This window comes from Pseudomonas sp. RIT288, assembly GCF_000631985.1.
GTDB lineage: Bacteria > Pseudomonadota > Gammaproteobacteria > Pseudomonadales > Pseudomonadaceae > Aquipseudomonas.
The window spans coordinates 168,429-225,713 of sequence record NZ_JFYN01000012.1; the positions used below are offsets into that span (position 1 = coordinate 168,429).

The window sequence follows — 57,285 nt, forward strand, 5'->3', positions numbered from 1 at the left end:
CTCGCGCCAGTTGGAAGCCTCCCGCTCATACCAGGCGACCCTGCTTTCTCGACTAGAGTCGTTCGGCTAATGCCCACCCCCGAACAGATCTTTCAGCGCTTGCGGCCCGGCATGGCTCCGTTGTCGGTCATAACCGAAACTCTGTCCATTCCGTCAACCTACCAAAGCCATGAATAAACATCTCGTTATCGCGATCGCGTGGAGTAGTTCGGAGGCTGGATTGTATTCGCACAGGCCGCGTGCAATGGCTTGACTGAAAATCTGTTTCAGCCAGGTCCGGGTCTTGTCCGCAACATTGAAGGCGCCTCGTTTTTCGATGCTGGCCTGCAGTTTTGCGCAGTCGCTTCGACTGATGAGCTCCAGTTGCTTCTCGCCGAGAGCGGGCAGTAGATCCTTATCGAGATAGTCGCGGATCTTCTTCAGCGTCGCGCTGCTGCGGCCGGATTCCGCTTTGAATTGGTACCAGTACTCCACGGCTCGCCTGAAGGTGTTGAGCCCGGCCTCCTGCTATCGCAGCTTGTCATCGCGACGTTTGGCGCCGGGGTTGGTGCCTTGCTTGAGTAAGTTGCGGCATTCTGCAGCCCGTTCACGGGCTTCCTGCAAGGAGATATGCGGATACACGCCCAGTGACATGCGCGCCGCCCGACCCTGATATGTGTACCGGAAGTGCCAATACTTGCTGGCGTTGGTTTTCACCACAGAGCAAGACTCGAACTATCACTCAACGTGAACGGTCTGTCGGCAGGCTTGGACGCTTTGATTTGCAAGGCGGTCAAAGGCATTGCTGTACACCTCCGGTTCTCGAACTGGAATATGTACAGAAAATGTACCCAAAAGAGACGGGCTTGCAAGAGACGGGGGTGGGATCCCGGAGACCAAAAAGCCCGCAGTTAGCGGGCTCTAGGGGGGTGCGTAGACGACTGGTAGTCGTCTATGTATTGCAAATGGTGCCGAGGGAGACTGTAGTGTTCCAGTAAACTCAAGGCCTCCAGAGAGGTTTGCTATCTCGGGATACATGTGGGGATACAGGATCACGTTCGCTGCCTAGTATGAATAGTCTATAGGGCATCATGCAAACCCTTCGATAGATCCATGCATCGTCTGAACTGAAGGCGATCACGCACGGTTTTTTGATATGGAGTGGCAGCGAGGATTTCTTCAAATCGGCTTCAATCTGCCTTTAGGATAAGGCTCGTTGAGCCACCTCGACATAGCGCCTCGGGCCTTGTGGTATCGATAAGCCCTTTCAAAATTCACTCCGCTAAACTCGAGATCCCAGCCTCTTTTTGATGGGAAAACTACCAGGTTGCGCCCACCGTCATACTCCGCACTGGGATAAATTAATCCGGCCAGCCTCCCGCCCGTGTTAGGTTCAAAAACCTGAGCCAAGTATTCGCACACGACCTGGCTTGGAACGTACTCGATATGCTCCTGGCCATTTTTGGTTACCGGAGTAGAAATCTCATCAGCGAACCCTTGTGCGAAGAGCCACTTTTCACGGTCTCGTTTTTTATCGACCTCAAATATTGAGGGAGGAGGAGGAAGTTTTGTTAGGTCCACTACCTGAATGGAGTTTGCCAATGTGAAGCTGGCGACGTAAATCCGATCAGTGGTGCGCTTATGAGCTCCAACCTCATGCAATGCAGTCTCTGCATCGAACGAGGTGTAAAGATACGGTATGCCAGCCGGGTTCATCCTGCCAGCGCTAGGGGAGGGAGGCGGCCCCATAGTCGTTTCATCCGGCAGCCACGTATCTGCCTGCTTACAGCGACGGATACGAAACACCTTAGTTCCGGCAGGTAGGGTGCAAACCAAAGCTTGCAGATGACGCCCTAGGACTTGGAGCATCGAGCGTGGATCAATTTCAAACGGATCTAAATCATCGGGTGCGACACTACCGAAGTGATAGCGCGTAACGTGCTTAACCAACCGTGCGAAGTGGTTCCAGGAGGATAGTAGAGATTGATGCTCGTGCTCTCCTAACCAATGGCCTTCAGCCGCAGGTACCCAAGCTCCATTTGTATCCGCTTGGATGATGTCATCAATAAGTGACTCCTCACCCTCGAAACCTAGGCTGTCGAGTACATCGCCGAGATAACAGGGTTCGAACACGGGACCGCCGTCATACGGTATCCCTGCTGCTTCGGGGCTTGCGTAATAGGTGTGAATAGTTTCAAACAACACCTCAAGGAGATCATCAACCGGTGCCGCTATGGGAACCTCTTCAGTTCTCTCGCAGTAATCACAGGTTGCGGAAACAAGGTTGTTTTCAATGATGTCCTTAAACTCGACGAGCTCAACACAGTCGGTGCAAACAAACCTGTCGATTGAGGTCCAGCCTCTTTCTTGAGCCTGCTCCCACTCTCTTTTTGATCCACCCATACCCGCACCTTGCTTTCCTAGGAATAGCGATATTGTGAAATTGTAGTCACCGTTGATCTTGGCCTCAGTAGCGTTCGCTCAGTGGCCAGCATCGTTGCGATTTTGTCCTTGCTCCATCTCTCCGTCGAGCTTCTCTGCACTGGGTTCCAGTAATAGCGTGAAGGGGAGGCCTTCCGGAAGAGAAAACCTGTGGGGACCCTGAGAGATTCCGTGATACACGGGGTCGGAAACCCGCGGAGCTTTGGTAGCGGGAGGTGCCCCAGCTTACTGAAATTTCAATGTTGAAATTGAAAGGATCTTGAAGAAAAAAGGGCATCGTTACCGTTTCGGTAATGGTGACCTCAGATCTGTTGTTTCGTAGGGCAAATGCACAGGTGAACAGGCAGTTCACCGGGTTCACCTGTTCACTAAGCTGGGAGTTCTCCCGCTAACAAGGTCCGGCGGGTTTCCGACCCCGTGATGAGCTGAAGCCCCCAGGGGCCCCCGGCATCTGCGGGAATCTCTTCGCTGGTGGAACTCAATTCCTAGGGGAGTGGGGCAGGTACCTCTCGAATCGCGTGTAACGCGTGTTACTGGTGTAACGAATTATAATAACTATTTGATTTTAAAGATAAAAATCTTCGTTACACGCGCTGAGCGCGTTACGTGTGCATGGTGTAGCAACGACGAATCGTGTAACGCGTTCATTTTTAAAGTTAACACCCAGACTCCGGTGACGCCGCGCTTTTGGCAAAGCACCCCACGGCCACCAAATTCGTCATGTATGCAACGGCTCACCTCGCGAGGGACCGGAGCCCACTGCGCCCGCTGCCGCTCATTCGAATCGACAAGCTCCAATCAGTGATGTCGGCGCCCCCCACCAATCTTGACCACTAGGCACTAGCGTTTCTTGAGAGAGAATGTCACCTCTCGGATGCTTCTGGCTCCTCGAAAGGTCTTGCTCGCTCACAACGAGTAGCTACCATAAAACAGCTCTGTGATGTGGCCCCCTAAGGTAATATGCACTGCATGACCGAGCGTCATCCTAAATTGAGCCTCCTGAGACCCAAATGAAACAGCACAACGTCGTCCAGAAAATATGGAGCCTCTGTAATATTTTAAGGGGTGATGGGATAACCTATTACCAATATATCGCAGAGTTGAGCTACTTATTATTCCTGAAAATTGCTCGCGAGAATGGCTCTGAGGAGCTGATTCCTGAAGGTTTCCGATGGGCTGATTTAGACACCCATGGTGAAGATGGACTGTTGGGCTTCTATCAAGAAATGCTAACTCATTTGGGAGCGACTGCCGGTAATGAAGTCGTCAGAACAATATATGCCTTCCCTACGACGGTTTTTTCGCATTCTGCTAATCTTAAAGCAGTTATCAGCGGTATATCAAAAATAGATTGGCACCAAGTTGATCAGGACGGTTTCGGAGATATTTACAGTGGCTTAATAGATAAAAGTGCTCAAGATACTCGTTCTGGAGCAGGACAATACTTTACGCCGCGTCCATTGGTAGAAATGATTGTAACGCTGATGCAGCCAAAAGTAGGTGAGCTTATACAAGATCCATCTGTAGGAAGTGGTGGATTTCTGGTCGCTGCTGATGAGTTTATACGGCGTACGGCTCTTGATGAGGATTATCGTTCCAATCCACCGAAGTATCAGGGTGTGGAAATAGAGAAAAATACTCGTCGTATTTGTCTTATGAATACTTTTTTGCATGGTTTGAATGCGGATATTATATATGGAGATGCTCTTACGGATGATGCGAAGGCTCTTGAGTCTGCGGATCTTATACTGGCTAACCCGCCATTTGGTAGCAAGGCGGGAAGCAAGCGCTCCATGCGAAAAGATATTCCATTTCCGAATTGTAATAAGCAGTTGGCTTTTTTGCAGCATATCTACTTAGGGCTCAAAGAAGGCGGGCGTGCTGCAGTTGTTCTCCCAGATAATATTCTATTTGAAGAAGGCGTTGGTAGAGCAGTCAGGCAGCATCTCATGCAAGTTTGTAATCTACATACGATTTTACGTTTGCCAACGGGTATATTCTATGCTGCTGGTGTAAAGACTAATGTTTTGTTTTTCTCGAAAGAAAAAGGGGGGGGGACCAATAATATTTGGATATATGATATGCGTGTGAATATGCCAAGGTTCGGGAAAACTACACCTCTGGAACTAAAGCATTTTAAAGATTTTGTAGAAAATTTCGGCGACGATCCGCACGGTAAATCTCCTCGTAAGGAGCTGGGGAGAAATGCTAATTTCCGATGCTTTACTCGAGAAGAAGTTGCAAACCGTAACGACAATCTCGACATTTCATGGATTAGTGAAGACGAGGCGGCTAACGAGGAAGGACTCACTGAACTTGAGGAAATCTCTGCTGCCATTATCCGCCACCTTCGTTCGGCCCTTGTTGAAATCGAGGCTGTTGACGATGAGTTTGCAGAGTCGATCGAGGTGGAAGAATGACCTCTACGAGAGTCTTCGCTCAGCCATGCAGTCACTTCGCTGACGATTCTGCTATCGTAATAGTCGCCCATACATGGTCTTGGGACCGCGAAGAGCCAACAAGGGGGCCAGGAGTGCCGTCATTCCATTGCTTCGAACGGGGAGCCCTCGGATGAGCGATCTACCGGAGGGATGGATAGAGGTTGATTTCAAAGATGTAGCAGAGGTTAATCCACGAAAGTCGGTTCACTTAAACAGTGACGATGCCGTTACATTTGTTCCTATGGCAGCAGTTAGTGAACAGATTGGCGCAATTACCGATGGTGTTGTGAGAACCTTAAAAGAGGTTAACAAAGGCTTCACCCAGTTTGCAGAGGAGGATGTGATTTTTGCGAAAATTACCCCGTCAATGGAAAATGGTAAGTCTGCGGTGGCTGTCGGTCTAAAAAACGGTATTGGCTTCGGCTCTACGGAGTTTCACGTATTGCGAAGTAATGGCGCTGTTATGCCAAAATACCTGTGGTACTTTATTCGCCAAAAAAGATTTCGAGAAGATGCGCAAAAGGTTATGTCGGGTGCGGTTGGCCAGCAGCGAGTGCCCGCAGACTACTTAAAGAATTGCAAGTTGCCGCTACCTCCTCTTAGTGAGCAAAAAAAGATAATTGATAGAATAGATGGTCTAATTGCTCGTACCAATCAGGCACGCAATGATCTTGATGTTCTTCCGGGGTTGGTAGATAGTTATAAGAAGCGTCTTTTGTCCTTGGCTTATACTGGGCACCTACTGAAAGGTTCGGTTGGTGCTTTTCAGTCGAGCCCACAGAAAATGGCGAATCTTAGTACGTTTGTTGAAAGTCTGCGCTATGGAACAGCCCAGAAAAGCGTAGTGGAAAAAGTTGGTGTTCCAGTTTTACGTATTCCCAATGTGGTGTCGGGGAAAATAGATCTTCATGATCTGAAGTACTCGGATCTTAGCGAGAAGGAACTGGATACTCTTAAGCTAACTGCGGGAGATATTTTAGTTGTTAGATCTAATGGCAGTACAAGCTTAGTTGGGCGTCCTGCAGTCGTATCAAATGAGGCGTTAGGGATGGCTTATGCAGGCTATCTGATTCGACTTCGACCGTTACTCAGTAAAGTGGTGCCAGAGTTTCTCGCTTTGATGTTGCAAGCTCCTGAAGTCAGAGGGGTGATTGAAGCCGGAGCGCGTTCAACAAGCGGTGTTCATAATATAAATGCAAAAGAACTAGGCTCACTTGCAATACCTTTATTTTCTTTAGAGGATCAGGTGGAAATTGTTTCCAGGGTCGAAAGCACACTTGCTTGGCTTGAGCGCGTGTTATCCGAACATAACGCTATGATGGAACTGTTGCCTAAATTGGATGCTGCGATCCTTTCAAAGGCCTTCCGTGGTGACTTGGTTAGCCAGGAGCGAGGCGATGAATCCGCCCTCGCCCTTCTTGCCCGCATCCGCGCTGAACGCGAAATTGCTCCTAAGAGGCAGACGCAAATGCGTACTAAAGATAAAACGCTTATCAAGGATCCGAAAGACCGCCTTCTTCTAGACAGCCATGACTGGCCAGACGAAGGATTACCATTTGCGGAAGTGGCAAAGCGTGTCCCTCTCCCATATGACGAGATGAGGGATGCCATATTTAAACTGCTGGCCGAAGATAGACCGCAACTGCGTCAGGTCTTTAATAATGAAGCCGCTTGTATGCATTTGCAGCGGGTGAAAGTATGAGGCTACGCCGTCTCCAAATTGAAAGTTCCTCGGCGAGTGGGGGGCTGTTTGATGGGTTAGATGTTTGGTTCGGAAGGGGAGCAGATGGTAAGGCAAGTGAACCCCTTGCGCCCTTGTGTATGATCGGACCGAATGGGTCGGGTAAGTCTCAGTTTCTTCAGCTGTTGGCCGAAATTTTTCAGGCAGCATGGCATGCACATAATCCTACCGAAGAGCGCAGAAGTGCTAACGAGGATATACTTTTCGATCTAAGTTATCTGATAAATATCCCAGGGGCTGACACTCCGGAAGAAGTTAGGCTGGTACGTACTAAAAAGGGTCGTTTAGTAGGGGGTATCGAGCTTTATAGTGGAAGTTCTGAATCAGCGATAAAGGCAGGCTCTCCTGAGTTTGAGAAGCGTCTACCCTCAATAATCGTAGGATATACCTCCGGTGACAATGAAACCCTTAGTTTGCCTTTTTTGGTTAGTCGAAGCGGATATGCGCAGGACGTGGCGCGGGCTGCTTTCGGCGATACAGTAAAAAATACTGTTCCTGACAACCGCTTAATGCTTATTGACTACGGCACAAATCTTGAGGTTCTATTTTCAAATCTTATCCTGGGCCCTAAAGAGGCGCGTGAAGAAATAATACGGCATGCTCGACTTTCCGATCTCGCTTCTTGCCGCTGCGTTGTACGATTAGCCCATTCTGTTATCAATAAAGCTCCCAAAAAAAGGACGGATATAACGGGTCGTAAAGGCATACAGTTGACCGATGAGCTCGAAAGCATCATACACTCACTTAAACGTACAGCGACATGTTGGACGGAAGACGAAAAGACTGAAACTTATACTTTCGATTTTTTTGTAGATGATGCCACTCGAGTGGCATTTGCTAATTTTTGGAATGATGCGTTTTCGCTCTACCGGGCTTTGCATAAACTTGCGCTCTTGAACGATCTGGCGATTCCAAGGCCTGCGCGGAAGCGGTTAGATCGTGCTGTGAAGGAGCGTCGGTTCGCTTCACGATTGCCAGAACCTCAGCAGGAGGACATGGTATTCGGCTTTGAAGAGGTTCGATTTTGGCCAGATGATGAAAGACGGGAGGCAGTGGACTACGTCTCTCTCTCGGATGGTGAGCATCAGCAAGCATTGATCCTGGGTGCATATGCAATGATGACAGACACTAATGCACTATTTTTGCTAGATGAGCCTGAGTCGCACTTCAACCCTCAATGGCGAGTGAAGTTTGTTCAGCGGTTGATGGAGCTCACAGGATCGAGAGAGGGGCAAGAGTTGCTACTTACATCTCACGCACCTTTTGTTCCTTCTGATATGCCACGAGAGCAGGTTCTGATTTTTAGTCGGGATAATGGAAAGATTATCGTTAAAGAGCCTCAGGCAGAGACTTTTGGGGCGACATTTGACCGAATATTAGAGGCTTGTTTTGATATTCGACCACCCATTTCAAGGATCGCGGAGGAGAAAATTAATGAAGTACTTATGTCGGAGAATATCGACGAGGTAGAGCAGGTATTGAGTGAGCTTGGTCAATCAGTAGAAAAAGCATTCCTGGCAGATCATTTGCGTCGATTAAAGAATAAAAAACTATAATGCTATTTACATATTCTCCTCAAGCGCTTGCAGAAAATTGGCTGAATCAGACTTTCATTCAAATCTTGAGTGAGGGTATGCGACGAATAATTAGTGGGCACCAGGTTGATGTGTGGCCATCGGTGATACCAGTAGCGCGTCGATCAGTCCTGAGAGGGCGCTCGGGTATTCGAAAGCGTCTAGAAGAGTTCTGGAAGGAGTTCTTAACTCTTAATCTCGCAACGCAAGAGGTATTACTTGCGTCGTTGAACCAACAGTCACGCTTGCCTGATGCACTATTTGACAATTCGGCATGTGTTGAAATTGATAGATTTCCCGACGGTATACGAAAAGCTACGATAGACCTATTTAGATTCCTTTTTGAAGAGCAGCTAACTAGTATAAAGGTTGGCGCTGAATGCCTTCGTGATTTGCATTATACTGCGATATATGATCAAGTTCCTTCGCGTGTTTGTCCTTTTTGTGGTCTTGGCCATTTTAGGGCGCCAGGTGCGCCTAGGCACGCACTTGATCATTATATGCCTATTACTAGATATCCTTTCATGGGTGCTGATCTTCGTAATTTGCCCCCAATGTGTAGCGAATGTAACTCTGACTTCAAGAAGAATATCGATATTTTGCGAGATAGGCGTGGTCGCAGGCGTAGGTGCGTAGATCCTTACAATGGACCATTCTATATAGTTAGTTTGGCGAAAAGTTTACCTTTTGCTGGCTCTGTTAAAAATGGTATACGTTTGCCAAAGTGGAATATTCAATTTAAAGGCGGCCCTCAAAGCGAAGCTGAGAATTGGGATCGAATCTTCAAAATTCGAGAGCGGTATCAGAGAGATGTTCTAAACGCTGAGTTCAGGTCTTGGCTTGAACATTTCGTACATTGGTATGTACGAGGCGGGCATGGTGGTGGAATAGGAGACGAGATTGCTGCTGCGATTCCTAAATATATTGATACTGTCATCCAGGATGGCTTAGCTGATAAGGCTTTTTTGAAAGCTGAAGTCTTTCGTATGTTGCTACGTGAATGTACCAATTATCGGCGTGGCGGGGAGATGAAGGCTTTTTTGGAAATCTTGATTGCTAATGTTTGAAATGCATTTTATTGTTAATTGATAAGGGTTTGGATTAATTGCGGGAGAGTATCTGATTTGGTGCCTTAATGTGGGGGGAGGCAGCTTGCAGTCGTAAGCTGCTTCAGGCTTGACGCAGTTATTAACTAATTGGATATATGTCGCATTGCACTGTCCCCAAATCAGAGATCAAGCATGGAGTTCTAAGGTTCGAGGCTAGAAACTTCTCTGAATAAAGAAGCGCCTTTTAAGGCGGTTTTTTTGAGAGTATGGGCATTGTGTGTTCCTTATTCGTTGTGGTGGCGTGCTTTGTTATTAAGCAAAAAATCTGTCTATAGGTTCGCCGTTATTTTTGGCGATTGAGTTCGTTTTCAATGTTCGCCATTTCCGCATCAATCGCTTTGATCGCTAACGCTTGCAACTGATTGTTTTTGCCTGGCCCTGATCTGAAAGTTTTCAATAGCCCAGTCAGGTGCTCCTTCCGCGCTTTAAGTGTGTCAGACCAACTCGTGCTGTTCTGTAGTGGTTTGCTCATTGTTTTCATCCTTGCGTTGTTCCAGATGGTTTACCTGTACAGCCTGTTGATGTGTCGGAATATCGTTGAGTTGAAGCAGATCCTGCGCGCCGTATTTGCGTGCGCGGTCGGAAAGTTCATGCCACGTCCAGTTACCGAAGTTTTCGCCTTCCTCAGGAACGGCCAGCTTCATCAGGCCCACTTGATCGAGGCCCAGCAAGTTGTAGTTAGCCCAAAGCTTTCCGCCCACCTCGAACAACGCTTTTGCGGCCTCGTTCCACTTCTCCTCCAGCACTGTGTAAGAGAGCCACAGGGCGTTGCGTTCGATCCCTTTATGCTTTGCCTGTGCTTCGGCGATGTATTTATCTACGGTGACCAACTCTTGCTCCAGAGCAGCCATGATCAAGGTTTGCCGACGATTGTGTTCGGTGGCCACCGTGAGGTTCTTTGCTGCCTTTTGCGCATCGGCGTTGGAGGTCTTCTCGCCTTCGGTGTCACCCCATGCGACGGCCTGCGCGTATGCCGTGGCAGCGTCTGTTTCGGCCTGACGTGCCTTGGCCATGTCCTCTACCGCCTGTTGTTGGATCTGCTCCAGGCGGGTGGTTAGGCTTTGGCGCTTTCCGTTGAGCTCTTGCTCATCCGCTTTCCAGTTATTCATCGCTTCGATGTAACCCGCCATCAGGGAATCGCAATTGGCGAGATTCTCGCGGCGGCTGATCTTCCGATCTAAAAGTTCTGCGTTGTGCTTGCGCGAATCGAAATTCCTTTTCAACTCGTTGTACTTGTCGCGCAGTTCACGTTCGTGGGTCGGCTCGACGTGTTCCTCGCTTTCCAGCACGGCCTCAAGGGGCAACATCTGGGCTTGCAGTTCGTCGGCCTCGCTCAGCAGTTGATTGCGGAGGTCTTTCAATTCCTGGATCTCATTCATTTTTCTTGACTCTGTTCAGTTCGATTGTGGGTTGGTTGAGCGGCTGGCGAGGCCGTAAATAAGCCGGCGCTACCTCAATTGGCTGAGATGCTCTCAAGCAGCCCGAGTCTCGCTCTCAGCCATTCCCGGAATCGTCTTCACGATGTAACAGCGTTGTGTGCCGAGTCCGGGCAAGCGGATCAGGCTCGATGCCTTGCCGTCGTTCCCCGGTTCCAGCACACCGCGCTGTAGTAGTTCCTTATTCACGGCATTGATGTTCATGCCCCGGAATACCTCGGAGCGCCACGCCTCGGGCAGCACGTAATAGGTGTTCGTGGTGTGCATGTTGTCGCCCATACCGTGCTCCAGCGTCTTGCGAAAGCCGAGGCGGTCGATGGTGCGCGGGCCGTGTTCGTCGATCTTGGCTGCCGCCGATTCCCAGCGGGTGAAGCGGCTTTCGCCGAAACGCTCGATGACCTGGCGCAGGCGCGCCAAGATCGCATCACCCTCGAAGTTACCGGCGCCGCCGCGCTCATTCAGCCAAGCGTTCAAGCAGACGCGAGCGGCGGTAGTGGCGGTTCCGTCCGGCCAGCCGGTGATGCCCATCGCGGTGGCCAGCTCACCTGCTGCCGCGGCGAGACCGAAGCGAGCTGCGGCACGGTGCGCTTGTCCGCTGGCGGACGCTGGGAGCGACTTGGCAATAAAGCCTTCCAGCGTGCGGCGGAGGATCGCTGCCCAGCCGTGACGCTTGCCCGGCTCGCATAGGGCGGTGAGGAACGCTGTGATTGGTGTGCCGTAGTAGTTCGCCACGCGGGCCTTGAGCGAGTCCGATAGGGCGGCCGCATCTTCGAAACCATTGAGCGTGTCGAACATGCCGAGGCCTTTGCTGGCATCTGCCGGGACGGCGAGCATCCGCACCTCCATGCCCGCTTTAAGCTCCTTGTTGGCTTCGGCCATGTGCTGCGCCAAGGTCTTCTCGCCCGTGGACAAAAACAGCAAACGCCACTCCTGCACCTGTCGGCCTGCTTGGCCTCGATCATTGGCCCGAGCCTTACCGGTGCCATTGCCGAGCATATAAACCGTCTCGCCAATGATGCGTGGATCGCACATGCCGATTTCATCGAGTACCAAGAGGCCGTCGGAATGTGCTGCAGCGATGGATTCCAGCGCGTTGTCGGTCGAGCGCCACGAACGCACTAAGCGCGGTCCGCCATAGATCGAGGCGGCGACTTGCAGGTGAGTAGTCTTGCCGCCGGAACTGTCGCCGTACAAATGAAAGCCACCCGATTCGTGGCCAAGCATATGCAGTAGGGGACCGGCGAAGGCGACACCGACGACAAACGCCAAGCGGTGATTGCCGACGCACAGTGCGCCGATCTGCTGTTGCCATTGTTCGAGCGTGCCCGCTTCGCTTATCGGTGGAAGCTGCGCACCCGCTTCGTAGAAATGCAGATGCTCGCTGTGCGTGCCGACCTGCTGCTCAGGCAGGAGAAAGGCGCTGTCATGCCATCCTAAACGAGTGACCAAACGCGCACGTTGTGCACTGTCGAAACCGCCGAGGTAACTCTGCAGGTCGTTGCGTGCGTTGCGCCCCGAACGACTACCGGCGAGGCGCAAACCCATGTCCACTAATGGACCGAGCACGTCCTTGCCGAAGTCGCCGGTCATGGTGCGCGCCGGGATGTTCCAGCGCTTCTTGGTGCCATCGGGATCATCGAACTCGACCAGCAAGCCCCAGTTGTGTCCCTTCTCGTCACGGGTACGGGCGAGGATCGCCATAGGCGAACACACTGGGCGTGCTTCGCCATCGTCACCGGCATAAAACACACCTTCGGATGTCAGGCGGAAGCCTCCCGGCATCAGGTCGTTTTTCGATTTTGTAGAGCGCTTGGCCGCTGCTTTAGACTTCGGTTCCGGCTCGGGTTTAACCTGGGTAGCAACCGCCTTTTCCTCGATCACGCCGAATAGCTCGCCGCTGCTTTCCAGCTCGGCAAAGTGGGCGGCTGTCCAGCCTTTGGCCAGCGCATCGGCGGCATCATCACCGTCATTCCATTGACCACCTTTGGCAAAAGCGGCGCGGTCGTTCTTCAGCGTGGGCTTGCGCTTGAACACTTCCAGTTCGATAACCCGAACCGAGTCGGCGCCGATTTCGCGCAGCTTCTCGGCGACGGTGTCCATGCAGGCTTTACCGCTGTCGTCGTTGTCTGGCCACAAGACAACATCGCGCCCCTTGAGCGGTGTCAGATCGGCTTTGTGCCAAGAGTTAGAGCCATTCGGCCAGCAGGTGGCCACGTAGCCCGGTAGCAGTTCAGTGGCGGCGTCAGCGGCTTTCTCGCCTTCGCACAGAACAACCGGCGTGTCACTGTGCTGGACTAGTTCATCAAGGCGCAACAGGGGACGCGGATCTGGCAGCCCCTGCCAGCGCCATTGCTTGGTCTGGCTGTCTGCGCGCTGACACCACGTCAATGGCGCAAAGACCTTCTTTGGCTTGCCGTCTTCATCGGGGCCGAGGTCAAAGCGGTAGAGCGCCATGAGAGGCTGGCCCTGAGCGTCGCGGTAGATCCACACCTTGGACGGCACACCATGATCCCGGTGCTTGGCCGGGCACTTGTTCATGGCCTCGGTCGGGATTGGCTGGATGGCGTTCCATGTCGTTGCTATGGGCTTGCTAGGTGTTGCCTTTGACTGTGCAGCGCCGGGCGAAACACCCAGCAAGTCAGCCAGCTTGTTGCAGGCTTCGATGTCAGTGCCGCCGTCCAGATAACGCACCAGATCGATCAGGTCGCCGCCCTTGTCGCCGGTGGCGAAGTCGGCCCAGGTACCCTTGCTCAAGTTGATTTTGAGCGATCCGGCGCGCTTGTCGCTGCGGGTAGGATTCGGGGCTGTGTATTCCTTACCGCCGTCTACGCGCTTGCCATTGGGCAGCCAGTGCGAAAGGACACGATCAATGTCTTTCAGCGCGGCTACCTTCACGTCGGCAAAGCTTGGACGTTTTGCGTTGCTGTTTGGGCGTTGGCTCATGTATCGGCCCTCTGCAGAAACAGCGCGTCGCTGATGTCATCGATCAAAGCTTTGGCCATCTCGCCCAGATACAGAGCTGGCCAGCTGAAACGATCGCCGTGATCGCTCATGGCTGCGTCGAAAGTGAGCTGGTTGGCGTGATGCTGCAGCAGCGACACCATCTCCAGTGCATCCTCGACTGGAACTCCGGCGTTCACCCGAAACAGCTTTAAGTCTGTAGCGTTGACGCGGGAAAAGGTGGCGTGGCCAAGGGTGGTGGAAGTGCTCATAGCGCACCGCCTTTCTGCACAGCAGGAGTCGAGGTGGTGTCGCCGTGCAAGGCGAGCGTCTTGATCAAGCCTAGGGTACCGCGCACGTCCCAAAGGACGGCAGCAATGACGTGATTGGCAAGGCGCGAAGATTCGCTTTCGAAGTGGTCCTCGAGCAGCGTCAGTACCGAGTCGGCGCGTTCAATGGCACAGGTGATGGCGTCGATAGGCACGCCGGCTTCGACGGTTTTGCTGACGCACAGAAGGTCTTCGGGCAGGGCACAACTCAGGGGGCTGTTCATTGGGCACCGCCTGCGGCTTCGAGCGCGCGAGCTTTGGCCATGTGGTCGTTGTAGCGGGTGAGGCGTGTTGCGAGGCTGGAATTGGCGTGTAAAGCGGCGAGAGCCATTGCACGGTGTGCAGCGGCGCGAATTTTGGACGGATTGAGGGTGTGCATGTAGAGCTCCTTTTGCTGAGGAGCTGCCACCGCTTGCGGCCAAGCAAGGAATGGTGGCAGCTGTACGCAGGTTGGCCGACCGGGGCAAAAGGGACCCGGCACACCCGAAGGTGTCCCACGCACAGCCGCCATAACACGATACGACGGGCACAAAAAAAGCGCCTGCTATCGGATGGAGGGCGCTTGTGCGCCTTTTGCAGTTCGGACGGCCAAGTCCGGTCGCTGAATTTGCAGCGACGGCCAGAGAGTAACGTCCGTTTTTCGAAAGTGCAACCGCGCTGATGGCTTGCGGATTTTTCGGGTGCGGCATAAATTGTCTTTGCATGTAGATTTACCTCAACGCCTCCGGATCGCCCCCGGAGGCGTTTTCGTTTCAGGCATGTGCTTCCCAGCGCAGGGAAAGTAGGGGCAGGAATCCGCCACTCAGCATGGAGCGGGCGTCCTCGTAGGCTTGCGTTTGCTGGCCTTCGTCGACGATCACGGCTCCGGTCTTTTCGCAGTGGAGGGAGAGGGCGCACCAGGTGCCGTCGGCCCAGCTCAGTACGCTGACCACGCGGCCTCGCTTTTCCTGTTGGCTGCGGTGGCGTTCAAGGCGCTGCATGAGGCGAGTAGAAAATCCGATCCGGCGCAGTACGGAGAACGGATGCATCAACGCGTTATCAGCGATCTTTCGATTCATGCCGCCTCCTGCGCTCGGGCGAAAAGTGGCGCTGGAGTTTCGCCTTTGAGCCAAGCCAGGATCTTGCTGTCCTCAACGCAGCGACGACGGTGCTCAACGGCCATCTGCTCGCGGCGTTGTGCGACACACTGTTCGACGTAACCGTCCAGGTCGGAGGTCAAGCGCATATCTTTGTGAACGCGCTCGCTTGTCGTCTTCTCGACGGCAAGATCCTCATCCGTGATGCGTTGCCATACCGCTGGATCGTTCGCGAATCCTGCCGATTGATCCACCAGCCAGTAGGTGACCCAATCCGTCATGCCGCGCGCCTTCAGCGAGGTGAGGCGGCTTTCGCTCATAGCAAAATAGCCGGAGCCGTGGACGCTCGAAAACTCTCTGCGCACCGCATTTTTGCGGATCAGTTCTGGCAGCTCCCAAGGGTTGGCTTTGAGTGGAAGCACGAGACCGTCAGGAGTGAAAAAGAACGCTTCCTGCTCTTCGCCGTTCCAGCTCACGCCCGCGATGGTGCGGTGACGCCAGTTGATCGCGCCGGGTTGATAGAGGCGGAATCCGATGCTGTACGAGTCGAGAAACGGCCCTTTGAATGGGCAGTAGTTACGCTTCATGCTGCCACCAGATCACGGGCGGCGATACGCGCTCGTGTCCACGCCTGTACCTCTCCCAATACCCATGCAACTGGAGCACTTCGGGCGTTGCTGTTACTCAGCTTCACAGGCAGCGGGAATCCGCTCTCAGGTTGGCGCATGAGCTTGTAGATGGTCGGGCGGGCAAGCCCAACGATTGATACCACCTCGGGCATACGGATGAGAGTCGTGGCGGGGTCGTGTGAAGCAAGGTGTTTTATTGCGGTAGTCATAGCGATCCAAACCTGCGTTTATTGAGACGACAGGCCATACGCTACGGAGAGGGAGGGGAACGGACTGTGTCCGTTCCCTTTTTTATTTGAGTGGTCGAAGACCTAGCGCGGTCAAATGATCGCGGATGGTTTTCTTGGTGCCGTGAACGGCTTGGTCGAACAGCAGGTTGGTTAGCTCTGCATCTGTCAGGTTTCGTTTCTCGATTCGCCGGCCTGCAATAATTTGCTCTGCGGCTGCCTTTATGTTTGAGCGCCGATCCATCGTTTCTATTTGCGTTTTAGAGCCTGCCTCTTGATTACCTTTGCCAGCCTCTTGCCCGCGTTTAGATGCCTTCGCTGAGAAGGCTTCGTCAAGTAGTCGAAGCATCAGACTTGATGTGTTGAAGCCATTTTTGGATACATCGATGCTCTCCACCTGGCGATAGAGGCTTGCCATCAACAATGTCTGATTAGCCTCCCCTTTCAAGACTGCAAACTGCTCTCTCGCTTCTATTTCAAAGCCGGCGCGGCGATCTCGTTCTTTATCGATTAGGGTCGCGTATTGGCGGGGTGAGTCCTTTCTTAGCCCCTCTATCAGATCCGCATCTATATCGTAGGTAGCGACCTCGAGCTCGAAGAGCCAATTTGCAAGTATTTCCACAGCTTGTACGCCGAGTACCAGGGCAAAAGCTGCAGTGAGTTGTGAATCTGTAGCTGGATGATCGACCCCGAGAAAGCCTCGAATGACGTTAGGCATTGAAGCTGCTTCCGCAGAGCTTGCACGTTCACCGATGGCATCCCGGAGTCGAAACAAGGTTCTTGTGACTGATTCTGCACTGGTCGCGTAGGAGCCATCCTCAAGCCAGAACGAAGTTGCCACGCCGATGAGGTCGAAAGCTTCTCGGAAATTCTCGTGAAAATGGGGATACAACGCTAACTCACGCACTGCTAGTTCGGCGTCATCCATGTCCCAAATCAGACACTTCACGTCGGTCCCTGCGATTTCTAGTTCTTCAGGTTCAATACCTAGCTCGATATCCATTTAGGCCGCCCCTCGCCCCGAGACAGGCGCGCTGTTCCAGCGTCGTGGATTGAATAAAGCCGCTGCCGACAGGAAGGACTCGGGGATATTTCTGTTACACGACTTCATGTCGTTACACTTGAGGCATTCGAGGTGAAAACAACGTGTAGAAGATAAATAATTCATTATTATCAATTAGTTATATGGATTCGTTATACCTGTAACACGCGTTACACCGATTTTTGAGGGGAGGCGATTACGTGCGCTCATACCGCCTTCCCAAACTGTCCCTGCACCACATTACCCGCTGCCATTTGCTCAAGGTGGTCGGCATACCACTGCATCATCACTACACGCTGTTCTAGGTACTGAGCCTTGTTATATACCCCTGAAATACCTTCCTCTTTGTGGGCAAGCTGCGCCTCAACGTGTTCTTTAGGCCAGCCATGTTCTCGAAGCAATGTGCTCGCTGTGTGGCGAGTCCCGTGTCCAACGAGACGACCTTTGTAGCCTATGGTGGCGAAGACCTTGTTGATTGTGTTTTCACTGATGGTCGGATTTTTTGCGCCGACTCCGGGGAAGAGCCAGCGGCTGCGACCGGTTAAGCATTGCAGCTCTTTCAGCGCCACAACGGCTTGGTGGGGAAGGGGGCATACAAAATCCCGGCGCATCTTCATTTTGGCAGCAGGTGTGGTCCAAATGGCTTTCTCAAGGTCGAATTCTTTCCATTCGGCCAATCGAACCATGCCGGGTCGTGATGCTGTCCAGATACAAAGCCATGCAGCGGTACGGGCTGTCAGTCTGCTTGGTGTGTTTCTGAGCGCCTGGAGGAATTCAGCCAGCTCAGGCTCAAGCAAATGTGGATGCTGCTGAGTCTTCGGGGCTTGGGCTGCAATGTCACGTAGGCGGCTGCCCGGATCGTTTTCGGTGAGCCCTAAGCCGATGGCTCGGCCGAAGATCTGATTGATCCAGGTTTGGCACTTTTCCGCCACGTTGTGTGCGTTTCGGGTTTCGAGGGATGCCTGGAGTTCTGCGCAGTCGGTACGGGTGATTTCGTCGAGGGGCTTATCTCCCAATGCCGGTAGGATGTCCTTGTCGAGGTAAGTGCGGATCTTGTTAAGAGTGGAGGGAGCGAGGCCCTTTTCTTCTTTGGCCTTGAGCCAAGCTTCAGCAGCAGCTCGGAAGGTCCGAGTCCTGGCAGCGTCAATGGCAGCTTTGGCGGAGCGTTTCTGTTCGAGAGGATCGGCGCCGCTGCTAACTACCTTGCGTAGTTCGGCAGCTTTGTCCCGTGCCAATGCACCGCTTACTTCCGGGTAGCCCCCGAGCCCCATCCAAGCCCAATTGCCCGCCGGACGTTTGTAGCGGAGCTGCCAGGATTTACCACCATCAGGCTTGACCCTGAAGTAGAGGCCGTTTCCGTCCAGTTCCCGGTATTCCTTTGATTCCGGCTCCAGCCCCGCAAGTGTCGTGTCTGCGAGAGGGCGGCGCTTGATGTCTGCGCGCTTCATCCTTGTATCCCAAAGTTCGGTATTTTTCTCAGGATACAAGCAGGGATACAGGGATACAACGGATAAGGGGATACAGAGGTAGATAGCCAGACACAAAAAAACCGGCTCAAGTGGCCGGTTTCTCTGGGTCTGAGAGTCTGGTAGAGACTTTCAGATACTGCTATATGGTGCCCCGAGGGAGACTCGAACTCCCACTCCTTTCGAAAACGGATTTTGAATCCGCCGCGTCTACCAATTCCGCCATCAGGGCTCAATGGCGGCGAAGTATAGAGAGGTGATTACCGTTGGTCAATCACGTTTCATGGTCAATTTTTGATATTTCCGCTAGACTTTCCGGCCCTGCTAGACGAACCCCATCATGCGCGTTGCTGACTTTACCTTCGAGCTTCCTGATTCGCTGATTGCCCGCCACCCTTTGGCCGAGCGTCGCGGTAGCCGCCTGCTGACCCTTGATGGGCCGAGCGGCGCCCTTGCACACCGTCAATTCACTGATTTGCTTGAGCATTTGCGCCCGGGCGATTTGATGGTATTCAACAATACCCGGGTGATTCCGGCGCGGCTGTTTGGGCAAAAGGCTTCGGGCGGCAAGCTGGAAATCCTCATTGAACGCGTGCTCGATTCGCATCGCGTGCTGGCCCATGTGCGCTCCAGCAAGTCGCCGAAGCCGGGTTCGAAGATCCTCATCGACGGCGGTGGCGAAGCCGAGATGCTCGCGCGTCACGATGCGCTGTTCGAGTTGCGCTTGGCTGAAGAAGTGCTGCCGCTGCTCGATCGCGTCGGGCACATGCCGTTGCCTCCTTATATAGATCGCCCGGACGAAGGCTCGGATCGCGAGCGCTATCAGACCGTGTACGCCCAGCGTCTCGGTGCGGTGGCGGCGCCGACGGCGGGGCTGCATTTCGATCAGCCGCTGATGGAGGCGATTGCCGCCAAGGGCGTCGAGACCGCGTTCGTCACGCTGCACGTCGGTGCGGGGACGTTCCAGCCGGTACGCGTCGACAAGATCGAAGATCACCACATGCACAGCGAGTGGCTGGAAGTCGGCCAGGATGTGGTCGACGCCGTTGCCGCGTGCCGTGAGCGTGGCGGGCGAGTGATTGCCGTCGGCACCACCAGCGTGCGTTCGCTGGAAAGTGCCGCGCGCGATGGCGTGCTCAAGCCGTTCAGTGGCGACACCGACATCTTTATCTACCCGGGCCGGCCGTTCCATGTGGTCGACGCCCTGGTCACCAACTTCCATTTGCCGGAATCCACGCTGTTGATGCTGGTTTCGGCGTTCGCCGGTTATCCCGAAACCATGGCCGCCTATAAAGCCGCCGTCGACAACGGGTACCGCTTTTTCAGCTACGGTGATGCGATGTTCATCACCCGTAATCCCGCCCCGACTGCCCCTGAACAAACAGGCCCAGAGGAAACAGAATGAGTCGCGAATGTCGCATGTCCTTTGAACTGCTTGCCACCGATGGCAAGGCTCGTCGTGGTCGTCTGACCTTCCCGCGTGGCACCGTCGAGACCCCGGCGTTCATGCCGGTGGGCACCTATGGCACGGTCAAGGGCATGTTGCCGCGTGACATCGTTGCCACTGGCGCGGAAATCATTCTGGGCAACACCTTCCACCTGTGGCTGCGTCCGGGCACCGAGGTGATCAAGGAGCACGGCGACCTGCACGATTTCATGCAGTGGAAAGGCCCGATCCTCACCGACTCCGGCGGTTTTCAGGTGTTCAGCCTGGGCGCGATGCGCAAGATCAAGGAGGAGGGCGTGACCTTCGCCTCCCCGGTCGACGGCTCGAAAGTGTTCATGGGCCCGGAAGAGTCGATGCAGGTGCAGCGCGACCTCGGTTCCGACATCGTGATGATTTTCGACGAATGCACGCCGTATCCGGCTGACGAAGACGTTGCTCGCGTATCGATGGAGTTGTCGCTGCGTTGGGCCCAACGCTCGAAAAATGCCCATGGCGACAACACCGCGGCGCTGTTCGGTATCGTTCAGGGCGGCATGCACCAGGATCTGCGCATGCGCTCGCTGGAAGGTCTGGACAAGATCGGCTTCGATGGCCTGGCCATCGGCGGTCTGTCGGTGGGCGAGCCGAAGCACGAGATGATCAAGGTGCTGGATTATCTGCCGGGCATGATGCCGGCTGACAAACCTCGTTACCTTATGGGCGTTGGCAAACCGGAAGATCTGGTTGAGGGTGTGCGCCGCGGTGTGGACATGTTCGATTGCGTGATGCCAACCCGTAATGCCCGCAATGGGCATCTGTTCATTGATACAGGCGTGCTGAAGATCCGTAACGCGTTCCATCGCCATGATGATTCGCCGCTGGATCCGACCTGCGATTGCTATACCTGCCAGAACTTCTCCCGCGCTTATCTGCATCACCTGGACAAGTGCGGCGAAATGCTCGGCAGCATGCTCAATACCATCCATAACTTGCGCCATTATCAGGTGCTGATGGCTGGTTTGCGCGAGGCTATTCAACAGGGTACATTGGCCGCCTTTGTCGATGCCTTCTACGCCAAACGCGGGCTCCCCGTTCCGCCTTTGGACTGAGTTTTCTGACCCCAAGATTCAACATTTGCAACTGGAGTGCTAAATGAGCTTTTTTATCTCTAATGCCATGGCTGACGCAGCTGCACCGGCTGCTGCTGGCCCAATGGGCGGCGGCTTCGAGTGGATTTTCCTGGTCGGCTTCCTGGTCATCTTCTACCTGATGATCTGGCGTCCACAGGCCAAGCGCGCCAAAGAGCAGAAGAACCTGCTGAGCAGCCTTGCGAAGGGCGACGAAGTGGTCACCACCGGCGGCATCGCCGGCAAGATCACCAAAGTGGCCGATGACTTCGTGGTTCTGGAAGTTTCCGACACCGTGGAAATGAAGTTCCAGAAGGGCGCCATCGCCGCCACGCTGCCAAAAGGCACGCTGAAAGCGATCTAAGGTTCCAACTTCTACTCAATCGACGGGGCGCGCAAGGCGCCCCGCGTTCATAACGGGCGGCGTGATGCTGAACAAATATCCTCTGTGGAAATACATTCTGATCCTGGCGGTGCTGGCGATCGGTCTGATTTATTCCGCTCCCAATCTATACCCCGATGACCCGGCCATTCAGATCAGCGGCGCCAGCACGGCACTGCAGGTCAATCAGGCCGATCTGGATCGCGTCAGCACCGCGCTGCGTGAGTCTGGGATCAACGTCAAGGCAGCCTCGCTGGCCGCCAATGGCAAGGGCGGTCTGGTCCGCCTGACCAAGGCTGAAGACCAGCTGCCGGCCAAGGACGTTGTGCGCAAGGCATTGGGTGATGACTACGTCGTTGCATTGAACCTGGCACAAACCACCCCGCAATGGCTGCGCAATCTGGGCGCGCACCCGATGAAGCTGGGTCTGGACTTGTCCGGTGGTGTGCACTTCCTGCTGGAAGTGGACATGGACAAAGCCCTCGACGCCCGCCTGAAAGTCTATGAAGGCGACGTCAAGAGCCTGCTGCGTAAAGATAAGCTGCGCTATCGCAGCCTGCCGCAACTCAATGGTGCCATTCAGTTGGGCTTCAGCGATGCTGACTCCCGCGAACAGGCCCGTGCGCTGATTCGCAAGAACTTCAACGATTTCGACATTGTTCCGGCCGACCTCAACGGTCAACCGGTGCTGCGTCTGGCGATGACCCCGGCCAAGCTGGCGGAAATCCGTGAATACTCCATCAAGCAGAACTTGACCACGGTACGTAACCGCGTCAACGAGCTGGGTGTTGCCGAACCGATCGTTCAGCGTCAGGGTGCCAACCGCATCGTGGTTGAGCTGCCGGGCGTGCAGGACACTGCCGAAGCCAAGCGTATTCTCGGCAAGACCGCCAACCTGGAATTCCGTCTGGCTGCAGAGCCGGGTGCTTCGAAAGCCACTTCCGAATCGTTCGAGTTCCGTGAGGGCAACCGTCCTCCGGCGCAGATCGAACGTGGCCTGATCATCACCGGTGACCAGGTGACCGATGCCAAGGCCGGTTTCGGCGAGCACGGCACACCTGAAGTGAACATCCGTCTGGATGGTCACGGTGGCGAGCTGATGAGCCGCGCAACCCGTTCGAACGTGGGCCGCAGCATGGCGGTGATCTTCATCGAACAGCGTCCGGTGACCACCTACGTCAAGCAGGTTGTCGACGGCGTCGAGAAAGACGTGCCGGTGCAGACCTTCAAGGAAGAGAAGAAGATCATCAGCCTGGCGACCATTCAATCGCCGCTGGGTGCACAGTTCCGCATCACCGGCCTGAACGGCCAGGGCGAATCGTCCGAACTGGCACTGCTGCTGCGTGCCGGTGGTCTGGCCGCTCCGATGTACTTCGCGGAAGAGCGCACAATCGGTCCGAGCCTGGGTGCTGACAACATCACCAAAGGTATCGATGCATCGCTGTGGGGCATGCTGTTCGTCTCGCTGTTCATTATCGCCATCTACCGCTTCTTCGGTGTGATCGCCACGGTCGCACTGGCGGTGAACATGGTGCTGCTGCTGGCGCTGATGTCGCTGCTGGGTGCAACGCTGACCCTGCCGGGTATCGCCGGTATCGTCTTGACCATGGGTATGGCGGTCGACGCCAACGTGCTGATCTTCTCGCGGATCCGTGAAGAGATCGCCGCCGGCATGACCGTGCAGCGTGCAATCAACGAAGGCTTCGGCCGGGCATTCACTGCGATTCTCGACGCCAACCTGACCACTCTGCTGGTCGGCGGCATCCTCTTCGCCATGGGCACCGGCCCGGTGAAGGGCTTCGCAGTGACCATGTCCCTCGGGATCTTTACCTCGATGTTCACGGCCATCATGGTGACCCGCGCAATGGTCAACCTGATCTTCGGCGGACGTGACTTCAAGAAGTTGTGGATTTAAGGGGCTGCCATGTTACGTACAATCAACTTCATGGGCGTTCGCAACTTTGCGTTCGGCGTCACTGTGTTTCTCACCGTCCTGGCCTTGTTCAGCGTTTTCCACAAGGGCATGAACTGGGGTCTGGACTTCACCGGCGGTACGCTCATCGAGCTGACCTACGAGCGTCCGGCTGACGTCACCAAAGTGCGCGAGCAACTGGTGACGTCCGGTTACCACGAAGCCATCGTGCAGAACTTCGGTGCGACCACCGACCTGCTGGTGCGCATGCCGGGTGAAGACCCGCAACTGGGCCATCAGGTAGCAGACGCGCTGCAGAAGGTCGGTGGCGACAACCCGGCGACGGTCAAGCGTGTCGAGTTCGTCGGCCCGCAGGTCGGTGAAGAGCTGCGCGACCAGGGCGGCCTCGGCATGCTCCTGGCGCTCGGCGGCATCCTGATCTACCTGGCTTTCCGCTTTCAGTGGAAATTTGCGGTCGGCGCCATCGTTTCGCTGATTCACGACGTGATCGTGACTGTCGGTATCCTGTCGTTCTTCCAGATCACCTTCGACCTGACGGTGCTGGCGGCGGTACTGGCGATCATCGGTTACTCGCTGAACGACACCATCGTCGTGTTCGACCGGGTTCGTGAGAACTTCCGTGTGCTGCGCAAGGCTTCGCTGATCGAGAACATCAACATCTCGACCACTCAGACCCTGCTGCGGACCATGGCAACGTCGATCTCCACCTTGCTGGCGATCGCTGCGCTGCTGTTCTTCGGTGGCGACAACCTGTTCGGCTTCTCCATCGCCCTGTTCATCGGTGTTCTGGCGGGTACCTACTCGTCGATCTACATCGCGAACGTGGTGCTGATCTGGCTGAACCTGAGCACCGAGGATCTGATTCCTCCGGCCAACACCGAGAAGGAAGTCGACGACCGTCCGTAACGGCCATCGCTTCACCGGTTGTCAGCCCAGAAAAGGCGCGAGTTGAACTCGCGCCTTTTTTTATGCTCCAAGGCTGGGAGAAGCGCGGGCGCGTCCCGCATGTGATGGTCAGGAGGTTCATGTGAACAAGTCGTTGCTGGTTGGTGCGGTATTGGGTGCTGTCGGTGTGACTGCCGGGGGTGCTGTTGCCACCTACAGCCTGGTTAAAAGCGGCCCTGAGTATGCGCAAGTGCTGGCCGTAGAACCGGTCAAAACACAGATCAAGACTCCACGTGAAGTGTGCAAGGATGTTGCTGTAACCCGCCAGGCGCCGGTCAAGGATCAACACCAGATCCTCGGTACCGCGATTGGTGCGGTAGCGGGTGGTTTGCTGGGTAACCAGATCGGCGGCGGTACCGGCAAGAAGATTGCCACGGTCGCTGGCGCGGTGGGTGGCGGATATGCCGGTAACAAGGTGCAGGAAGGCATGCAGAACCGCGACACCTACACCACCACGCAGACTCGCTGTAACACCGTGAATGACATCAGTGACAAGGTTGTCGGTTACGACGTGCGTTATTCGCTGGATGGCAAGGAAGGCAAAGTGCGGATGGATCGTGATCCGGGCAACCAGATTCCGGTCGACAAGGAAGGCAAGCTGATTCTGTCGCAAAATCAGCCGGCTCAGTAACGCTCTGATCGTTTTAAAAAGAAGCACCCTGCGGGGTGCTTTTTTGTGCCTGCGATTTTTGGCTACACCGTCCCCTCCTTGTGGGGGCGAGCCTGCTCGCGAATGCGGTGTGCCAGCCGACGACAATGTTGATTGTCAGAATGCATTCGCGAGCAGGCTCGCTCCCACATGAAGATTTTGGTGATCTGAAGATCGAGTTACAGGCATAAAAAAAGCACCCCGAAGGGTGCTTTTTGCGTTTCGCGGGAAGCTTAGCGCTTCAGCGAAGCCGGCAGGTGCGGCTGGATCGCCGTCAGCACTGCCTTGAAGCATTTGGTGTTGCCGGCAACGATGTGGCCTTTTTCAAGGAAATCGTGACCGCCGGTGAAGTCGCTCACCAAGCCGCCTGCTTCCTGGATCAGCAGAGCGCCTGCAGCCATGTCCCACTCGGACAGGCCCGATTCCCAGAACGCGTCGAAACGACCGGCAGCCACGTAAGCCAGGTCCAGGCTGGCGGAGCCGGCGCGGCGGATGCCGGCAGTCTGGCCAACCAGGGCGCGGAACATGCCCAGGTAGTTGTCGAGGTTGTCCATCTGGTCGTCACGGAACGGGAAGCCAGTGCCCAGCAGAGCGCCTTCGAGGCTGGTGCGACCGCTGACGCGCAGGCGACGACCGTTCAGTTGAGCGCCGCGACCACGGCTGGCGGTGAATTCTTCCTGGCGAACCGGGTCCAGAACCACTGCGTGTTCCAGGCGGCCGCGGTATTTGCAGGCAATGCTGACAGCGAAGTGAGGAATGCCGCGCAGGAAGTTGGTGGTGCCGTCCAGTGGATCGATGATCCACAGGTACTCTTCACCTTCGATGCCGTTACCCACGTGCATGCCGGTCTCTTCACCCTGGATCGAGTGATTCGGGTAAGCCTTGCGCAGAGCATCGATGATTTTCTGTTCGGCGGCGCGATCGACCTCGGATACATAATCCTTGGCGTCTTTTTCGTCGACCTTGATGGTATCCAGGCGCTCGATGGAGCGGAAGATCAGTTCACTGGCGCTGCGGGCGGCGCGCAGCGCGATATTCAGCATGGGCTGCATGGATGTGTCACCTAAGGTTGTTAAAGAAAGCCGCGCATTCTATCAGAACTTTTCTTCAGGTGAAGGTCGCTGTTCGCTTTCATAGCTTAACGGTAGGCTGTTCTGTAAGATTTGCACCCCTTTCCTGTGTCCGAGAGCGCCTCCCTTGCTGCAGAACATTCGTGTCGTCCTGGTCAATACCAGTCACCCCGGCAACATCGGCGGGGCCGCGCGCGCCATGAAAAACATGGGTCTGTCGCGGCTGGTGCTAGTCGAACCGCGGTTGTTTCCGCATCACGAAGCCGATGCACGAGCTTCCGGTGCCGGGGATATCCTTGAAAATGCGCAGGTCGTCGCCACCTTGGAAGATGCCTTGGTCGGCTGCAATCTGGTGCTCGGCACCAGCGCCCGTGACCGCCGCATTCCCTGGCCGCTGCTTGATCCCCGCGAATGCGGGAGCAAAGTGGTCGAGGAGGCGGGGCAGGGCGCACAAATCGCTTTGGTATTCGGTCGTGAAGACTCCGGCCTGACCAACGAGGAGCTGCAGCGATGTCACTTTCACGTGCATATCCCCTCCGATCCTGAGTTCAGCTCGCTGAACCTCGGGGCGGCGGTGCAGGTATTGAGCTACGAAGTGCGCATGGCCTGGCTGGCCGCTCAAGGGCAGCCGACCAAGATCGAGAAAGAAGAAGTGGCTTCGGTGAAAAGTGCCGAGCTCGCGACCATGGATGAGCTGGAGCGCTTTTATGAGCATCTGGAGCAGACGCTGGTCGCCATCGAATTTCTTGATCCGGAAAAACCGCGGCATTTGATGGCGCGCCTGCGCCGGTTGTACGGACGCAGCTCGGTCAGCCGGGCGGAAATGAATATTTTGCGTGGCATCCTCACGGAAACCCAAAAAGCGGCCCGTGGTGAGCTTCTTAAGCGGAAGGACTGAATGATGTTTGAGCGTTTGCGTGAAGATATCCAGAGCGTATTCCATCGAGACCCGGCGGCGCGTAATGCTTTTGAAGTCCTGACCTGCTACCCCGGTATGCACGCGATCTGGATTCACCGGTTGGCCGGGATGCTGTGGCGCAATGAGCTGAAATGGCTGGCGCGGCTGGTGTCGAACTTCGGTCGTTGGTTGACCGGGATCGAGATTCATCCGGGCGCCAAAGTCGGCCGGCGCTTTTTCATTGACCACGGCATGGGCATCGTCATTGGTGAAACCGCCGAGATCGGCGATGACGTGACCATTTATCAGGGCGTGACCCTCGGCGGCACCAGTTGGAACAAGGGCAAACGCCACCCGACGCTGGGTGACGGCGTTGTCGTGGGTGCCGGCGCCAAAGTGCTCGGGCCGTTCACGGTAGGGGCTGGCGCCAAAGTCGGTTCCAATGCCGTAGTGACCAAGGAAGTACCGCCGGGCGCCACGGTGGTGGGGATTCCGGGGCGGATCATCGTCAAATCCGATGAAGAACAGGACGCCAAGCGCAAGGCGATGGCCGAGAAGATCGGCTTTGACGCCTACGGTGTCAGCGAAGACATGCCCGACCCGGTGGCCCGTGCCATCGGTCAGTTGCTCGATCACCTGCAAGCGGTGGATGGACGACTGGAGGGGATGTGCGGCGCGCTGAAGGATCTGGGCAGTAATTACTGTGCTAAAGATCTGCCCGAGCTGCGCGAAGAAGACTTCGCCTGCGTCAAAGGCAAAGACGAATCCAAAGCCGGCTGACAGGCTTTTGTAGGAGCTGCCGCAGGCTGCGATCTTTTGATCTTTTTCAATGCAAAATCAAAAGATCGCAGCCTGCGGCAGCTCCTACACAGGCATCCGGTAACCGGTGTGCCATTAGGCCGCAGACCCTGCTATCATTCGCGCGCTCTTTTGCGGGTAAACCCGACTAATGCACTAGGTCTTATAGTTGACTTAAATGCTCGGGAATTGCATACTCCCGCCCATTCCGAACTCCGTGGTAATTGTCCATGCGACTGACTACAAAAGGCCGATACGCCGTGACCGCCATGCTTGACCTGGCGTTGCACGCGCAGCACGGGCCGGTGTCCCTGGCCGATATCTCCGAGCGCCAAGGCATCTCCCTGTCCTATCTCGAACAGCTTTTCGCCAAGCTGCGCCGCAGTAACCTGGTTTCCAGTGTTCGCGGTCCAGGCGGTGGTTACCAGCTGTCGCGCGATATGCAGGGCATCCAGGTGGCTCAGGTGATCGATGCGGTCAACGAATCGGTCGATGCTACAAAGTGCCAGGGCCAGGGCGATTGCCATTCCGGCGACACCTGCCTGACTCATCACCTGTGGTGCGATCTGAGCCTGCAGATTCACGAATTTCTCAGCGGTATCAGCTTGGCCGACCTCGTAACTCGCCGTGAGGTGCAGGAAGTGGCCCAGCGTCAGGATCAGCGTCGTTGCAATGGCAAGGCGCCGCGCCTGGACAAGATTGAAGCGTCCGCCGTCGAATGACAGCCAAAGAGCTAGCGGCACGCCAGCCAGCCTGATTTAGGAGATAGTCCATGAAATTGCCGATTTACCTTGATTACTCTGCGACCACCCCGGTCGATCCGCGCGTTGCGCAAAAGATGAGTGAATGCCTGCTGGTCGACGGAAACTTCGGTAACCCGGCGTCCCGTTCCCACGTGTTCGGCTGGAAAGCTGAAGAGTCCGTCGAAAACGCCCGTCGTCAGGTGGCCGACCTGGTCAACGCCGACCCGCGTGAAATCGTCTGGACGTCCGGCGCCACCGAGTCCGACAACCTGGCGATCAAGGGTGCGGCGCATTTCTATGGCTCCAAGGGCAAGCACCTGATCACCAGCAAGATCGAACACAAGGCTGTCCTCGACACCATGCGCCAACTGGAGCGTGAAGGTTTCGAAGTGACCTACCTCGAGCCGACAGAAGACGGTCTGATCACCCCGGCGATGATCGAAGCGGCACTGCGCGAAGACACCATCCTGGTGTCGGTCATGCACGTGAACAACGAAATCGGCACCATCAACGACATCGCTGCCATCGGCGAACTGACCCGCTCCAAGGGCGTTCTGCTGCATGTTGACGCGGCTCAGTCCACCGGCAAGGTCGAGATCGATCTGCAGAAGCTGAAAGTCGACATGATGTCGTTCTCCGCCCACAAAACCTACGGCCCTAAAGGCATCGGCGCGCTGTACGTCAGCCGCAAGCCGCGTGTGCGCATCGAAGCGACCATGCACGGCGGCGGTCACGAACGTGGCATGCGTTCCGGCACCCTGGCGACCCACCAGATCGTCGGCATGGGCGAAGCGTTCCGTGTAGCCAAGGAAGACATGGCTGCCGAAAACGTGCGCATCAAAGCGCTGAGCGACCGCTTCTACAAGCAGGTCGAGCATCTGGAAGAGCTGTACGTCAACGGCAGCCTGACCGCCCGCGTTCCGCACAACCTGAACCTGAGCTTCAACTACGTTGAAGGCGAGTCGCTGATCATGGCGCTCAAGGATCTGGCGGTATCGTCCGGTTCGGCCTGCACCTCGGCGTCCCTGGAGCCTTCTTACGTACTGCGCGCTCTGGGCCGCAACGACGAACTGGCACACAGCTCGATCCGTTTCACCTTCGGCCGTTTCACCACCGAAGAAGAAATCGACTACGCCGCGCAGAAAGTCTGCGAGGCCGTTACCAAGCTGCGCGCTCTGTCGCCGCTGTGGGACATGTACAAAGACGGTGTCGACATTTCGAAAATCGAGTGGGCGGCACACTGATTTCAAGTCGCCGCGAACCGGCCCTGCGACCCCAGGTTGCAGGGCTTTAAGAGCGACTCTCTGATGAGTGAGGATTAAGCACCATGGCTTACAGCGAAAAGGTCATCGACCACTACGAAAACCCGCGCAACGTCGGCAAGATGAACGCGGAAGACCCGGATGTCGGCACTGGCATGGTCGGCGCCCCGGCGTGCGGCGACGTGATGCGCCTGCAGATCAAGGTCAACGATCAGGGCGTTATCGAAGACGCCAAGTTCAAGACCTACGGCTGCGGTTCGGCAATCGCTTCCAGCTCCCTGGCCACCGAGTGGATGAAGGGCAAGACGCTGGACGAGGCCGAGACCATCAAGAACACTCAGCTGGCCGAAGAACTGGCCCTGCCGCCAGTGAAAATCCACTGCTCGGTACTCGCTGAAGACGCTATCAAAGCGGCTGTTCGCGACTACAAGCAGAAGAAAGGCTTGATCTAAGCATTGCGCGACGAGTAAGGAGTCAACGATGGCTATCAGCATGACAGAAGCGGCTGCTCGACACGTGCGACGCTCCCTCGACGGGCGCGGCAAAGGTGAAGGGATTCGTCTGGGTGTTCGCACCACGGGCTGTTCCGGCCTTGCCTACGTGCTGGAGTTTGTCGACGAGGTGGTTGCCGAGGATCAGGTGTTCGAAAGTCACGGCGAGAAAGTGATCATCGACCCGAAAAGCCTGGCCTACCTGGACGGCACCGAGCTCGATTTCGTCAAGGAAGGGTTGAACGAAGGCTTCAAGTTCAACAACCCCAACGTACGCGGTGAGTGTGGCTGCGGCGAAAGCTTCAACATCTGAGGCTTGTCGTGGGTATTCCTTGTCATTTCGCTTTATTCGAGCTGCAGCCGAGCTTTCGCCTGGATCTCGAGCAGTTGGCCACGCGCTACCGTGAGTTGGCGCGCGGTGTTCATCCCGACCGCTTTGCCGACGCTTCCGAGCGCGAGCAGCGGTCTGCGCTCGAGCAGTCTGCACGGCTCAACGACGCGTACCAGACGCTCAAGAGTCCTGCCCAGCGTGCACGCTACCTGCTGACCATCAGCGGGCATGAAGTGCCGATGGAAGTCACGGTCCATGATCCCGAGTTTCTCTTGCAGCAGATGCAATGGCGCGAAGAGCTCGAAGACCTTCAGGACAGTGCCGACCTCGACGGTGTCGCGGTATTCAAGCGGCGCCTGAAAGTGGCTCAGGAAGAACTCAACGAAAGCTTCGCAGCCTGTTGGGATGATGCGGCGCAACGCGAACAGGCCGAACGCCTGATGCGGCGTATGCAGTTCCTCGACAAGCTCACCTACGAAGTGCGCCAGTTAGAAGAGCGCCTCGACGATTAACCCAGTGCCGCTCCGGTCGCACGCCTGATATACAGATAAGTCCTGATCACGATGGCCCTACTGCAGATCGCCGAACCCGGCCAAAGTCCTCAACCGCACCAGCGTCGTCTGGCTGTGGGAATCGACTTGGGCACTACCAATTCGCTGGTCGCTGCGTTGCGCAGTGGTCTTTCCGAACCACTGGCCGACGCTGACGGGCAGGTCATCCTGCCGTCCGCCGTGCGTTATCACGCCGACCGCGTCGAGGTTGGCGAGTCGGCCAAACTGGCCGCGTCCTCCGATCCCTTGAACACTGTGCTGTCGGTCAAGCGCCTGATGGGTCGTGGTCTGTCCGACGTCAAGCAATTGGGCGAGCAACTGCCGTACCGCTTTGTCGGCGGCGAATCGCACATGCCGTTCATCGACACCGTGCAAGGCCCGAAGAGCCCGGTCGAAGTCTCCGCCGATATCCTCAAGGTGCTGCGTCAGCGTGCTGAAGCGACCCTGGGTGGCGAACTGGTCGGTGCGGTGATCACCGTTCCGGCGTATTTCGACGATGCTCAGCGCCAGGCCACCAAGGATGCGGCGAAACTCGCCGGTCTGAACGTGCTGCGCCTGCTCAACGAGCCGACCGCTGCCGCCGTGGCGTATGGTCTGGATCAACACGCCGAAGGTCTGGTCGCCATCTATGACCTGGGCGGCGGAACCTTCGATATTTCGATTCTGCGTCTGACTGGCGGCGTATTCGAAGTGCTCGCCACCGGCGGCGACAGCGCCCTGGGCGGCGACGACTTCGATCACGCGATTGCCGGCTGGATCATCGAGAGCGCCGGTCTGTCCGCCGATCTCGATCCGGGCGCACAGCGCAATCTGCTGCAAACCGCCTGCGCGGCCAAAGAAGCCCTGACCGAAGCCGCCAGCGTCGAAGTCGCTTACGGTGACTGGAAAGCGCAGCTGAGCCGCGAAGCCTTCGATGCGCTGATCGAGCCAATGGTTGCCCGCAGCCTGAAAGCCTGCCGTCGCGCCGTGCGTGATTCCGGTATTGAGCTGGAAGACGTGCATGCTGTGGTCATGGTCGGCGGATCGACCCGTGTGCCGCGCGTTCGCGAAGCGGTCGCCGAAGCCTTCGGTCGTCAGCCATTGACGGAAATCGACCCGGATCAAGTGGTGGCCATCGGGGCTGCGATCCAGGCGGATACGCTGGCTGGCAACAAGCGTGATGGCGGTGAACTGCTGCTGCTCGACGTGATTCCACTGTCCCTTGGGCTGGAAACCATGGGCGGGCTGATGGAAAAGGTGATTCCGCGCAACACCACCATCCCGGTTGCCCGCGCGCAGGATTTCACTACTTATAAAGACGGCCAGTCGGCCATGGCGATCCACGTGTTGCAGGGCGAGCGCGAGCTGATCAGTGACTGCCGCTCTCTGGCGCGCTTCGAGCTGCGCGGTATTCCAGCAATGGTGGCCGGTGCGGCGAAGATTCGCGTGACCTTTCAGGTTGATGCCGACGGTCTGCTCAGCGTGTCTGCCCGTGAACTGGGTTCGGGCGTTGAGGCGAGCATTCAGGTCAAGCCGTCCTACGGTCTGACCGACGGCGAAATCGCCAAGATGCTCAAGGACTCGTTCCAGCACGCCAATGACGACAAGGTCGCCCGCGTTCTGCGCGAGCAGCAAGTCGATGCCCAGCGCCTGATCGAAGCGGTGCAGGGCGCTCTGGAGGCCGATGGCGAGCGTTTGCTCGACGCCGAAGAGCGCATGGTCATCGAGCTGCAGATGCAGGAACTGGCCGAATTGATGAAAGGCACCGATGGTTATGCCATCGAGCAGCAGACCAAGCGTCTGTCGCAAGTGACCGATGCTTTTGCTGCCCGCCGCATGGATCTGACGGTGAAAGCCGCTCTGTCGGGGCGCAATCTGAATGAAATCGAGGATATCTGATGCCGCAGGTCATTTTTCTGCCCCACGAGAAGTTTTGCCCTGAAGGCATGGTCGTCGAGGCCGAACCCGGCACTTCGATTCTCGAGCTGGCTCACGAGCACCACATCGAGATGGAAAGCGCCTGCGGCGGCGTCTGCGCCTGCACCACTTGCCACTGCATCATCCGCGAGGGTTTCGACTCGCTGGAAGAGGCGGACGAGCTGGAAGAGGACTTCCTTGATCGCGCCTGGGGTCTGGAAGCGCAATCGCGTCTGGCCTGTCAGGCTATCGTTGGTGAAGAAGACATCACCGTCGAGATCCCGAAATATTCGCTTAACCATGCGGCCGAAGCGCCGCACTGACTGGTAAGACTGTCATGAGCTACGGTTGGAATGATGTTCAACGCATTGCCGAAGAATTGGCCGAAGCCAAGCCGGGTGTAGACCCGTTCTCTGTCAATTTCGTCGACTTGCAGCAATGGATCAAAGAGCTTCCTGATTTCGACAATACCTCTGGCCGGGTTGGCGAGAAGGTGTTGGAAGCGGTTCAGACGCTCTGGGCCAAAGAATTGGACTGATCGTCCTCGCAGGTTAGGCAATACCCAAGAACCCGCGTATAATTCGCGGGTTTAATTTTTCGCAAATTACCGTTTCTGGAGTTACACCATGGCTGTTCAACGTACTTTCTCCATCATCAAGCCTGACGCTGTTAAAAAAGGCGCTGCCGGCGAAATCGTTACCCGTTTCGAAAAGGCTGGTTTGAAAGTGGTTGCTTCGAAAATGAAGCAGCTGTCCAAAGCCGAAGCTGAAGGCTTCTACGCTGAGCACAAAGAGCGCGGTTTCTTCGGTGAACTGGTTGCTTTCATGATCTCCGGTCCAGTGGTTGTTCAGGTTCTGGAAGGCGAAAACGCTATCGCTCGCAACCGTGAGCTGATGGGCGCTACCAACCCTAAAGAAGCTGCTGCCGGCACCATCCGTGCTGACTTCGCTGAGTCGATCGACGCCAACGCCGTTCACGGTTCGGACTCCGAAGCCGCTGCTGCTCGCGAAATCTCGTACTTCTTCGCAGCTACTGAAGTAACCACTCGCTAAGCATTGCTTAAAGAGTGAAGGTGAATCCATGACTACATCGACTGTTAAAACAAACCTGCTGGGTCTGACCCAGCCGGAAATGGAAAAATTCTTCGACTCAATCGGGGAGAAGCGTTTCCGTGCCGGTCAGGTAATGAAATGGATTCACCACTTTGGCGTCGATGATTTCGACGCCATGACGAACGTCAGCAAGGCCTTGCGCGACAAGCTCAAGGCTATTGCTGAAGTCCGTGGTCCCGAAGTGGTCAGCGAGGACATTTCCAGCGACGGCACCCGCAAATGGGTGGTGCGCGTGGCGTCCGGCAGCTGTGTCGAGACCGTGTACATTCCTCAGGGCAAACGCGGCACTCTGTGCGTTTCGTCCCAGGCAGGCTGTGCCCTGGACTGCAGTTTCTGCTCCACCGGCAAGCAAGGCTTCAACAGTAACCTCACCGCCGCCGAAGTCATCGGTCAGGTGTGGATTGCCAACAAATCCTTCGGCAGTGTTCCCGCCACCATCGACCGCGCCATCACCAACGTGGTGATGATGGGCATGGGCGAACCGCTGCTGAACTTCGACAACGTCGTGGCCGCCATGCATCTGATGATGGATGACCTGGGCTACGGGATCTCCAAGCGCCGCGTGACCCTGTCCACTTCGGGCGTGGTGCCGATGATCGATGAGCTGGCCAAGCACATCGACGTCTCCCTGGCGTTGTCCCTGCACGCACCGAATGACGCATTGCGTAACCAATTGGTGCCGATCAACAAGAAATATCCGCTTAAGATGCTGCTCGAGTCGTGCCAGCGCTACATGTCCGCCCTGGGCGAGAAACGTGTGCTGACCATCGAGTACACCTTGCTCAAGGACGTCAACGACAAGCTTGAGCACGCCGTGGAAATGATCGAGCTGCTCAAGGATATTCCGTGCAAGATCAACCTGATTCCGTTTAACCCGTTCCCGCATTCCGGTTACGAGCGGCCGAGCAACAACGCCATTCGTCGGTTCCAGGATCAGTTGCATCAGGCCGGCTTTAACGTCACTGTCCGCACCACCCGTGGTGAAGACATCGACGCTGCGTGTGGTCAATTGGTAGGGCAGGTGCTGGATCGCACCCGTCGCAGTGAACGTTACATCGCCGTGCGCGAGTTGAGCGCCGACAGCGATCTGGCACAGAACGCCGCGAACACTAACTAAGAGAGGATCTCTATGTCCCTGCGCTTTGCGCTGCTGTTGCTGATGGCCAGCCTGTGTGCTGGTTGTGTCCTGTCGGGTGACTACAACCCGATGAAGACCAGCAAGGGCCGCGACGAAGCGCGTGCCGCCTACGTGCAGCTGGGACTGGGATACTTGCAGCAAGGGATGACCGAGCGCGCCAAGGTGCCGCTGAAGAAGGCGCTGGAACTGGACGGCTCAGATCCTGATGCCAACGCTGCCCTCGGGCTGGTGTTCCAGGCCGAAATGGAACCGAAACTGGCCGACGAGCATTTCCGCAAAGCCCTGTCCTCGCGTCCCACCGATGCACGAATCCTCAATAACTACGGCAGTTTTCTCTACGAAGAACAGCGTTACAAGGAAGCCTACGAGCGTTTCGAGCAGGCAGCCGCCGATACCCTGTATCCTGAGCGTTCTCGAGTCTTCGAGAACCTTGGCATGACCGCTTCAAAGCTCGGGCAGCGGGATCTGGCGCAGCAGCAACTGGAAAAAGCCCTGCGGCTGAACCGTCAACAACCGCGCGCTTTGCTGGAAATGGCTGAGTTGTCCTTCGAAGACAGGCATTATGTGCCCGCGCGCGACTATTACGACCGTTTCAGCCTGCTAACCGAGCAAAATGCACGTAGTCTATTGCTCGGCGTTCGGCTGGCAAAAGTGTTTGAAGATCGCGACAAGGCCGCCAGTTATGGCCTGCAATTAAAACGACTCTATCCCGGTACGCCGGAATATCAGCAATACCTGTCGGAGCAATGATGAAAGCGGCGCATCCCGAAGTTGTAGCAGCGACTCGCGTTAATCCCGGTGAGACTTTGCGCCAGGCCCGCGAAAGCAATGGCTGGTCGCTGGCCGAAGTGGCCCTAAAGCTCAACCTCACCGTGACTTCCCTGAGCAATCTTGAAGCTGGCGCTTTCGACAAGCTGCCGGGGCATACCTTCGCTCGCGGTTACATTCGCGCGTATGCCAAGTTGCTCGGCATGGATCAGACCGTTCTGGTCCAGCAATTCGATCAGTCCACCGGCACCGACTCACAGGGCAGCAACGTGCATGCGCTGGGTCGTATCGAGGAACCGGTGCGGGTTTCCCACACTATTTTGCGTATTGTCAGCCTGCTGTTGCTGATCGCGGTCATCGGCGGCGGTTTCGTCTGGTGGCAGGATCAGACCTCGCAGCGCAGCAAGGACGTGACCAGCCTGGCTCCGGAGCACGTCGAGGTCGAAGGCGCCGACGGCACCACGCAGATTCACCCGATCGACGAGCCGGAAGACCAGGCCGTTGCCGAAGGTCAGGCCGAGGGCGCAACTGCGCTGGCACTGCCACAAGCGGAAACCACCGCTGAATCGACCGGCGCCGAGCCGGTTGCTCCGGCAACCGCACCAGCCGCCCCGGCTGCAACCACGCCAGCCGCACCGGTACATACACCGGGCCCGGTTGTGGCCACTCCGGCGACGCCGGCACCGAATGCCCCGGCCACACCAGCGCCGACCGTCACCGCCCCAGTGGTCGCGGCCACCCCTGCGCCAACCGCAGAAGCAGCTGTTCCAGCGGCCGGCGATGGCCAGGTGCAACTGCAGTTCACCGCTGATTGCTGGGCACAGGTTACCGACGGTCGCGGCAAAGTGCTGTTCAGCGGTCTGAAACATAAAGGCGACAGCGTTTCGGTTTCCGGCAAGCCGCCACTGGCGGTGCGCCTGGGCGTGGCTCGCGCCGCACAGGTCAGCTACAACGGCCAACCGGTCGATATCGCTCCGTTCACCAGTGGCGAGACTGCTCGCCTGAAGTTGGGTCAATAAGTCATGCACGGCGAATCTCCAATCAAACGTCGCGTTTCGCGCAAGATCTGGGTCGGTAACGTACCTGTTGGCGGCGATGCGCCTATCGCTGTGCAGAGCATGACCAACAGCGACACCAATGATGTGGCGGCCACCGTCGCGCAGATCAATCGTCTGGAAGCCGCCGGCGTCGACATCGTCCGCGTTTCGGTACCGGACATGGACGCCGCCGAGGCGTTCGGCAAGATCAAGCAACTGGTCAAGGTGCCGCTGGTTGCCGACATCCACTTCGACTACAAGATCGCTCTTCGCGTCGCCGAACTGGGTGTGGATTGCCTGCGCATCAACCCGGGCAACATCGGTCGCGAAGACCGGGTGCGCGCCGTGGTCGATGCCGCCCGTGATCGCGGGATTCCGATCCGCATCGGCGTCAACGCCGGTTCGCTGGAAAAAGACCTGCAGAAGAAATACGGCGAACCGACCCCGGCTGCACTGGTCGAGTCCGCGCTGCGTCACGTCGAGCACCTCGAGCGCCTGAATTTCCAGGACTTCAAGGTCAGCGTGAAAGCCTCCGACGTGTTCATGGCCGTCGAAGCCTACCGTCTGCTGGCGAAAGAAATCGTCCAGCCGCTGCACCTGGGCATCACTGAAGCCGGTGGATTGCGTTCGGGCACAGTGAAATCCGCCGTGGGCCTAGGTATGCTGCTCGCCGAGGGGATTGGCGATACTATCCGCATCTCGCTGGCGGCCGATCCGGTCGAGGAAGTGAAGGTCGGTTACGACATTCTCAAGTCTTTGCATCTGCGTTCCCGTGGCATCAACTTCATCGCCTGCCCGAGCTGCTCGCGGCAGAACTTCGATGTGGTCAAGACCATGAACGAGCTGGAAGGGCGCCTTGAAGACCTGCTGGTGCCGCTGGATGTCGCGGTGATCGGTTGCGTGGTCAATGGCCCCGGCGAAGCCAAGGAAGCCCATATCGGCTTGACCGGCGGCACGCCAAACCTGATTTACATCGACGGCAAGCCGTCGCAGAAACTGACGAATGACAATCTGGTGGACGAGCTGGAAAAGCTGATCCGCGAGAAAGCGGCCGAGAAGGTCGAAGCTGACGCAGCGGTCATCGCGCGCGGCTGAGCCTGACTGAAAGCCGAACGAATTTAAGGATTTAAAGTGAGCAAGTCTCTGCAAGCCATTCGTGGCATGAACGACATCCTGCCCGAACAGACCCCGCTGTGGCGTTATTTCGAGGGCACTGTCGCGCGTCTGCTGGATAACTACGGTTACAAGCAGATCCGCATGCCGATCGTCGAATTCACCGAGCTGTTCAAGCGCTCGATCGGTGAAGTGACCGACATCGTCGAAAAAGAGATGTACACCTTCGAAGACCGCAACGGCGATTCCCTGACCCTGCGTCCGGAAGGCACCGCGGCGTGCGTGCGTGCGGTGCTCGAGCACGGCATCACCGGCGGTGGCCAGGTGCAGAAACTCTGGTACATCGGCCCGATGTTCCGTCACGAGCGTCCGCAAAAAGGCCGTTATCGCCAGTTCCACCAGATCGGTCTGGAGGTGTTCAACCTCGACGGTCCGGACATCGATGCCGAGCTGATCATCATGACCTGGCGCCTGTGGGGCGAGCTGGGCATCCGTGATGCGGTCAAGCTCGAACTCAACAGCCTGGGCACCAGCGAATCCCGTGGTCGCTATCGTGAAGCGCTGGTCGAGTACCTCTCGGCGCACCACGACAAGCTCGACGAAGACAGCCAGCGTCGCCTGAAAACCAACCCGCTGCGCGTGCTCGACACCAAAAATGCCGACACCCAGGCGGTATTGGTCGATGCGCCGAAAATGGCCGACTACCTGGATGACGAATCCCGTGCGCACTTCGAAGGTCTGAAGGCGCGTCTGGACGCGGTTGGCATCCCGTACGTGCTCAACCCGAAACTGGTGCGCGGCCTCGATTACTACAGCAAAACCGTATTCGAATGGGTCACCGACAAGCTCGGCGCCCAGGGTACTGTCTGCGCGGGCGGTCGTTACGACGGTCTGGTCGAGCAGATGGGCGGCAAGCCGACTACCGGCGTGGGTTTCGCCATGGGCATCGAGCGTCTGGTGTTGATGCTCGAAACCCTGGAGCAGATCCCGGAAGAAATCTCCCGACAGGTCGACGTCTACCTCTGCGCCTTTGGCGAGCAGGCCGAACTGGCCGGTCTGGCCCTGGCCGAGCGTGTACGTGACCAGCTTCCAAACCTGCGTCTGCAAGTCAATGCCGGCGCCGGCAGCTTCAAAAGCCAGTTCAAGAAAGCCGACAAGAGCGGTGCGTTGTACGCACTGATCCTGGGTGACGACGAAATGGCCCAGCAAGTGGTAGGTTTCAAACCCCTGCGTGGCCAGGGCGAACAACAAAGCATTGCCTGGGATGCGCTTGCCGCTCACCTGGCCACCTGCGTCGTGCAGGGTTGAAGCTGTCTAAACAGCCGATTTAGCGATTAAGGAGTATTGGGGTGTCGAGTACCGAAGACGAACAGTTGGCGGATTTGAAGGACTGGTGGACACGCAACGGCAAACCTCTGGTCACCGGCGGCCTGTTGGCGCTGGTCATCGTGTTCGGCTGGCAGGCTTTTCACAAGTATCAGAGCAACCAGTCGCAAGGCGCCTCGGTGCTCTATCAGCAACTGCTGGAAACCACGCTGACCCCGGACGGCAAGCCTGACGCTGCCCGCGTTGCGGATCTGGCCGGCAAACTCAACAGCGAATTCGGCGGCACCGCGTACGCGCAGTACGGCAGCCTGTTCGTGGCCAAGGTTGCGGTCGACAGCGGCAAGCTGGACGACGCTGCGACTGAACTCAAGGCTATCGTTGCCAAGCCGGCCAACCCGGCGCTGGGCGAAATCGCCCGTCAGCGTCTGGCGCAGGTGCTGGGTGCGCAGAACAAGGCCGATGAAGCCCTGAAGCTGCTTGACGGTGATGCCGACAAGGCGTTCCTGGCCACTCGCGAAGAACTCAAGGGTGATCTGCTGGTTCAGTTGGGTCGTACCGACGAGGCGAACACCGCGTATCAAAAAGCCAAGGCGGCACTGTCGGATGAAGCGGCAGTCGGCGGCCTTCAAATCAAGCTCGACGACCTGGCCAAAGGGGATGCGTGACGTGATCCGTTGGAAGCATGCAGCATTGCTGGCTCTGGCCATTCTGGCCGCGGGTTGCAGCAGCAACAGCAAAAAAGAACTGCCACCGGCCGAGCTGACCGACTTCAAAGAAGAAGTGGTCCTGCAAAAGCAGTGGAGCCGTTCGATCGGTGACGGTCAGGGCGAAACCTACAACATGCTGGTGCCGGCGATCGATGGTGACACCATCTACGCGGCAGATGTGACCGGCGTGCTGATGGCCATGGATCGCAGCAATGGCGACGTGAAGTGGAAAAAAGATCTTGAACTGCCTGTCTCCGGCGCCGTTGGCGTGGGTTACGGTCTGGTCACGATCGGTACCCTCAAGGGTGAAATCGTTGCGCTCGACGCCATCAACGGCGAAGAGAAGTGGCGCGCCCGGGTTTCCAGCGAAGTGCTCGCGCCGCCGGCCAACAACGGTGACGTTGTCGTGGTACAGACTCAGGACGATCGTCTGATCGGCCTGGATGCTGCCACCGGCGACCGTCGCTGGACCTACGACAGTACCCCTGCGGTCCTGACCCTGCGTGGCACCAGCGCCCCCGTCGTGACCAACCGCCTCGCGGTGGCTGGCCTGTCGACCGGTAAAGTGGTCGCCCTGGACATTTCCAACGGCGTGCCGGTCTGGGAACAACGGGTCGCGATTCCAACCGGTCGTTCGGAACTGGAGCGCGTGGTCGACATCGACGGCGGTCTGCTGCTGTCCGGCGAAACGCTGTACGTTGCCAGCTATCAGGGCCGCGTCGCGGCACTCGATCTGCAAAGCGGTCGTCAACTCTGGCAGCGCGATGCATCGAGCTATGCCGGTGTTGCCCAGGGTTTCGGCAACGTCTATGTGAGCCTGTCTTCGGGCACCGTTGAAGGCGTTGACGAGCGTTCGACCACTGCACTGTGGAGCAACGACTCGCTGGCTCGCCGCCAACTGTCGGCACCGGAAGTGTTCTCTAGCTACGTAGCCGTTGGTGACCTGGAAGGTTACCTGCACCTGTTGAGCCAGGTGGACGGTCGTTTTGTGGGTCGTGAGCGTATCGACAGTGACGGCCTGCGTGCCCGTCCGCTGGTGGTGGGCAACACGATCTATGTGTATGGCAACAGCGGCAAACTGGAAGCCCTGACCATCAAGTAACAACTATGCTTGGGTTGATCCCAAGCGGCTCACCGGTGGGTATGAATGTGGGAGCGAGCCTGCTCGCGAAGGACGTCAACGATAACGTTTACGGCCTGAACAAACGCGGTGTCATTGCGTTTTTCGCGAACAGGCTCGCTCTCACAGAAAGCGCCCACAGTGTTGCCCCGAGCACCAGCCGCTGCCTCGCAGCGGCTTTTGTATTTTCTGAAATAACGAAGTGGAGAGCCGCATGGTTCCCGTAATCGCCCTGGTGGGCCGACCGAACGTCGGCAAATCCACCTTGTTCAACCGCCTGACCAGGACGCGTGACGCCATCGTTGGCGACTTGTCCGGTCTGACCCGTGATCGCCAGTACGGTGAGGCCAAGTGGCAAGGGCGTTCCTACATTCTGATCGACACCGGCGGTATCTCCGGTGACGAACACGGTATGGACGAAAAAATGGCCGAGCAGTCGCTGCTGGCCATTGAAGAAGCGGATGTTGTGCTGTTCCTGGTAGATGCCAAGGCCGGTTTCACCGCCGCCGACCAGATGATCGCCGAACACTTGCGCAAGCGTAACAAGCGTTCCCACGTGGTTGCCAACAAGGTCGACAACATCGACCCGGAAATGGCCCGCGCCGAATTCGCTCCGCTGGGCATGGGCCACGCGATCCCGATCGCCGGTGCTCACGGCCGTGGTATCACTCAACTGCTGGAAGCGGCACTGAGCGATTTCCCGCGTGATGATGACGAACCGGCGGAAGGCGAAGAGGAAGAGATCGTTGCCGAAGGCGAGGAAGCCAAGCGCATTCCTGGCCCGAGCGAAAAAGACGGGATCAAGATCGCCATCATCGGCCGTCCGAACGTCGGCAAGTCGACTCTGGTCAACCGCATGCTCGGTGAAGACCGGGTAATCGTCTACGACCAGCCCGGCACCACCCGCGACAGTATCTACATCCCGTTCGAGCGTAACGACGAGAAGTACACGCTGATCGACACCGCCGGTGTGCGCAAGCGCGGCAAGATCCACGAAGAAGTCGAAAAATTCTCCGTGGTCAAAACCCTGCAGGCGATCAAAGACGCCAACGTGGTGATCTTCGTGATGGACGCCCGCGAAGGTGTGGTCGATCACGACCTCAACCTGTTGGGTTTTGCCCTCGAAGCCGGTCGTGCGCTGGTGATCGCGATCAATAAATGGGACGGCATGACCCCGAGCGAGCGCGACTTTGTGAAGGTCGAGCTGCAACGTCGTCTGTTCTTCGTCGACTTCGCCGATATTCACTTCATTTCGGCATTGCACGGTACTGGCGTGGGCAACCTCTACGCCTCGGTGCAGAACTCGTTCAAGTCCGCGGTTACCCGCTGGCCGACCAGCCGCCTGACGCAGATTCTCGAAGACGCGGTCAGCGAGCACCAGCCGCCGATGGTCAACAGCCGCCGGATCAAGCTGCGTTACGCTCACCTGGGTGGTGCGAACCCGCCGATCATCGTGATCCACGGTAACCAGATCGAGAAAGTGCCGAAGTCGTATGTGCGCTATCTGGAGAACACTTACCGCCGTGTGCTGAAGTTGGTCGGTACGCCGATTCGCATCGAGTTCAAGGGCGGCGAGAACCCGTACGAAGGCAACAAGAACACGCTGACCGACCGCCAGGTCAACAAGAAGCGTCGCTTGATGTCGCACAACAAGAAAGCCAGCAAGAAGCGCCGCGACAAGAAGTGATCCTGTGGTGAGGGGATTTATCCCCGACGGGTTGCGAAGCGACCCCAAATACCTGTCATAGGGTTTGCGACTGCTTCGCAGCCGATCGGGGATGAATCCCCTCGCCACAAGGTTGCTGCGCTATAAATGAAAGAAGGGTGCTCAGTTGGGCGCCCTTTTTTTATGGGCGTCGGATGGGCTATTCTCGGGCTCTCCCGCGCCGCCGTCAGAGCCGGGTGTAGAGCAGGGAACCCCTCGATGATCACCAGTAAGTTGCCGAATGTCGGCATCACTATTTTCACGCAGATGTCTCAGCTCGCGGCGCAGACCGGAGCGATCAACCTGTCCCAGGGTTTTCCTGATTTCGATGGCCCGCAGTCCCTGCGTGACGCGGTCGGCCGACATATCGCCAGCGGCCATAACCAGTATTCACCGATGACCGGCCTGCCGGCGCTGCGCGAGCAGATCGCGGCGAAGATCGCGCGCAGCTATGGCGTGAAAGTCGATGCCGACAACGAAGTGACCGTAACGCCGGGTGCGACCCAGGCGATCTTCTGTGCGATTCAGGCGGTTATCCACAGCGGCGACGAAGTCATCGTGTTCGACCCGTGCTACGACAGCTATGAGCCGGCGACGCAGTTGGCGGGTGGTCGCTGCGTGCATGTGCAACTGAACCCGAACGATTTCTCCATCGATTTCGACAAGCTCGCCGCGGCCCTCAGCCCGCGCACGAAAATGATCGTGATCAACACCCCGCACAACCCGAGCGGTGCACTGATCAGCCGTGCCGAGCTTGATCAACTGGCGGAGTTGATCCGTGGTCGTGACATCTACCTGATCAGCGACGAGGTGTACGAACACCTGGTGTTCGACGGCGTGCCGCATGTCAGCGTACTGGCCCACGAAGAACTGTATCAGCGAGCGTTTGTGGTCAGCTCGTTCGGCAAGACTTACCACGTCACGGGCTGGAAAACCGGCTACGTGGTTGCGCCACCGGCGCTGACCGCGGAGCTGCGCAAGGTGCACCAGTACGTCAGTTTCTGCGGCGTCACCCCGCTGCAATACGCCCTGGCCGATTACATGGCCGAACACCCGGAACACGTTGAAGAGCTGCCGGGTTTCTATCAGGCCAAGCGCGACCTGTTCTGCGATCTGCTGGCGCCGTCGCGCTTCACCTTCACCCGCGTCACCGGCACGTATTTCCAGCTGGTTGATTATTCGCAGATCCGCCCTGACTTGAACGACGTCGACATGGCGATCTGGATGACCCGCGAGCACGGCGTGGCGAGCATTCCGGTATCGGTGTTCTATCAGAATCCACCGCAAGGCCAGCGTCTGGTGCGCCTGTGCTTTGCCAAACGCGAGGAGACGCTGCGCGAGGCAGCGGCAAAACTATGCGTGATCTGAGTGCATTGCCCGATCTCAATCTGGCGCTGATCCAGACCAGCCTGGCCTGGCATGACCGTCAGGCCAACCTCGAGCACTTCGAGTTGCTGCTGGAGCAGGCCCGGGGCGCAGACCTGATCATCCTGCCGGAGATGTTCACCACCGGTTTTTCCATGGAATCGGAAACCCTTGCCGAAGCCGAGCATGGCCCGACCAGCAAGTGGATGAAGGCACAGGCCGCGAAACTGAATGCGGTGATCACCGGCAGCGTGATCATTCAGGCGGCGGACGGCAGCCATCGCAACCGCCTGCTGTGGGCGCGGCCGGACGGCGAAGTCTGGCATTACGACAAACGCCACCTGTTCCGTATGGCTGGGGAGCACAATCACTACACCCCCGGCGAGCGCCAGGTGCAGTTCGAACTCAAGGGCTGGCGGATTCGGCCACTGATTTGCTACGACCTGCGTTTCCCGGTGTGGAGTCGCGACGCGCAGGACACCGATCTGCTGCTGTACACCGCCAACTGGCCGGGTGCACGGCGTCTGCACTGGAACCGATTGTTGCCGGCGCGGGCGATTGAAAACCTGTGTTATGTGGCGGCGGTGAACCGGATCGGCACCGATGGCAAGGGCTTTGCCTATACCGGCGACAGTCAGGTGCTGGATTTCCAGGGCGAGACGTTGCTGGCGGCGGGGGAGGCGGACGGCGTGTTCAAGGTTGTGCTGGAAGCCGCACCACTGGCGGCGTATCGCGAGCGCTTTCCGGCGAATCTGGATGCGGATACCTTCGAGTTCACCTGAAAAGCAAAAGATCGCAGCCTTCGGCAGCACCTGCAGGATGGATACTATCCCGATGTAGGAGCTGCCGAAGGCTGCGATCTTTTGATCCTCAACAAAAAGGCCCCGGAGTTCACACTCCGGGGCCTTTTGCATTTCAGCGAAGGCTTAAGCCGCTTTCGCTTCCGGCTGGCTCAACGAGCGGTTCAGCGCACTGAACAGTGCCTTGAAGCTGGCAGTGGTGATGTTTTCATCGATACCTACGCCGTGCACCGCACGCTCACCGTTCACACGCAGCTCGATGTACGCGGCTGCCTTGGCGTTGGTGCCCGCGCCGATCGCGTGTTCGTTGTAGTCCATGATTTCCACCGGAATCGGCAGGCCGGCCACCAGTGCTTCCAGCGCGCCGTTGCCCTTGCCGCGCCAGTGCAGGTTGGTTTCACCCTGACCCTTGCTCGCCACTTCCACTTCGACGGCGCTGTTGCCGTTTTCTTCCTGCAGGCGATGGCTGACCAGCGCGTACGGGGTGTTGGCTTGCAGGTATTCGCTGATCAACAGCGAGTGGATCTGCTTGGCGGTCATTTCCAGGCCGAGGCGGTCGGTTTCACGCTGCACCACCTGGCTGAACTCGATCTGCATGCGACGCGGCAGGCTGATGCCGTATTCCTGCTCCAGCAAGTAGGCGATACCGCCCTTGCCCGACTGGCTGTTCACACGAATCACCGCCTCGTAGCTGCGGCCGATGTCGGCCGGGTCGATCGGCAGATACGGCACTTCCCACAGGGTGTCCGGTTTCTGCTGGGCGAAGCCCTTGCGGATCGCGTCCTGGTGCGAGCCGGAGAATGCGGTGTGCACCAGGTCGCCGACGTACGGGTGACGCGGGTGCACCTGGATCTGGTTGCACTCTTCGACGACTTTGCGCACGCCGTCGATGTCGGAGAAGTCCAGCTCAGGGTCAACGCCCTGGGTGTACATGTTCAACGCCACGGTGACGAGGTCGACGTTACCGGTACGCTCGCCGTTGCCGAACAGGCAGCCTTCAACGCGATCCGCGCCGGCCATCAGGCCCAGCTCGGTGGCGGCGACGCCGGTGCCACGGTCGTTGTGGGTGTGCAGGCTGATGATCACGCTGTCACGACGGTTGATGTTGCGGCCGAACCATTCGATCTGGTCGGCGTAGACGTTCGGGGTCGCGCATTCAACGGTGGCCGGCAGGTTGAGGATCATCTTGTGCTCAGGCGTCGGGTTCCAGACCTCGATCACCGCGTCACAGACTTCCTTGGCGAACTCCAGCTCGGTGGCGCTGAAGGTTTCCGGCGAGTATTCGAAGGTCCACTCGGTGTCCGGCTGCATCGCCGCGTATTTGACGAACAGCTTGGCGGCGTTGACCGCGATGGCCTTGATGCCGTCCTTGTCCTGGTTGAAGACGATGCGACGGAAAGACGGCGAAGTGGCGTTGTACAGGTGAACGATGGCTTTCTTCGCCCCGCGCAGGGATTCGAAGGTGCGCTCGATCAGGTCTTCACGGCCCTGAGTCAGCACCTGAATGGTGGTGTCGTCCGGGATGTGGCCTTCTTCGATCAGGGTGCGCACGAAGTCGAAGTCGGTCTGCGAAGCGGCCGGGAACGAGGCTTCGATTTCCTTCACGCCAACCTGCACGAGGGTTTTCCAGAAGCGCAGCTTCTTCGCCGCGTCCATTGGCTCGATCAGCGACTGGTTGCCGTCACGCAGGTCGGAGCTGCACCAGATCGGCGCGGCGTCGATGGTTTTCGACGGCCAGGTACGATCCGGCAGATTGATGACGGGGAAAGCGCGGTATTTCGAAGACGGGTCTTTGAGCATGCTCATCGGGAAAATCCTTATTGTCTGGGCCGAAAAGAGGCGGCCTGCCGGTGGAACGAATGTTCGGGGAACAGCTTGGGACGAGGCGCAGCGATTCAGCCCGGCAGTCGTGCGCTGACGAGGCACAAACTACGGTGCTGGCGAAGCTGAATAAGGGTATGAGAGGTTTTCATGCCTTCAACCCTAACCGCGAGGGGAGAGGATGGCAAGCAGTCGAAAAAAATTGAGAGGAATACTCGAAAAGCGCGGATTTGCGCGATTTTATTGTGCTTCAGGCAGCGGATCGTTTTTGTTTTTGCGCAGGGGGTGATTGGGGCGCAATTGAAACTGGTGGGGTGTCAGCGGTGTTTGCAGTATGGGTTGGGTCGCCTTCGCGAGCAGGCTCGCTCCCACATTGGATGTGTGTCGCTCAAAGATCCTTTGTGGGAGCGAGCCTGCTCGCGAAGGGGCCGTCTGCCTCAAACAACTATCAAGGCTGGAACGCACCAATGAAAATCGCCGGATCCACCCGCGCATCATTCAGGCTGATGTTCCAGTGCATGTGCGGCCCAGTCGCCCGGCCGGTCGAGCCGACCTTGCCAACCACCGCGCCCCGGGCCAGTTGATCGCCAACTTTCACGTCGATTTTCGACATGTGGCAGAACATGCTGATAAAGCCCTGTCCGTGATCGACAAACACCGTGTTGCCGTTGAAGAAGTAGTTGCCGGTGAGAATCACCTTGCCCGCCGCCGGGGTCTTGATCGGCGTGCCGGCCGGCACCGCAAAGTCGAGACCGGCATGGGGGTTGCGCTCTTCACCATTGAAGAAACGGCGCACACCGAACTTGCTCGACAGCGGTCCGTTGACCGGTTTGTCCAGCAGCAGGTTGCTCGGGGTATTCGGGCTGAAGCTGCGGTAAGCCTTGATCTGCTCGGCCAGTTCACCCTCGATGCGCTTGAGATTGGCCGGGTTCGGATTGACCTGTTGGGTGTTCTTCAGGGTGATGTGCTGTTCCGGGTATTTCTTGTTGCCGACCGTGAACGGCAGATTACGCCCGCCGCTGCTGATCTGCTGGCTGCCGGGTTTGACCGTCAGCGGCACGCCGACAATCGCCAGCCAGTTGTTCTGTTCTTTCACCACCAGCACCGGTTTGCCCTGATAGGTAGCCTTGGGCGCCTGCGCGGCGCTGCCCAGATCAATCACCGCCACGCCGCCCGGCACCGGTTTGTTCAACAGACGAGTGATGTAGCTGTCGGCGTGGGCGTTAAAGGTGGTCAGGCACAGCAACAATAACGGAGCAAAAAAACGCGGCATGGATCAGTCCAGTAAAGAGAGGGTGACAGGCGTAAGGTGATTGTCCTCGACGCGCACTTGCAGTTCGCCTTCGCCCAGTTTGGCCTTCAGGCGTTGGCCGGTGTGGGTCTGCGCGGCGTTGCGAATGGCGTGCCCGCGCTCATCCAGCAGAATGCTGTAGCCCCGGCCGAGGGTTGCCAGCGGACTGACCACATGCAGCGTCTGCATCTGACTGTGCAATTGCAGGCGACGGCTTTTCAGGCCTTCACGCATGGCTCGCGGCAGGCGTTCGGCGAGGCTGTCGAGGCGCTGGCGCAGCATCGCCAATTGGCGTCCCGGATGTTGCCCGGCGAGGCGGGTTTCCAGACGGATCAGGCGTTCGCGGCGGGTATTGAGCTGGCGCTCGAAAGCCCGGCGCATGCGCATGTCGAGGTCATCCAGGCGTTGCGCTTGCTGACGCAGGCGTTCGCCGGGATGACGCAGACGCCGGGCCATGCCTTCCAGGCGCAGACGATCGCGCATCAGCCGGTCGCGCATGCGCATCACCAGACGCCGGTGCAGACTTTCGACCTGACGGATCAGGTGACTCGAATCCGGGGCCAGCAGTTCGGCGGCAGCGGAGGGCGTTGGTGCGCGCACGTCAGCCACGAAGTCACTGATCGACACGTCGGTCTCATGCCCGACGGCGCTGACAATCGGCGTCACGCAGGCATCGATCGCGCGGGCCACGGCTTCTTCGTTGAAGCACCAGAGGTCTTCCAGCGAGCCGCCGCCACGGGCGAGGATCAGCGCGTCGAAACCACGGGCGTCAGCCATTTTCAGCGCGCGGACGATTTGCGCGGTGGCTTCACGGCCCTGCACGGCGGTCGGGATCAGCGTCAGTTGCACCTGCGGCGCCCGGCGGCGGAACACGCTGATGATGTCGCGAATCACCGCGCCGGTCGGCGAACTGATGATGCCGATGCGCTGCGGATGCGCGGGCAGCGGGACTTTGCGTTCGGCACTGAACAGACCTTCGACGCTGAGCTTTTCCTTCAGCGCATCGAAGGCCAGACGCAGCGCGCCGTCACCGGCCGGCTCCACGGTGTCGAGAATCAGCTGATAGTCGCCACGCCCTTCGAACAGCGAGACCTTGCCGCGCACCTTCACGGCCAGACCGTCCTTCAACGCCTGACGCACCCGCGCCGCGTTATTGCGGAACAGCGCGCAACGCACCTGCGCACCGCTGTCCTTGAGGGTGAAATACACGTGACCGGACGCCGGGCGGGCGAGGTTGGAGATTTCGCCTTCGACCCAGATGTTGCTGAACACGTCTTCGAGCAACACCCGCGCGCGGCCGTTGAGCTGGCTGACGGTTAGGACTTCACGGTCCAGGCCAAGTCTTGCAAAGGGATCTTTAATCATGGGGCGCAGTTTAAAGCTAATTTCCGACGCAATACACGAATCCCTGTAGGAGCTGCCGAAGGCTGCGATCTTTTGATCTTTTTTTGGAGAGCAAGATCAAAAGATCGCAGCCTCGTTGCACTCGTCAGCTCCTACAGGGGGATTTGTGAAGGTCTGGATGAAGTGTTGAACCAGTGACGTGGGGTGCTGGCGATAGGCGAGGGCGACGGTGCTTTGGCAATCGGGATTGCTCAGCGGCAGAAATCGTACGCCGACTGGAGCAATGTCCTGCATCGATTCGGGCAGCAGGGCGATGCCGAATCCCGCCTGGATCAACTGCAACTGCGTAGTCTTGCGTGACATCACCCGCGCCGCTTTCGGGAAAAAGCCCTGACGCATGCACAGATCGGCGCACAGATAGCTGAGCCCGCCACGCTGGGGATGCGGGATCGAGATGAACGCTTCGTCCCTCAGTTGCGCCAGTTCGACAGCGGATGAGTCGGCTAATCGATGATCGTTCGGCACCGCCAGCAGCAGGCGCTCGGTGAACAGCGGCACAACCTGAATGCCTTCGCGCTGACGCAACACCGGCAGGCGCAACAGGCCAATGTCCAGATGTCCTTCGGCCAACTCCTCAAGCTGCGCTTCTGAGGACAACTTGCCGATGTCCAGCGACACGCCGTGCTGCTGATCGAGATAAGTGCTGATCCGACGTAATAAATACCCGCTGATCGACACGGTGCTGGAATGACTCAGGCGCAAAGTACCCAATTGTCCGTTACCGACTTCGGTCGCCATCGCGCTGGCTTTGTTCAGTTCATTGAGCAGGTTTCTCGCCCGCGGCAAAAACGCCTCACCGGCCGCCGTGAGTCGGGGCTGGCGTGCAGTGCGTTCGAACAGTGAGGTTTGCAGGCGCGCTTCCATGTCCTTGATCTGCCGGCTCAGCGCCGACTGCGCGATGAACAGGCGCTCAGCGGCGGCGCTGAAACTGCCGCATTCGGCGATTTCCACGAAGTAGCGCAGTTGACGGGTTGAAAGCACCAGGTATGCCTTTTCGAGATGAGTGAGCGACTTTGATCATATTAGTCGCAAGGCTTGGCGCTGGCTAAAGTCATCACAGGCTTATAAAGGAAGCGGACCGATGAGCGTGGCGGGGTTGTTGAGCGAGTGGACGTGGAGCGCGGGCGGCTGGGTGGTGATCGGCTTGGGAATCGCATTGGCCTATATCGTGTTCGGGGTTGCCGGATTCGGCACGGCGTTGGTCGCGGGGCCGATTCTGATTCTGTTCATGCCGTTGTCAAAAATCGTGCCGCTGCTGGTGCTGCTGGATTTCGTCGCGGCGTTCGGCAATCTGCTGCCCTCGCGCCGGGACGTGGCCAAGCCCGAGTTGTTGCGGTTGCTGCCGTGCATGGCGGTGGGGTGCACGTTGGGGGTGATTTTCCTGCTCAACCTCAAATCCGATCTGTTGTTGCTGTTGATGGGGTTGTTCATCAGCGCCTACGCGGTTTACAGCCTGTGGGTGAAAACCCGGCCGACTCAGCTGTCCGCCGCATGGGCGCTGCCGATGGGCACGGTGGGCGGGCTGTTTGGCGCGCTGTTTGGCAGTGGTGGTTTTTTATATGCGATCTATCTCAACAGCCGTTTGCCCAAGGACGCGGCGCGGGCCACGCAAAGTGCGCTGATCAGTTGCAGCACGGTGGTGCGTTTGAGTCTGTTCGCCATCGCCGGGGTGTATGCCGAGCTACCCTTGTTGATGCTGGCGCTGTGTCTGTTGCCGGCCATGGCGCTGGGCTTGTGGATCGGGCGGCGGTTGACCCTGCGTTTGTCGCGCGAGGCGTTTGTACGATTGGTGACCTGGCTGGTGCTGGCGAGCGGGATTGCGTTGATCGGGCGCTACATTATTAGTATGGCGTGAGCACTTGACCGGATTTCGTCAGGGATTAAGCTGCCGGCCGCAATTCCTTTGTAGGAGTGAGCCTGCTCGCGATAGCGGTGTATCAGTTGATCTTGATGTGTCTGACCCACCGCTATCGCGAGCAGGCTCACTCCTACAGGGGTAAATCTCGGTATTTGCAGCAGGCTTGCACCATGAATTCGCAAAGCATCATCGTCCCGAAAATCTCCACCCTGCCGGTCCACGAACCCCGGGCGCGGGCGATCGTACGCTGGCTGGTGCGCAAGAACATCATCGAAGAACAGCTGACCACCTGCGGCCGCACCGGCAACCGCATGGCCCACGCCATTGCCGACGGCGCGCGTGCGGTGGTGCTGCACCCCGAGGCATTGCCTTTCGGTGAACCGATCAATGGCCTGGAGATCATCGTCAAGCGCTGCATCTACACCCCGGCCAAAGGCTTTCTCGAAGAAGCCGGGTGCGCCGAATGCCGCCGCGAAGTCGGCGAAGCGCTGTTCGACAGCCTGGAAGACTGGATGCCCGGGCGCACCGACAACTTCACCTGCCCGGAATGTGGGCATGAAGACGATATCAACGGCTTTCTGTACTTGCAGGAATGTGCGTTTTCCAACCTGGGGTTCATCTTCAACAATTGGCTGGAAGCCGGGTTCAAGCAGAGCTTTATCGATGAGTTCGCCGACTGGCTCGACCAGCCTGTCAGCTGGGTAAAAGTCGAACTCTGACCCTGAATTTGTCCCTGTAGGAGCTGCCGAAGGCTGCGATCTTTTGCTTTTGTTTTCGAGAATCCAGAGCAAAAGATCGCAGCCTTCGGCAGCTCCTACAAAAAGCAGGGTTTTCCGTATATCAGTAACATTGATATCAGGTTGAGTTTTACATTGAACAGCAGGGGGTGTCTGACTATAATGGCGCGCTTCCATTTTCCCGCTCGGGAGCCCCCGCGATGCTGCGTATCAGCCAAGAAGCTCTGACATTCGACGACATTCTCCTAGTGCCTGGTTATTCCGAGGTGCTTCCTAACGAAGTCAGTCTCAAGACCCGCCTTACCCGTGGCATCGAGCTGAATATTCCTCTGGTTTCTGCCGCCATGGACACCGTCACTGAAGCCCGTCTGGCAATTGCCATGGCTCAGGAAGGTGGTATCGGTATCATCCACAAGAACATGACCATCGAGCAGCAAGCTGCCGAAGTGCGTAAGGTCAAGAAGTTCGAAGCCGGCGTCGTCAAGGATCCGATCACCATCGAGGCTGATGCCACGGTGCGTGACCTGTTCGAACTGACCCGCATGCACAACATTTCCGGCGTTCCGGTGCTGCACGATGGCGACCTGGTCGGCATCGTCACTTCCCGTGACGTACGCTTCGAAACCCGTCTGGAAGCCACCGTACGTGAAGTGATGACGCCTAAAGAGCGTCTGGTCACCGTACGCGAAGGTGCCGACAAGAACGAAGTCCGCGAGCTGCTGCACAAGCACCGCCTGGAAAAGGTCCTGATCGTCGACGACAAGTTTGCCCTCAAAGGCATGATGACCGTCAAAGACATCGAAAAAGCCAAAGCCTACCCGCTGGCCAGCAAGGACGATCAAGGTCGTCTGCGCGTGGGCGCTGCTGTCGGTACCGGTAAAGACACCGGTGACCGCGTTGCCGCGCTGGTCAATGCCGGTGTGGACGTGGTGGTGGTCGACACCGCACACGGTCACTCCAAAGGCGTGATCGACCGCGTTCGCTGGGTCAAAGAGAATTTCCCTGAAGTGCAGGTGATCGGCGGCAACATCGCCACCGGCGCAGCCGCCAAGGCCCTGGCCGAAGCTGGCGCCGATGCGGTCAAGGTCGGTATCGGCCCTGGCTCGATCTGCACCACCCGTATCGTCGCCGGTGTCGGCGTGCCGCAAATCAGTGCCATCGCCAACGTCGCCGCTGCGCTTGAAGGCACTGGCGTACCGTTGATCGCCGACGGCGGCATCCGTTTCTCCGGTGACCTGTCCAAGGCCATCGTGGCCGGTGCGTCCTGCGTGATGATGGGCTCGATGTTCGCCGGTACTGAAGAAGCCCCGGGCGAGATCGAACTGTTCCAGGGCCGTTCGTACAAGGCTTATCGCGGCATGGGTTCGCTGGGCGCCATGTCCCAGGCGCAAGGTTCTTCCGACCGTTACTTCCAGGACTCCTCGGCAGGCGCCGAGAAGCTCGTTCCTGAAGGGATCGAAGGCCGTGTGCCGTACAAAGGCACCCTGACTGCGATCATTCACCAGTTGATGGGTGGTCTGCGTTCCTCGATGGGTTACACCGGCAGCGCCAACATCGAAGAAATGCGCACCAAGCCTGAGTTCGTGCGGATCACCGGTGCCGGTATGGCCGAATCCCACGTTCACGACGTGCAGATCACCAAAGAAGCGCCAAACTACCGCGTAGGTTGATGCTTCAAGCAAATCGTTAAGCAACCGGGGCTGTTTTATTCAGCCCCGAGTTGTTTCTGAATCACGACTGTTTCTGAATTACTTAGACGAGACTGAATCATGGCCCTCGACATTCACGCTCACCGCATCCTGATCCTCGACTTCGGTTCGCAATACACCCAACTGATTGCCCGCCGCGTGCGCGAGATCGGTGTGTACTGCGAGTTGCACCCGTTCGACATGGACGAAGAGGCGATCCGCGAATTCGCACCTAAAGGCGTCATCCTCGCCGGCGGCCCCGAGTCCGTGCACGAAGCCAACAGCCCGCGCTGCCCACAGGCAGTCTTCGATCTGGGCGTACCGGTCTTCGGTATCTGCTACGGCATGCAGACCATGGCCGAGCAACTGGGCGGCAAGGTTGAAGGTTCCGAACTGCGTGAGTTCGGTTATGCCCGCGTTGACGTGGTCGGCAAGAGCCGCCTGCTGGACGGCATTGAAGACCACATCGACGCCGACGGCCTGTTCGGTCTCGACGTGTGGATGAGCCACGGTGACAAAGTTACCAAGATGCCGGAAGACTTCCACATCCTGGCCAGCACCCCGAGCTGCCCGATCGCCGGCATGTTCAACGACGAACGCGCTTACTACGGCGTGCAGTTCCACCCGGAAGTGACCCACACCAAGCAGGGCGGTCGCATCCTCTCGCGCTTCGTGCTCGACATTTGCGGCTGTGAAGCTCTGTGGACTCCGTCGAAGATCGCTGAAGACGCCATCGCCAACATCCGCGCACAGGTCGGCACCGACAACGTGCTGCTGGGTCTGTCCGGCGGCGTTGACTCCTCGGTGGTTGCGGCGCTGCTGCACAAGGCCATCGGCGACCAGTTGACCTGCGTCTTCGTCGACAACGGCCTGCTGCGTCTGCACGAAGGCGAGCAAGTGATGGCCATGTTCGCCGAGAACATGGGCGTCAAGGTGATCCGCGCCAATGCTGAAGAGCAGTTTTTGGGCAACCTGGCCGGCGAAGCCGATCCAGAGAAGAAGCGCAAGATTATCGGTCGTACCTTCATCGACGTGTTCGATGCCGAATCCTGCAAGCTGGACAACATCAAGTACCTGGCGCAAGGCACCATCTACCCGGACGTGATCGAGTCGGCTGGCGCGAAAAGCGGCAAGGCGCACGTGATCAAGTCGCACCACAACGTGGGCGGCCTGCCGGAAGAGATGAACCTGAAACTGGTCGAGCCACTGCGCGAACTGTTCAAGGACGAAGTCCGTCGTCTGGGTCTGGAACTGGGCCTGCCGTACGACATGGTCTACCGTCACCCGTTCCCGGGCCCGGGTCTGGGCGTGCGCATCCTCGGTGAAGTGAAGAAGGAATACGCCGACCTGCTGCGTCGTGCCGACCACATCTTCATCGAAGAACTGCGCAAAGCCGACTGGTACCACAAGGTCAGCCAGGCATTCGTGGTATTCCAGCCAGTGAAATCGGTTGGCGTGGTCGGCGATGGCCGTCGTTACGCCTGGGTCGTGGCCCTGCGCGCCGTGGAAACCATCGACTTCATGACCGCACGTTGGGCACACCTGCCTTACGAACTGCTGGAAACCGTCTCCGGCCGCATCATCAATGAAATCGAAGGCATTTCGCGCGTCACTTACGACGTGTCGAGCAAGCCGCCGGCGACGATTGAGTGGGAATAATGCCGAGCAAGCCGTAAAGGCTTGATCGCTGTAACAGAAAAGCCGTGTGAAATCCGTTTCACACGGCTTTTCGGTTTTTGCATTACAGCGGTTTTGACCAGCCACCCAGTTGCATGCCCATGTCATCCAGTGCTTGCAGCAGCGCTTTCATGCTCGGGTAGCGTTTGCCGCTGACCGAGGGCCAGCCGGGGCGTTCAATGTAGAAGCGCCTGCCGTCGGTTTCGATGATGGTCCGCACCAGCTCTCCCGTGCGACTGCGATGCACGATGAACGTCAGGTTGGGTTGCTGCTTGAGGGAATACATGCCGTAGCGAGGCAGCAGGGTTTCGAATTCCGTCATGGTGTGCGCGGTCCAGGGAGTTTCGATTTGCAGGCGCAAGTCGCCTCTGACCAGCGCGGAACGATCATGCGCCGTACCGCCCAAGGGCAGGATTTTCCCGGGATCGACTTCAATGCCCCGTGAAATCCCTTCGGCGACATCCTCGACGCGAATGCCGATCGCCTCTTCCAGTTCGCTGACGCCGGCAACCCCATCAAAAGTGTTGGAGTGAGAGTTGCCCATCAGCGCCACCCATTTGTGTGCGCCGCGTGCGGACTGGTCAGCGCGGATCATCAGACGGGCGAAGTAATTCATCATTTTCTGCCGCGCGGTGTCGTTGCCAGAAGGCAGGTCCATGCCGTTGAGCCGGTAACTCGCCATGCAATCGATGGCCTGGACATGGATCCCCTGCTTTCTGGCTTCCTTGATCAGTTCCAGAAACGTGTAGCGCTCCAGCGGATCGGTCAGGTTGCCGACATCCAGCGCCTTGAGATACGCCTCGAGTTTTTGCGGCATGTTGCCGGTGCGGAAGAACTCATCCAGCGCGACTTGATGGAAGTCGCTCAGCAGGTGCTCCATGTACAGGCTCTTCACCTGTTTGCTGGCGAGCAATTGCATGTTTTCGATCAACCATTGCTTGCTGCCGATGGCTGTGTGGCTTTCGCCGATTACCAGGCCCCGGGCATGTTCGAGGATTTTCTCGATGATTTCCTCGGCGGTTGCGTCTGCCGCCAGCGCGGGTACCGGAGGACGATCGGGCAGGCGCAAGGTGCTGTAAAAATCCAGCGCGTCGCGATACAGGCGTTTGCGGATGACCTTGAAATCGCGGTAGGCATCGAACTCGTTCAAACTGTCGTAGAAGTCACGCAGGGCTTCGTCATTCAGTCCCGCTGCGCCTTCCTCCAGATGCGCCTTGAGCGGTGCGGGTACGTCGTATTGCGAGGCGGGCAGGGCGGCCACCGGGCTGCGGCTGCTTGATCCGGCCAGACCCGAAGACTTGCCGCCGCCGCTGAGTCCTGCGCGGGACATGGTTTCCCATTCACCCTCAGGGTTCAGGCGTACCGGGATCGAGCGAGTAAAACCGTGGGGATGCTCGGGATCGATGACCGCCCAGTGTCCGCTGCCGTTGATGTCGGCTTCGTAGCGAACGTAATAGGCGGTGTCATCGATCAAGATGGCGGTCGAAGGGTTTGAATCGAGCAGATAAATGCCCTGGAATTTTCCGGGTTCGCTCACCGGCGTAATGCCGTCGAGCAACTCATTGGCTTGCCAGCTCGGCGGAATGACCGGTCGCGGGGTGTCTTCAATCAGTGTTGTGGCAATCGGCTGAGGCCCACCCATCGACGTCCCGCCTTTATCGGTGAGGTCGGTCATTTCCGCCGCT

General features: G+C 57.6%; 53 protein-coding genes, 1 tRNA gene and 2 pseudogenes (1 of these 56 cut by a window edge). 35 read left to right on the plus strand and 21 right to left on the minus strand.

Features of this window, described 5'->3' with window-relative positions:
- Positions 1-69: 69 nt before the first annotated feature.
- The 4 genes and pseudogenes from BW33_RS28480 to BW33_RS12490 all read right to left on the minus strand — a co-directional run.
- Positions 70-171 (minus strand): annotated as a pseudogene (locus BW33_RS28480) (integrase domain-containing protein); the annotation flags it as partial.
- Between the two features lie 93 nt (positions 172-264).
- Positions 265-474: pseudogene (locus BW33_RS30445) on the minus strand (phage integrase central domain-containing protein); the annotation flags it as partial.
- 33 nt (positions 475-507) lie between these two features.
- The gene (locus BW33_RS30205; RefSeq protein ID WP_330217169.1) at positions 508-699 is read right to left on the minus strand and encodes an Arm DNA-binding domain-containing protein; all 192 of its coding nucleotides are present in this window, start codon (positions 697-699) and stop codon (positions 508-510) included.
- Positions 700-1,158: 459 nt separating this feature from the next.
- On the minus strand, positions 1,159-2,382 hold the full coding sequence (locus tag BW33_RS12490; protein WP_047599277.1) for an RES domain-containing protein: 1,224 nt from the start codon (positions 2,380-2,382) through the stop codon (positions 1,159-1,161).
- 1,049 nt (positions 2,383-3,431) lie between these two features.
- On the opposite strand from BW33_RS12490, the gene BW33_RS12495 reads away from it, so the two are divergent.
- The 4 genes from BW33_RS12495 to BW33_RS29280 all read left to right on the plus strand — a co-directional run bounded on the left by BW33_RS12495 (position 3,432) and on the right by BW33_RS29280 (position 9,244).
- Positions 3,432-4,841: a class I SAM-dependent DNA methyltransferase gene (locus BW33_RS12495; protein WP_047599278.1), complete on the plus strand. Its 1,410-nt coding sequence runs from the start codon at positions 3,432-3,434 to the stop codon at positions 4,839-4,841.
- Positions 4,842-4,992: 151 nt separating this feature from the next.
- Entirely contained in the window at positions 4,993-6,564 is a 1,572-nt protein-coding gene (locus BW33_RS12500) for a restriction endonuclease subunit S (RefSeq protein ID WP_052032715.1), read from the plus strand.
- Complete coding sequence (locus BW33_RS28485) at positions 6,534-8,159, plus strand: restriction system-associated AAA family ATPase (RefSeq protein WP_201771626.1); 1,626 nt, start codon at positions 6,534-6,536, stop codon at positions 8,157-8,159. Before BW33_RS12500 ends, BW33_RS28485 begins: the two co-directional genes overlap by 31 nt.
- 542 nt (positions 8,160-8,701) lie before the next feature.
- Positions 8,702-9,244, plus strand: a complete 543-nt coding sequence (locus BW33_RS29280) for a hypothetical protein (RefSeq protein ID WP_152546117.1) — start codon at positions 8,702-8,704, stop codon at positions 9,242-9,244.
- Positions 9,245-9,720: 476 nt separating this feature from the next.
- Here the strand turns inward: BW33_RS29280 and BW33_RS12515 are convergent, their stop codons facing one another.
- From BW33_RS12515 to BW33_RS12555, 11 genes are all read right to left on the minus strand, one after another.
- The gene (locus tag BW33_RS12515; RefSeq protein ID WP_047599281.1) at positions 9,721-10,665 is read right to left on the minus strand and encodes a hypothetical protein; all 945 of its coding nucleotides are present in this window, start codon (positions 10,663-10,665) and stop codon (positions 9,721-9,723) included.
- Between the two features lie 93 nt (positions 10,666-10,758).
- Complete coding sequence (locus tag BW33_RS12520) at positions 10,759-13,665, minus strand: DUF927 domain-containing protein (RefSeq protein WP_047599282.1); 2,907 nt, start codon at positions 13,663-13,665, stop codon at positions 10,759-10,761.
- Positions 13,662-13,934, minus strand: coding sequence for a DUF3077 domain-containing protein (locus BW33_RS12525; protein WP_047599283.1), 273 nt, complete (start codon positions 13,932-13,934; stop codon positions 13,662-13,664). The genes BW33_RS12520 and BW33_RS12525 overlap by 4 nt, the downstream gene beginning before the upstream one ends.
- Complete coding sequence (locus BW33_RS12530) at positions 13,931-14,215, minus strand: hypothetical protein (RefSeq protein ID WP_047599284.1); 285 nt, start codon at positions 14,213-14,215, stop codon at positions 13,931-13,933. The genes BW33_RS12525 and BW33_RS12530 overlap by 4 nt, the downstream gene beginning before the upstream one ends.
- The gene (locus tag BW33_RS29975) at positions 14,212-14,370 is read right to left on the minus strand and encodes a hypothetical protein (protein ID WP_177327479.1); all 159 of its coding nucleotides are present in this window, start codon (positions 14,368-14,370) and stop codon (positions 14,212-14,214) included. Before BW33_RS29975 ends, BW33_RS12530 begins: the two co-directional genes overlap by 4 nt.
- 373 nt (positions 14,371-14,743) lie before the next feature.
- Complete coding sequence (locus BW33_RS12535) at positions 14,744-15,049, minus strand: hypothetical protein (protein ID WP_047599285.1); 306 nt, start codon at positions 15,047-15,049, stop codon at positions 14,744-14,746.
- The gene (locus tag BW33_RS12540; protein ID WP_047599286.1) at positions 15,046-15,654 is read right to left on the minus strand and encodes a hypothetical protein; all 609 of its coding nucleotides are present in this window, start codon (positions 15,652-15,654) and stop codon (positions 15,046-15,048) included. The genes BW33_RS12535 and BW33_RS12540 overlap by 4 nt, the downstream gene beginning before the upstream one ends.
- The gene (locus BW33_RS28490) at positions 15,651-15,905 is read right to left on the minus strand and encodes a helix-turn-helix transcriptional regulator (RefSeq protein WP_081794215.1); all 255 of its coding nucleotides are present in this window, start codon (positions 15,903-15,905) and stop codon (positions 15,651-15,653) included. Before BW33_RS28490 ends, BW33_RS12540 begins: the two co-directional genes overlap by 4 nt.
- Positions 15,906-15,987: 82 nt before the next feature.
- On the minus strand, positions 15,988-16,926 hold the full coding sequence (locus BW33_RS12545) for a hypothetical protein (protein ID WP_047599287.1): 939 nt from the start codon (positions 16,924-16,926) through the stop codon (positions 15,988-15,990).
- 245 nt (positions 16,927-17,171) lie between these two features.
- Positions 17,172-18,413, minus strand: a complete 1,242-nt coding sequence (locus BW33_RS12550; protein ID WP_047599288.1) for a tyrosine-type recombinase/integrase — start codon at positions 18,411-18,413, stop codon at positions 17,172-17,174.
- Between the two features lie 165 nt (positions 18,414-18,578).
- Positions 18,579-18,663 (minus strand) — tRNA-Leu (locus BW33_RS12555).
- Positions 18,664-18,771: 108 nt separating this feature from the next.
- Here BW33_RS12555 and queA point away from each other — a divergent pair.
- The 6 genes from queA (at position 18,772) to BW33_RS12585 (ending at position 24,875) form a co-directional block, all read left to right on the plus strand.
- Entirely contained in the window at positions 18,772-19,836 is a 1,065-nt protein-coding gene (gene queA, locus BW33_RS12560; RefSeq protein WP_047599289.1) for a tRNA preQ1(34) S-adenosylmethionine ribosyltransferase-isomerase QueA, read from the plus strand.
- Positions 19,837-19,850: 14 nt separating this feature from the next.
- On the plus strand, positions 19,851-20,966 hold the full coding sequence (tgt, locus tag BW33_RS12565; protein ID WP_161794909.1) for a tRNA guanosine(34) transglycosylase Tgt: 1,116 nt from the start codon (positions 19,851-19,853) through the stop codon (positions 20,964-20,966).
- A 43-nt stretch (positions 20,967-21,009) separates the two neighbouring features.
- On the plus strand, positions 21,010-21,348 hold the full coding sequence (gene yajC / locus BW33_RS12570) for a preprotein translocase subunit YajC (RefSeq protein ID WP_003227923.1): 339 nt from the start codon (positions 21,010-21,012) through the stop codon (positions 21,346-21,348).
- A gap of 64 nt (positions 21,349-21,412) precedes the next feature.
- Positions 21,413-23,281, plus strand: a complete 1,869-nt coding sequence (gene secD / locus BW33_RS12575; RefSeq protein ID WP_047599291.1) for a protein translocase subunit SecD — start codon at positions 21,413-21,415, stop codon at positions 23,279-23,281.
- Between the two features lie 9 nt (positions 23,282-23,290).
- A complete protein-coding gene (gene secF / locus BW33_RS12580; protein ID WP_047599292.1) occupies positions 23,291-24,205 on the plus strand; it encodes a protein translocase subunit SecF in 915 nt (304 codons plus the stop codon).
- A gap of 121 nt (positions 24,206-24,326) precedes the next feature.
- Complete coding sequence (locus BW33_RS12585; RefSeq protein WP_027612139.1) at positions 24,327-24,875, plus strand: glycine zipper 2TM domain-containing protein; 549 nt, start codon at positions 24,327-24,329, stop codon at positions 24,873-24,875.
- A gap of 251 nt (positions 24,876-25,126) precedes the next feature.
- Here BW33_RS12585 and suhB read toward each other — a convergent pair whose 3' ends face one another.
- The gene (gene suhB / locus BW33_RS12590) at positions 25,127-25,945 is read right to left on the minus strand and encodes a type III secretion system regulator SuhB (RefSeq protein ID WP_007964419.1); all 819 of its coding nucleotides are present in this window, start codon (positions 25,943-25,945) and stop codon (positions 25,127-25,129) included.
- Positions 25,946-26,090: 145 nt separating this feature from the next.
- On the opposite strand from suhB, the gene trmJ reads away from it, so the two are divergent.
- The 21 genes from trmJ (at position 26,091) to BW33_RS12700 (ending at position 45,106) form a co-directional block, all read left to right on the plus strand.
- Complete coding sequence (gene trmJ, locus BW33_RS12595; RefSeq protein ID WP_027612138.1) at positions 26,091-26,861, plus strand: tRNA (cytosine(32)/uridine(32)-2'-O)-methyltransferase TrmJ; 771 nt, start codon at positions 26,091-26,093, stop codon at positions 26,859-26,861.
- Between the two features lie 3 nt (positions 26,862-26,864).
- A complete protein-coding gene (gene cysE, locus BW33_RS12600; protein ID WP_007964422.1) occupies positions 26,865-27,641 on the plus strand; it encodes a serine O-acetyltransferase in 777 nt (258 codons plus the stop codon).
- Between the two features lie 248 nt (positions 27,642-27,889).
- Positions 27,890-28,381: a Fe-S cluster assembly transcriptional regulator IscR gene (gene iscR / locus BW33_RS12605; RefSeq protein ID WP_007956690.1), complete on the plus strand. Its 492-nt coding sequence runs from the start codon at positions 27,890-27,892 to the stop codon at positions 28,379-28,381.
- A gap of 50 nt (positions 28,382-28,431) precedes the next feature.
- Entirely contained in the window at positions 28,432-29,646 is a 1,215-nt protein-coding gene (locus tag BW33_RS12610; protein WP_047599294.1) for an IscS subfamily cysteine desulfurase, read from the plus strand.
- A gap of 83 nt (positions 29,647-29,729) precedes the next feature.
- Complete coding sequence (gene iscU, locus BW33_RS12615) at positions 29,730-30,116, plus strand: Fe-S cluster assembly scaffold IscU (RefSeq protein WP_003227907.1); 387 nt, start codon at positions 29,730-29,732, stop codon at positions 30,114-30,116.
- A gap of 28 nt (positions 30,117-30,144) precedes the next feature.
- Positions 30,145-30,468 (plus strand): iron-sulfur cluster assembly protein IscA, encoded by a 324-nt coding sequence (gene iscA / locus BW33_RS12620; protein ID WP_003227904.1) that lies wholly within the window; start codon positions 30,145-30,147, stop codon positions 30,466-30,468.
- 8 nt (positions 30,469-30,476) lie between these two features.
- Complete coding sequence (hscB, locus tag BW33_RS12625) at positions 30,477-30,998, plus strand: co-chaperone HscB (protein WP_008084660.1); 522 nt, start codon at positions 30,477-30,479, stop codon at positions 30,996-30,998.
- A gap of 51 nt (positions 30,999-31,049) precedes the next feature.
- Complete coding sequence (gene hscA, locus BW33_RS12630) at positions 31,050-32,915, plus strand: Fe-S protein assembly chaperone HscA (RefSeq protein WP_047599295.1); 1,866 nt, start codon at positions 31,050-31,052, stop codon at positions 32,913-32,915.
- Positions 32,915-33,256 carry an ISC system 2Fe-2S type ferredoxin gene (gene fdx, locus BW33_RS12635; RefSeq protein WP_007964424.1) on the plus strand — a complete coding sequence of 114 codons (342 nt, stop codon included), beginning with the start codon at positions 32,915-32,917 and terminating at the stop codon, positions 33,254-33,256. The genes hscA and fdx overlap by 1 nt, the downstream gene beginning before the upstream one ends.
- A gap of 14 nt (positions 33,257-33,270) precedes the next feature.
- Positions 33,271-33,471 carry a Fe-S cluster assembly protein IscX gene (gene iscX / locus BW33_RS12640; protein ID WP_047599296.1) on the plus strand — a complete coding sequence of 67 codons (201 nt, stop codon included), beginning with the start codon at positions 33,271-33,273 and terminating at the stop codon, positions 33,469-33,471.
- 88 nt (positions 33,472-33,559) lie between these two features.
- A complete protein-coding gene (gene ndk / locus BW33_RS12645; protein WP_047599297.1) occupies positions 33,560-33,985 on the plus strand; it encodes a nucleoside-diphosphate kinase in 426 nt (141 codons plus the stop codon).
- 28 nt (positions 33,986-34,013) lie between these two features.
- The gene (gene rlmN / locus BW33_RS12650) at positions 34,014-35,162 is read left to right on the plus strand and encodes a 23S rRNA (adenine(2503)-C(2))-methyltransferase RlmN (protein WP_003227893.1); all 1,149 of its coding nucleotides are present in this window, start codon (positions 34,014-34,016) and stop codon (positions 35,160-35,162) included.
- Between the two features lie 12 nt (positions 35,163-35,174).
- A complete protein-coding gene (gene pilW / locus BW33_RS12655; protein ID WP_007964430.1) occupies positions 35,175-35,933 on the plus strand; it encodes a type IV pilus biogenesis/stability protein PilW in 759 nt (252 codons plus the stop codon).
- A complete protein-coding gene (locus tag BW33_RS12660; protein ID WP_047599299.1) occupies positions 35,933-36,970 on the plus strand; it encodes a RodZ domain-containing protein in 1,038 nt (345 codons plus the stop codon). The genes pilW and BW33_RS12660 overlap by 1 nt, the downstream gene beginning before the upstream one ends.
- Positions 36,971-36,973: 3 nt before the next feature.
- Positions 36,974-38,083: a flavodoxin-dependent (E)-4-hydroxy-3-methylbut-2-enyl-diphosphate synthase gene (gene ispG, locus BW33_RS12665; RefSeq protein ID WP_025109215.1), complete on the plus strand. Its 1,110-nt coding sequence runs from the start codon at positions 36,974-36,976 to the stop codon at positions 38,081-38,083.
- A gap of 36 nt (positions 38,084-38,119) precedes the next feature.
- On the plus strand, positions 38,120-39,409 hold the full coding sequence (gene hisS / locus BW33_RS12670; RefSeq protein WP_007964435.1) for a histidine--tRNA ligase: 1,290 nt from the start codon (positions 38,120-38,122) through the stop codon (positions 39,407-39,409).
- Positions 39,410-39,450: 41 nt separating this feature from the next.
- Positions 39,451-40,092: a tetratricopeptide repeat protein gene (locus BW33_RS12675; protein ID WP_007964436.1), complete on the plus strand. Its 642-nt coding sequence runs from the start codon at positions 39,451-39,453 to the stop codon at positions 40,090-40,092.
- Positions 40,085-41,236: an outer membrane protein assembly factor BamB gene (gene bamB, locus BW33_RS12680; protein ID WP_027612133.1), complete on the plus strand. Its 1,152-nt coding sequence runs from the start codon at positions 40,085-40,087 to the stop codon at positions 41,234-41,236. Before BW33_RS12675 ends, bamB begins: the two co-directional genes overlap by 8 nt.
- Before the next feature lie 232 nt (positions 41,237-41,468).
- Complete coding sequence (gene der / locus BW33_RS12690) at positions 41,469-42,941, plus strand: ribosome biogenesis GTPase Der (protein ID WP_027612132.1); 1,473 nt, start codon at positions 41,469-41,471, stop codon at positions 42,939-42,941.
- Between the two features lie 237 nt (positions 42,942-43,178).
- The gene (locus BW33_RS12695; protein ID WP_047599301.1) at positions 43,179-44,327 is read left to right on the plus strand and encodes a pyridoxal phosphate-dependent aminotransferase; all 1,149 of its coding nucleotides are present in this window, start codon (positions 43,179-43,181) and stop codon (positions 44,325-44,327) included.
- Complete coding sequence (locus BW33_RS12700; RefSeq protein ID WP_047599302.1) at positions 44,315-45,106, plus strand: amidohydrolase; 792 nt, start codon at positions 44,315-44,317, stop codon at positions 45,104-45,106. Before BW33_RS12695 ends, BW33_RS12700 begins: the two co-directional genes overlap by 13 nt.
- Before the next feature lie 144 nt (positions 45,107-45,250).
- On the opposite strand, the gene leuA is transcribed toward BW33_RS12700, so the two are convergent.
- From leuA to BW33_RS12720, 4 genes are all read right to left on the minus strand, one after another.
- Positions 45,251-46,930: a 2-isopropylmalate synthase gene (leuA, locus tag BW33_RS12705; RefSeq protein ID WP_042608332.1), complete on the minus strand. Its 1,680-nt coding sequence runs from the start codon at positions 46,928-46,930 to the stop codon at positions 45,251-45,253.
- Positions 46,931-47,393: 463 nt separating this feature from the next.
- Positions 47,394-48,218 (minus strand): peptidoglycan DD-metalloendopeptidase family protein, encoded by an 825-nt coding sequence (locus BW33_RS12710; RefSeq protein ID WP_047599304.1) that lies wholly within the window; start codon positions 48,216-48,218, stop codon positions 47,394-47,396.
- A gap of 3 nt (positions 48,219-48,221) precedes the next feature.
- A complete protein-coding gene (xseA, locus tag BW33_RS12715; RefSeq protein ID WP_047599306.1) occupies positions 48,222-49,601 on the minus strand; it encodes an exodeoxyribonuclease VII large subunit in 1,380 nt (459 codons plus the stop codon).
- Positions 49,602-49,697: 96 nt separating this feature from the next.
- Positions 49,698-50,621: a LysR family transcriptional regulator gene (locus BW33_RS12720; RefSeq protein ID WP_047599308.1), complete on the minus strand. Its 924-nt coding sequence runs from the start codon at positions 50,619-50,621 to the stop codon at positions 49,698-49,700.
- A gap of 100 nt (positions 50,622-50,721) precedes the next feature.
- Between BW33_RS12720 and BW33_RS12725 the strand changes: the two genes are divergently transcribed.
- From BW33_RS12725 to guaA, 4 genes are all read left to right on the plus strand, one after another.
- Entirely contained in the window at positions 50,722-51,495 is a 774-nt protein-coding gene (locus BW33_RS12725) for a sulfite exporter TauE/SafE family protein (RefSeq protein ID WP_047599309.1), read from the plus strand.
- Positions 51,496-51,668: 173 nt separating this feature from the next.
- Complete coding sequence (locus BW33_RS12730) at positions 51,669-52,217, plus strand: hypothetical protein (RefSeq protein WP_047599310.1); 549 nt, start codon at positions 51,669-51,671, stop codon at positions 52,215-52,217.
- A 218-nt stretch (positions 52,218-52,435) separates the two neighbouring features.
- Positions 52,436-53,905, plus strand: coding sequence for an IMP dehydrogenase (guaB, locus tag BW33_RS12735; protein ID WP_027612123.1), 1,470 nt, complete (start codon positions 52,436-52,438; stop codon positions 53,903-53,905).
- A 99-nt stretch (positions 53,906-54,004) separates the two neighbouring features.
- The gene (gene guaA, locus BW33_RS12740) at positions 54,005-55,582 is read left to right on the plus strand and encodes a glutamine-hydrolyzing GMP synthase (RefSeq protein ID WP_047599311.1); all 1,578 of its coding nucleotides are present in this window, start codon (positions 54,005-54,007) and stop codon (positions 55,580-55,582) included.
- Positions 55,583-55,664: 82 nt separating this feature from the next.
- On the opposite strand, the gene BW33_RS12745 is transcribed toward guaA, so the two are convergent.
- A protein-coding gene (locus BW33_RS12745; RefSeq protein WP_047599312.1) for a membrane-targeted effector domain-containing toxin crosses the window boundary here: on the minus strand, positions 55,665-57,285 show its 3' portion. Its footprint extends 1,319 nt past the window's final position; only the last 1,621 of its 2,940 coding nucleotides appear in the window; its start codon lies off the right edge, out of view; it ends in the stop codon at positions 55,665-55,667.

What these genes read in the sequence shown, in the direction of transcription:
- iscA (WP_003227904.1), top strand. Translation starts at nt 30,145, where the DNA reads ATGGCTATCAGCATGACAGAAGCGGCTGCTCGACACGTGCGACGCTCC.
- BW33_RS12520 (WP_047599282.1), bottom strand. Translation starts at nt 13,665, where the DNA reads ATGAGCCAACGCCCAAACAGCAACGCAAAACGTCCAAGCTTTGCCGAC.
- BW33_RS12525 (WP_047599283.1), bottom strand. Translation starts at nt 13,934, where the DNA reads ATGAGCACTTCCACCACCCTTGGCCACGCCACCTTTTCCCGCGTCAAC.
- suhB (WP_007964419.1), bottom strand. Translation starts at nt 25,945, where the DNA reads ATGCAGCCCATGCTGAATATCGCGCTGCGCGCCGCCCGCAGCGCCAGT.
- BW33_RS12700 (WP_047599302.1), top strand. Translation starts at nt 44,315, where the DNA reads ATGCGTGATCTGAGTGCATTGCCCGATCTCAATCTGGCGCTGATCCAG.
- secF (WP_047599292.1), top strand. Translation starts at nt 23,291, where the DNA reads ATGTTACGTACAATCAACTTCATGGGCGTTCGCAACTTTGCGTTCGGC.
- BW33_RS12730 (WP_047599310.1), top strand. Translation starts at nt 51,669, where the DNA reads ATGAATTCGCAAAGCATCATCGTCCCGAAAATCTCCACCCTGCCGGTC.
- BW33_RS29280 (WP_152546117.1), top strand. Translation starts at nt 8,702, where the DNA reads ATGGGTGCTGATCTTCGTAATTTGCCCCCAATGTGTAGCGAATGTAAC.
- tgt (WP_161794909.1), top strand. Translation starts at nt 19,851, where the DNA reads ATGTCCTTTGAACTGCTTGCCACCGATGGCAAGGCTCGTCGTGGTCGT.
- guaA (WP_047599311.1), top strand. Translation starts at nt 54,005, where the DNA reads ATGGCCCTCGACATTCACGCTCACCGCATCCTGATCCTCGACTTCGGT.
- rlmN (WP_003227893.1), top strand. Translation starts at nt 34,014, where the DNA reads ATGACTACATCGACTGTTAAAACAAACCTGCTGGGTCTGACCCAGCCG.
- BW33_RS12535 (WP_047599285.1), bottom strand. Translation starts at nt 15,049, where the DNA reads ATGAATCGAAAGATCGCTGATAACGCGTTGATGCATCCGTTCTCCGTA.
- BW33_RS12610 (WP_047599294.1), top strand. Translation starts at nt 28,432, where the DNA reads ATGAAATTGCCGATTTACCTTGATTACTCTGCGACCACCCCGGTCGAT.
- secD (WP_047599291.1), top strand. Translation starts at nt 21,413, where the DNA reads ATGCTGAACAAATATCCTCTGTGGAAATACATTCTGATCCTGGCGGTG.
- BW33_RS28490 (WP_081794215.1), bottom strand. Translation starts at nt 15,905, where the DNA reads ATGACTACCGCAATAAAACACCTTGCTTCACACGACCCCGCCACGACT.
- BW33_RS12490 (WP_047599277.1), bottom strand. Translation starts at nt 2,382, where the DNA reads ATGGGTGGATCAAAAAGAGAGTGGGAGCAGGCTCAAGAAAGAGGCTGG.
- BW33_RS12725 (WP_047599309.1), top strand. Translation starts at nt 50,722, where the DNA reads ATGAGCGTGGCGGGGTTGTTGAGCGAGTGGACGTGGAGCGCGGGCGGC.
- iscR (WP_007956690.1), top strand. Translation starts at nt 27,890, where the DNA reads ATGCGACTGACTACAAAAGGCCGATACGCCGTGACCGCCATGCTTGAC.
- der (WP_027612132.1), top strand. Translation starts at nt 41,469, where the DNA reads ATGGTTCCCGTAATCGCCCTGGTGGGCCGACCGAACGTCGGCAAATCC.
- yajC (WP_003227923.1), top strand. Translation starts at nt 21,010, where the DNA reads ATGAGCTTTTTTATCTCTAATGCCATGGCTGACGCAGCTGCACCGGCT.
- guaB (WP_027612123.1), top strand. Translation starts at nt 52,436, where the DNA reads ATGCTGCGTATCAGCCAAGAAGCTCTGACATTCGACGACATTCTCCTA.
- BW33_RS29975 (WP_177327479.1), bottom strand. Translation starts at nt 14,370, where the DNA reads ATGCACACCCTCAATCCGTCCAAAATTCGCGCCGCTGCACACCGTGCA.
- BW33_RS12495 (WP_047599278.1), top strand. Translation starts at nt 3,432, where the DNA reads ATGAAACAGCACAACGTCGTCCAGAAAATATGGAGCCTCTGTAATATT.
- pilW (WP_007964430.1), top strand. Translation starts at nt 35,175, where the DNA reads ATGTCCCTGCGCTTTGCGCTGCTGTTGCTGATGGCCAGCCTGTGTGCT.
- hscA (WP_047599295.1), top strand. Translation starts at nt 31,050, where the DNA reads ATGGCCCTACTGCAGATCGCCGAACCCGGCCAAAGTCCTCAACCGCAC.
- BW33_RS12710 (WP_047599304.1), bottom strand. Translation starts at nt 48,218, where the DNA reads ATGCCGCGTTTTTTTGCTCCGTTATTGTTGCTGTGCCTGACCACCTTT.
- queA (WP_047599289.1), top strand. Translation starts at nt 18,772, where the DNA reads ATGCGCGTTGCTGACTTTACCTTCGAGCTTCCTGATTCGCTGATTGCC.
- BW33_RS12515 (WP_047599281.1), bottom strand. Translation starts at nt 10,665, where the DNA reads ATGAATGAGATCCAGGAATTGAAAGACCTCCGCAATCAACTGCTGAGC.
- iscU (WP_003227907.1), top strand. Translation starts at nt 29,730, where the DNA reads ATGGCTTACAGCGAAAAGGTCATCGACCACTACGAAAACCCGCGCAAC.
- leuA (WP_042608332.1), bottom strand. Translation starts at nt 46,930, where the DNA reads ATGAGCATGCTCAAAGACCCGTCTTCGAAATACCGCGCTTTCCCCGTC.
- ndk (WP_047599297.1), top strand. Translation starts at nt 33,560, where the DNA reads ATGGCTGTTCAACGTACTTTCTCCATCATCAAGCCTGACGCTGTTAAA.
- BW33_RS12695 (WP_047599301.1), top strand. Translation starts at nt 43,179, where the DNA reads ATGATCACCAGTAAGTTGCCGAATGTCGGCATCACTATTTTCACGCAG.
- xseA (WP_047599306.1), bottom strand. Translation starts at nt 49,601, where the DNA reads ATGATTAAAGATCCCTTTGCAAGACTTGGCCTGGACCGTGAAGTCCTA.
- ispG (WP_025109215.1), top strand. Translation starts at nt 36,974, where the DNA reads ATGCACGGCGAATCTCCAATCAAACGTCGCGTTTCGCGCAAGATCTGG.
- BW33_RS12550 (WP_047599288.1), bottom strand. Translation starts at nt 18,413, where the DNA reads ATGAAGCGCGCAGACATCAAGCGCCGCCCTCTCGCAGACACGACACTT.
- fdx (WP_007964424.1), top strand. Translation starts at nt 32,915, where the DNA reads ATGCCGCAGGTCATTTTTCTGCCCCACGAGAAGTTTTGCCCTGAAGGC.
- BW33_RS12530 (WP_047599284.1), bottom strand. Translation starts at nt 14,215, where the DNA reads ATGAACAGCCCCCTGAGTTGTGCCCTGCCCGAAGACCTTCTGTGCGTC.
- BW33_RS12500 (WP_052032715.1), top strand. Translation starts at nt 4,993, where the DNA reads ATGAGCGATCTACCGGAGGGATGGATAGAGGTTGATTTCAAAGATGTA.
- bamB (WP_027612133.1), top strand. Translation starts at nt 40,085, where the DNA reads ATGCGTGACGTGATCCGTTGGAAGCATGCAGCATTGCTGGCTCTGGCC.
- iscX (WP_047599296.1), top strand. Translation starts at nt 33,271, where the DNA reads ATGAGCTACGGTTGGAATGATGTTCAACGCATTGCCGAAGAATTGGCC.
- BW33_RS12540 (WP_047599286.1), bottom strand. Translation starts at nt 15,654, where the DNA reads ATGAAGCGTAACTACTGCCCATTCAAAGGGCCGTTTCTCGACTCGTAC.
- BW33_RS12545 (WP_047599287.1), bottom strand. Translation starts at nt 16,926, where the DNA reads ATGGATATCGAGCTAGGTATTGAACCTGAAGAACTAGAAATCGCAGGG.
- cysE (WP_007964422.1), top strand. Translation starts at nt 26,865, where the DNA reads ATGTTTGAGCGTTTGCGTGAAGATATCCAGAGCGTATTCCATCGAGAC.
- BW33_RS12660 (WP_047599299.1), top strand. Translation starts at nt 35,933, where the DNA reads ATGAAAGCGGCGCATCCCGAAGTTGTAGCAGCGACTCGCGTTAATCCC.